The sequence below is a fragment of the Cyclobacterium qasimii M12-11B genome (assembly GCF_000427295.1).
In the GTDB taxonomy this organism is placed as follows: Bacteria; Bacteroidota; Bacteroidia; order Cytophagales; family Cyclobacteriaceae; genus Cyclobacterium; species Cyclobacterium qasimii.
In genome coordinates this window covers 1-57,671 of the sequence record NZ_ATNM01000109.1, presented here as the reverse complement: position 1 = coordinate 57,671, position 57,671 = coordinate 1, and the positions used below count along the sequence as shown (strand labels likewise).

The following is a 57,671-nucleotide window of genomic DNA, read 5'->3' as shown; positions in this document are numbered from 1 at the left end:
GCCTTTTGCTGCTTACTTGTTCTATAAATACGAAGGAGCTGGTGGAGATTTGGGCTTTGGGAAAGAAAAATATGCTACCGGTTGGGATGCTGCCAGACAAGAGGCAGCCATTGACCCAAAAGGAATTGTAGCCCAGGCAAAGGCCATGTGTAAGCACTATGGTTTCCAATCTATAAAGCTGAAAGGTGGAGCATTTGAACCTGAACAAGAAGTTGCGGCTATGTTTGCTTTGCATGAAGAATTTGGGGACCAAATGCCGCTTAGGTTTGACCCCAATGCCATCTGGAAACCAGAAACAGCATTGAAATATGGTAAAGAGATGGAGCCTATTCTGGAATATCTTGAGGATCCAGTACGTGGTCAGGAGGAAATGGCCAAGCTAAGAAAATTGATTAAAACGCCTTTGGCTACCAATATGTGCACCACTTCCTTCGATGAAATACCTTCAAGTATACGATTGGGAGCTGAGGACATTATTCTTAGTGACCATCACTTTTGGGGAGGCTTGAAGGCTTCTATGGAATTGGCAAAGCTGTGTAGCACTTTTGATCGAAAACTATCCATGCATTCCAATAGTCATCTAGGCATTTCACTGGCGGCTATGGTACACTTGGGAGCCGCTTTGCCAGAAGTCCCATATGCCTTGGATACGCATTACCCCTGGCAGTCTGAAGAAGTGATCATAGGTGGAAGCGTGGTTTTTGAAAATGGTGCTGTTGAGGTGCCAAGCGGGCCAGGGTTAGGAGTGGAATTAGACAGGAAGGCTTTAGCAAAACTTCACCAACAATACCTCGACAGTGGATTATCTAAAAGAGACGATCAAATAGAAATGAGAAAAGTGCATGCAAATTGGACTTTTCAAAAGGTAAGATGGTAAATGAATCTTTAGGTTTCTATTGCTGCTACACCACTAAAATTTAGAGATAATTATGATTTTTAAATAAACTTACTGCGGATGAAAAAGTGGATAACGATAAAAGCCTTTTGTGCGATTTCATTTTTCTTACTTACGATTATGCAAAGTGAGGGGCAGCAGATAAGCAAAGAAGAAATGCTATTCCTTACCCCAGAATGGAAAGGAGAACGATTTGAGGATGGCAGACCTAAAGTGTCTGATACTATTTTAGAACGTATGAAAGCTGTGACACACGAAGAAGCGTGGGCAGTTTTAAAGAATGAAGGTTATAAGTACCAATATGCAGAAAGATGGGAAACAATTCATCCGGACAGTGTATTGGTAGGTAGGGCACTTACAGCTACGTTTATGCCTGGAAGGCCGGATATCCATGATGCCATAGACAAGAGAGGAAAAGCTTCAGGAAAACGTGGACAAAACAGTTGGCCCGTCGACCTCTTAGTGCGAGGAGATGTTTATGTAGCCGACCAATTTGGCCTTCACAATGGGGGACCTACAATCGGTGATAACGTTGGGAATGCGATTTATGCGAAATCTGGTAACGGGATAGTGTACGATGGTGCGATTAGAGATATCAATGGTTTGAAAGCCATTGGAGGTTTTGTGTCTTTTTTTAGTAGCTACCACCCATCGCATCACAACCAGTCTGGAGACCTAAATACCATGCTCATTGGAATAAATAAACCCACCAAAATCAGACAAGTAACTGTTATGGCTGGAGATGTAGTATTGGGCAGAGATGGGGCTGTTACCTTTATTCCTCCCCATTTGGCCGAAAAAATTGTCATTACTTCAGAAGTTGTTCGGCTTCGCGACATGTTTGGCCATAGCAGGCTTAGGGCTGGCATTTATACTGCAGGGCAAATAGACACCCGTTGGTCAGCTGAAATAGAAAAAGATTTTTCTAAATGGCTTAACGATCATATAGATGATTTGCCTATTTCAAAAGTGCAAATACAAGAAATACTGGAAAACAGGACTTGGTAAATTAAGCTTTTTTCTAGTGCCAGAAATACCTTTTTTTCGGTATTTACTGACCTATAGCCAAGATTATTAAAGGTTTGAGAGCTTGGGCTTTTAAGAATGTTATTGAATAATGTAAATATTGACTTTCCCTCAAACTTATTGACCTGATTTTAATTAATAACAATTGACCCGAAATAATATATCATGACTAAAAACATACACCGACGGTCTTTTCTTTCTAAGGCGGCATTGACAGGACTCACAGGCTCAGCTTTTTTATCCAACTATGGGACTGCACTCTCTGCCGCAGTGGATAAGATGCCTACTCATTCCAATCCTTCTGCACTCCAAATTACAGAGGTAAAATGCGGTTTTGTAAGAGGGGCTTTGTACGTTAAAATTTACACCAATCAGGATGTTGTAGGCTGTGGTGAAGCAGTAGATGCCATCCACGGAACCTATCACCTGGTCAAAAGATTAGGCGGCCAAATCAAAGGGGAAAACCCCCTCAATCCCAACCGGCTTGCAGAACAATTAAGAAAAGGAGCTTTTTTCGGCGGCGCTCAATCGGGTGTGTTTGTGGCTGTGCTCACAGCAATAGAGACCGCACTTTGGGACATTACAGGGAAAGTATTTGGGGTGCCAGTCTACCAGTTACTGGGTGGTAAATTTCGTGATAAGATCAGGGTATATTGTGATACAGCACTTTATACGTCTACTAATCCTAGTCCTCAAGATTATGCTGAGGCCGCCAGAGGAGCGGTAGATAGAGGTTATACCGCAGTAAAATTTGATGTGGACGATGGGAGAGATCCCAACAAATACGACCGATTCAATTGGACAGCAAGCCCTGCTGAAATTGACCGGATGTACAATGCCATTGCGGCTGTGAGAGAAGAAGTAGGTAGAGGCATTGATATCTGTGTAGACATGCACGGTAGGTACGATTATATAACTGGTGTAAAAATGGCCCGAATGTATGAAGACCTTGACCTGATGTGGCTGGAAGAGCCCATTCCTGCAGATAATCCTAGCCTTTATCAAAAGCTCACCCAACAAACCAGCACTCCGATCTGTACTGGTGAAAATGTTTACCTCGCTTATGGCTTCGTTAATTTACTCACTGAAGGCGGAGTAGATATAATCATGCCGGACATACAAAAAGCAGGAGGTTTGGGAGAAGCCCAGCGCATCGCCAACCTTTCAAATTTATTTTATGTACCCTTTAGTCCACATATGGTTGCCTCATTTTTAGGGGCAATGGCTTCATGTCATGTATGCGCTTCCGTTCCAAATTTTCAAATTATGGAATGGCAAATTTACATGGACACGGATCAGATGTGGCAGGACATTGTGACCTATGATGGGGAGAGAACTTCAGATGGATTCATAACCCTATCTGAAAAGCCCGGTATTGGGGTGGAAATCAATGAGGAGGGTATGAGAAAATATGCAGTTAAAGACATTCCGTTTTTTGAATAATATAATTAATTAAACAAATAACTATGAAACCAATTAACAACCCAAAATTTAGTAACCTCTTCAATTTACCTACTTCAGCTAAAAAAGAGGAACCTCAAAAATCAATAATCCCTCCCGAAACGGCAGTTCCTGATCGCAGGTCATTTCTTCAAAAAGCAGCACTAGGAGGCTTGGGTCTTGGGGCCTTTATGTCTATGCCAATCGAGGACACCCTTGCCCATTCGATGCAGAACGTCAATCGAAATTCTAATCCATCAGATTTAAGAATAACAGATTTGAGGATTGCAGAAGTGGCAGGAGCACCTATGCGTTGCCCGATTATAAGAATTGATACCAATCAGGGAATATATGGATTGGGAGAAGTCCGCGATGGTGCCAGTGCCAGGTATGCACTGGTATTGAAAAGCCGTATTTTAGGAGAAAACCCTTGTCAGGTAGAACGACTTTTCAAAAAAATCAAGCTTTTTGGCAATCATGCCCGACAAGCAGGTGGTGTCTGCGGGATTGAAATGGCCCTGTGGGATTTGGCCGGAAAAGCTTATAATGTACCCATTTATCAAATGCTCGGAGGTAAATACAGGGATTCCATTCGTTTGTATTCAGATACTACAAAATCCAATGACCCAGAAATCTTTGCAGACCGTATGAAAGCAAGAAAGGACAAGGGCTATACCTTTCTAAAAATGGACTTTGGTGTGGAAATGGTAAAGGACAATAAAGGATCTGTGGTCAATACCAAAGCATTTGAGAAAGGAAAGGCCTGGGATTCCGAGTATGGAAGTTACGGCCGAACGGGTCATCCTTTCACAGGAGTTCAAATTACAGATAAGGGAATTGCTGAAATGGTAGAATTCGTTGCTGCAGTAAGAGATAAAATCGGTTATGAAATTCCTTTAGCGGCTGATCATTTTGGACACTTTGATTATAAAGAGTGTATCCGCCTTGGCGAAGCATTGGAACCATACCGTTTGGCATGGTTGGAAGACATGGTGCCTTGGTTTTATACCGAGAAATGGAAACAAATAACAGATGCCATCAAAACGCCAACACTTACAGGCGAGGATATTTTTCTGAAGGAAGAGTTTATCAAATTGATTGATGCAAGGGCCATTGATATGATCCAGCCTGATTTGGCATCCTCAGGAGGGATATTGGAAACAAAGAAAATAGGTGATTACGCAGAAGAAAAAGGGATACCTATGGCCATGCATTTTGCTGGTACCCCAGTCTCCTTTATGGCCAATATACATTGTGCTGCAGCTACTGAAAACTTTATTTCTCTGGAACATCACTCTGTGGACATCCCATGGTGGGAAGACATGGTGAAGAATATCCCGAAACCTTTGGTCATTGATGGTTTCGCCAAAGTACCAGAAGGTCCCGGTCTTGGAATAGAGCTAAATGAGGAAGTTATCAAGCAACACTTACAAGAAGGTACTGAGTACTTTGCGCCTACTGAGGATTGGAATACAGACCGGTCGAATGATAGATGGTGGAGTTAAATCGCATTCTTTTATGATAAGGCTGTAATAATTTAGATTGAAGACAGGTTGTTTTATTACTTTCTTTTCTGGAAATTCACATTTTAATACTATTAAACATGATTATGATGAAGAAGATTACACTTGCTTGCCTGGTATGTTTATCTGCTTTTACTATGGAAAGTTTTTCCCAACAAATTTCCCCTACACCAGATCAAATTAAAGCTTTGACAGTAGAATGGGAAGGGGAAAGGTTTCCAGATGGTAGGCCGAAAGTTTCAGATGAATACCTTGAAAGACTTAAAGCCATTTCTGTAGAAGAGGCTTGGGGGATTTTGAGAAACAAAGGGTATAACAATCAGTTTGAAAACGATTGGATTATTTTAGATGAGAATGAAGTAATGACCGGTAGAGCTGTTACTGCTCAATACATGCCTTTCAGAGAAGACGTCAATAATTTGGTAAAGAAGAATGGCAAAGCCGAGGGTAGATCCCAATCTGGCGGAACCAATTCCTGGCCTATAGACGGATTGGTTGATGGTGATATTTATATAGCTGACAGTTATGGAAAAATTGCTGATGGGACTTTGATTGGTGACAATCTAGGTATTGCAATAAAAACCAATTCCAATAGGGGAGTAATCTTTAATGGCGCTGTTAGAGATATGGCTGGTTTATCTAAAATTAAAGGTTTTAATCTTTGGATTAAAGGTCATGATCCTTCCTATATTCAGGACATGATGCTTACCACTATTAATTATCCAATCAGAATAGGTAGAGCGACAGTTTTACCTGGAGATGCAGTTTTGGCAAATAAATGGGGAGTAATTTTTGTTCCTGCTCATTTGGTTGCAGACCTTGTAATCAATGCGGAATTTACTGCGCTAAGAGATGAATTTGGTCACCTTAGACTTCAGGAGAAAAAATATACTGCTGGTGAAATTGATAGCCGATGGAGTGAAAAAATCAAAGGTGATTTCATGTCTTGGTTAAATACTAAAAGTGATCTTCCTATGAGTAAGGCTGAATTGGATGCCTACTTGAAAGATAGAAACTGGTAAACAATACTTATATTTTGCTCTAAAAGCCTCCCTTATAATGCTAAGGGAGGCTTTTTTTAGCATAACATTAAATAATGGTCAATATTTTTGACTATAAGTCACCACCTATTTATAGTCTTAATTTTAACATTTTTAAGGATTAGAAGGTTTGTAGCTTATTTCCTTACAAAATCACTTTTAAGGCCTTATTGATTGTAAGATCTCTTGGAAATATCCCGGATAATCTGATCCAATTCCTCTGTTGAATCCATAATATAATTTAGAATTTCCTCAAGTTTTTCTCCAGAATAATTCATGTTCTTTTGAAGATTAACCAGTCCCATTATCCTTGCCACTGGTGCCCGAACAATATGAGATTGCCTCCAGGCAATGTCTCTCAGCTTTTCATTTTGCTTTTCTATTGCTTTGATATGGTTAACCTTGTCAGTGATGTCTCTACAAAAGCAGGCTGCTCCTGTTATTTTATCTTCTCCAGATTGTTTGTCAATAATAGGATACATGCCTATTTGAAAAGTTTTAGGACTTGAGAGCTTACCTTTGGCTTCAAATGTGATATTTTGTTGTTCCCCCTTAAATACTTTGCTAAATATTTCCGTCCAAAAATTGAATATTTTTTCCTCTGAAAAATTGATTAAATGTTCCCCTAGTTTACAGTCAATTCCTGTAATCAATAACATTTCTTTTAAAAATGCATTATTGGCTATTATCAACTTATATTGATCGTCCATTGCCCAAATGAGGTCTTCAGTACTGTTTATAACATGCTCTTGAAGTAGCCTTACTTCAGCCAAATTTTGTTGCTGTTCTATTCTAGCCGTGATATTCTTTAAATAAACAACGATGCCATTTTCTTTCGGAAATGTGGAACATTCAAGCCAGATACCAATAGTTGGATAAAATTCTACGAAGAACCTTTCTTCCTTTTTATCCATACTTATCGAAAACTCTGTAAAGAAAGCAAGATGTAAGGCGTCTTGGTATATGTCCCCTAAATTTTCTCCTACTATTTTTTCCCGAGGTTTTTGCAATATTTTCTCTGCAGCATTGTTCCAATAAGTTACTATCCAGTCTTTGTCTACTGAGAAGAAACCATCGGTAATGCTTCCTAGAATATCTTCAATTTCATGATTTGCCTTTTGAAGCTCTATTTTGGATATCACTTCTTCCGTAACATCGTAATTGATTCCAACAATTCTAATTGGTTCACCGGTTTTGTTTCGAACTACATAACCCATCGCTTTAATGTACCTAATCTCTCCACTAACAGGTCTCACTATTCTAAATTTGGTATTGTAGTCATTCTGCCCGGCCATGATTTTCTGGACCAGGTTATTTTGCTCCTCAAGGTCATCTGGGTGTAAACCTTTTTTCCAAAATTGAAAGGCATTAACGACGGTATCTTTTTCTAACCCGTATAGGATTTTCATATTATCATCCCATGTCAAAACATCGTCTTTAATATTCCAATCCCATATACCCATGTTATTTCCTCTATAAGCAAGGTCATAGCGGATATTTGCTTCAGCTAATTCTGACTCTATGTTTTTTCTTTCAGTGATATCCTGAACGCTGCCATATATTCGAAACATTTTACCATTTATCCATTCCGACTCGGCCTGAACCCTTACCCACAGTTCTACACCTTTTGAAGTAACCAACTCTACATCGATGTCAAAGTCATTTATTTCACCTTTCATAGCTAATGCCACTTTTTCCTGGACTAAGTCTTTGGAATACCCTTCTTTATAAAAGGCAATTGCTTTATGCAGATCTGGCTCAAACTGCTCATCCAATTCATGGATCACTTTAACCATTGGTGACCAATAAACTTTATTGTTAACCAGATTCATTTCCCAAGTTCCCATTCGAACGATCTGGTGGGCCCTCTTCAGCAAATCTTCCAAATTTTTCTGATGGGAAATATCTTTTCCAACACAGTAGATGAAAAAGCCGGAAGGGAGAAGTGATGCTGTTAGGTTGATCCATATAAGTTGATCCTTTATCAATATGGGAATATCAATTTCAACGATTGACCTTTTTTTATCAATATTGATCAATAAATCATCAAATTTAGATTGATAATCTTCAGGTACCATTTCACGAAAAGATTTGCCTGTTAAATCAACTGAAAAACAATCAAGGGTTATTGCGGTTTGCAAATTCCCCTTTTTTATTATTCCATTAGAATCAATTACAAATAATAGGTTAGGTGTTAAATCGAAAATAGATTTTAATTCATCTTCGGTTTTCATCCGCTTTAGTTCAGCCCCTAAGCCAAGGTTTATTTTCTCAAAGAACTTCAAATGGTATTTTACCTGAGTAATGCTTTCTTGAGAAAATAGCGTAATGACTCCCACCATTGTGTTGTCATGGTAAATGGGAATACCTACTGCTGTTTTTAATCCATATTTCAGCATGGATTTATTTTGGGCAAATTCGGGGTGATTTTCAAGGTCTTCCCATATTATTATTTCACCCCTTTCCCAAACCGTACCCGGCAAATCTATTCCGATTTCAACTTCTTTGGAGATAGCTTTCAATTCAGATACGTTATCAAAATCAAAGGCTTTTGTGCTGGAAGCAGCTTTATTGAGCCTACTATTGTCAATATTCATTATCCAGCCTTCTGCAATTTTCAAATTTGTGTAATTCAAGATTACCCTTAGTAATGCCTCAAATTTGCCCTCCAAATCTTTGGGTTGGTTAACAGCAATACTCATTCTTTGAAAAACTTCCTTAATTTCACTGTCCTTCACCCGTTTGGTGATCTCTCGGTAAATACTAATCCAATTGGTAAAAGAACCATTTTCATCTGCTATAGGAGCTACTGAAAACTCTACCCAAAATTCTGACCCATCTTTCTTATAATTTATGGTTTTGATTTGGCAAGGTTGCCAATTTTTTCATGGCGATTTTTAATCGATTTAGTTCTTTCCGATTGCTTTTAGGTCCTTGTAGAATTCGGGGACTTTTACCAAGAATTTCTTCCCTTGAATATCCAGTTTGTTTTAAGAAAGCATCATTGACAAAAATAATTCGAGGTCCAAGGCTGTCTTTTGCTTCGGCCTCTGTTACTAAGATGGGATCATTAGCGCTTTCCACCACCTTTTCCATTAAATTTAGCTGATGCTCTCTTTCATTTTGTTTGGTGACATCTTGTATGACGCCAAAAGCACGTATGGCATTGCCCTGGTCATTGAATACGAATGTACACTGGTCATATACCTGGGCATAACTTCCATCTTCTTTTAAGTATCGATAGCTTGCTTGCCACATTTCTTTTTTCTAAAACAGCCTCATTGAAGCAATGGATGATTTTATTGCGCTCATCTGAGTGAATGGCATTCTTCCAGGCGTCAAGCTTTTCAGTTTTTATAAGATTATATCCAAAGAGAGCGCTATAATTATCACCCCAAATAACCTTATTGTTCTCCAAATCATATTCCCATACAGCATAATTGGCTGCCTTGAGCATCCATTGGTATTTGTTAATATAGTTTTTTAGCGTGCTCTTTGTTGTTTCGAGTTCGGTTATATCCAAACAGGCAAATAAGAGCAAATTCTCTTTTTCTGCAATGATATGTTGTAGGGTAACTTGAATTAAAATGTCCAATCCTGAATTAGAAGGATTGTTTATCCTTGTTTGAAAGGAATAACTGTTATGGGTTTGCTTGTCCGACAGGACTATGTCAAAAATTTCTTTTTGGTTTCTTCAAAAAGTTCGTCTATGTATTCTATTGTTTTGCCTGACAATGTTAATAATTTTTCAGCCTCAAGATTTGCTTTCAATATTAACAGGTCATCCTCTCGGCATAAAAATTTAGGTGTAGGGTGCTGACTGAAAAGTAAATCGTACCAATTTTCATTTGTGTTTGGCAGAATTTGATCAATTTGTTTTTCAGCCTTTAATAGCCTTTGTTTAAATTCTTGTTTTTCCTTGGCAACACTTAAGGATTTGTATAACTGTATTTTATCAAACTTTCCTTTAACCAAAACATCTTGTATGCCCTCTTTAAGTAATTCTATGGCAAAGTCTGATTCAGAATTAGTAGTCAGGACTAAAATAGTTATTTGACCTAATTTGAGCTTTATTTTAGCTAAAGTTTCTGTTCTATTGGTGACTGGTGAGTTTAAATCAAAAATTACTAAATCAAAGTTTTTTGAAGTAATTTGTTCTATAGATTTTACCCAGGAAAGCTGTGATTTATCTATGCCTATTTCACCAAACTTTTCTTCAAAAAGCATGTATTCATCCAAATTACCCACTATTATCAAAACCTTTTGGGCATAAAAATTATTCATGTTGTTCTTGTTAAGTCTGGATTATTTACAGTGGATTTTTAAATTTAAAATTGAAAATTAATTCAAGAAAGATTGGTGTCAGGTTAAATAATGAATGCTATTTTAGCATTTTTCTTGGATATCTTTGTTGAATCCTGAAGCTTATAAATTACAAGAAATTTAACACAAAAAAAATTTTCAAGTGTCTCTATAGCAATTAATTTATATTTTTTTGTAAAAAATTATAAATTCGCTTACTTTTTATTTATTCCTTTTTTCATTTAAAAATGAAAATTAACTAAATTCTTTTTGATTCCTATTCTTGTTTTGATAATAAAGTGGCAAAAAAGATTTATAGTAAGCATGCTATAATTTGAAACAGAAACCTGTAAATGGGTATTCACTTCATGATGACCTGGTCCTTACAGCCTAAGGTTTAGAAATAAAGTGCTCTAAAGGTCCGTCAAAAAGTAGGGGGAAAATTGGAAGCTTTTAACGCTATAGTGGTTCGCATCAGAACGAAATCACCTTGATTCTCATATATTTAACTCAAACATAGATAAAGACTTTTCATTTTAGTTAAAGTTTATAGAATTGGGTAGGAGACCAGGAGAGTAGTCAGTATTTAAGCATTAATTATCAGAAAAGAAGCTTTTATCATAGAATCGCGCACTTTCACCTCTAAAAAAAGGATTTCTTGAAGGAACACAACAATCCGGTATGTTAACTTGAAGTTCAGGTTTATTATGAAGCGCTAGCAGACAATTAGGAAGTAGTTTCCGCAACATTCCCTTACCTATCAGGAATAAAACGACGGCAGATTTTCTAATTTTATAATCCGTTATACTGGCGAATTTGTTAACTACAAGGAAAATGACCGTCAAAGCAGAAATTAGCAGACACTCCCTAAATTGATTGATTTTATCAGGATTTAGGGCTTTCTTAAATTTTCTTCTCTATATTTTATGCTTTCGTATTATTGGAAATATCTCTAATAATATGGTCCAGCTCATCTGTAGATTCCTTTATGTAGGTTAAAATTTCATCGAGTTCTTCTCCTGTATAATTCATGTTTTGTTGGAGATTGATAAGGCCCATAATCCTGGCAACGGGGGCTCGAACTATATGGGATTGTTTCCAGGCTATATCTCTAAGTTTTTCGTTTTGTTTTTCTATGGCTTTGATGTGCTCCACTTTGTCGGTAATGTCACGTGCAAAACAAGCTACTCCTGTAATTTGGGTTATCCCCGAACGATTGTCAATTATTGGATACATTCCAATTTGGAATATTTTAGGTTTTAGAAGATTTCCCTGTGTTTCGAAGGTAAAGTTTTGTTGCTCTCCTTGCAGTACCTTGCCGAATTCATTTCTCCAATAATTAAATATTTTATCTTCATTGGAATTAACCAGGGTGTCTCCTAATTTATACTTCTTACCCGTTACATTTACAATCTCATTTATAAAAGCATTATTGGCAATAATTAAATTGTATTCAGTATCTATTGCCCAAATAAGGTCTTCTGTACTGTTGATTACATGTTCTTGAAGTAATCGTATTTCAGCAAGTTTTTGTTGCTGTTTAATTCTTCCCGTTATATTTTTTAAATAGACCACTAGACCATTTTCTTTTGGAAAAGCAGAGCACTCAAGCCAAATATCAACTGTTGGATAATATTCAACAAAGCGTCTTTCCTCTCCTTTCTCCATGGAAGTAGAGAACTCACTAAAAAATTTAAGCTGAATGGCATCATAATAAACATCCCACAAATTTTTGCCCACGATATTTTTTCGTGGCATTTTCAATATACTTTCCGCTGCGTTATTCCAGTAGGTTACTTTCCATTTTTTGTCAACGGAGAAAAATCCATCCGTTATACTTCCCAAAATTTCTTCTCTTTCCCGGTTAACTCTTTCTAATTCCGTTTTGTATTCAACTTCCTCTGTAACATCATAATTGATCCCTACCATTCTTACTGGTTCCCCTGAATCGTTTCGGACAACATAAGCAATAGCTTTAATAAACCTCACTTCACCTGAATCAGGTAATATTATTCTAAACTGAGTATTGAAATCTTTTGTACCCAGCAATGCTTCTTGTATGAGAGAATTTTGTGTCTCCTGGTCATCATGATGTAATCCCATTATCCATTCTTCATAACTGACCAAGGAGTTGCTTATATTTCTCCCGTTTAGTTTTTGCATGGTTTCATCCCAGACCACAGCATTCTCTTCAATGTTCCAATCCCAAACACCAATTGTAGAAGCTTTTGAAGCCAATTCGTATCGCATCTTGGCTTCCATTATTTCCTCCTCAGTTTTTTTACGGTCATTAATGTCTTGGATACTACCGTAAATTCGAAAAAGCTTTCCATTTAACCATTCAGTTTCAGCTTGAACACGAACCCATACTAATCTCCCTTTAGAGGTAATCAATTGCGTATCAATATCAAAGTAGTTAATTTCTCCTTTGATGGCTAATGCTACCTTTTCTTGGATTAATTCCCTAGAGTACCCTTCCTTATAGAAATTTATGGCATCTTGAAGTTCGGGTTCAAATTCATCTCCCAAATCATGGATGACTTTGGTCATAGGAGACCAATACATCTTGTTTTGAGAAAGGGTAACTTCCCAAGTACCTATTCTTACAATTTCATTGGTTCTTCTAATTAAATCTTCTAGATTTTTCTGATGCGAAATATCTTTACCTACACAGTAGATAAAGGATTCAGAAGGAAGGAAAGTTGCTGTCAGGTTTATCCACTTTATCTGATCGTTGATCAAAATTGGTATATCAATTTCATCGATTGTTCTGGATTGTTCGATTTTGATCAAAAAATCATCAAATTCTATTCTATCAGCAATTGGGATCATGTTTCGAAACGAGATGCCTTTTAGTTCATCCTCAGTGCATTCGAAAGTGTTGGAAGCTTGTATGTTTCCTTTAATAACAAGCCCTTTAGCATCGGTTACAAACAGTAAATTAGGAATTATTTCGAAAATTGTTTTTAATTCATTCTCTGTTTTAATTCGCATTATTTCCAATCCCAGTCGGTTACTGAGACTTTCAAAAAATGGCAGCTGCTGTTCCAGTTGAAATTGTTTTTTCTTTGTAAATAATGTTATCACCCCAACCAAGGACTTATTCATATGAATTGGAATTCCTATTGCTGAATGCAACCCATATTTTTTCAATTCTTCAAGCCCAATAAATTCAGTTTTGTTTTCCAAATTTTCCCAATAAACTATTTCTCCTTTTTCCCAAGCAATTCCAGGTAGACTTAAGCCTATTTCAGCCTTATTAAATGAGCTTCGAACATTTGAGAAATCATTGAATTTGGCTTTGTTTGTACAGGTAATTACTTTGTTTAACTTACTATTGTCGATATTAGTGATCCATCCCTCCGCTACTTCTAAACCTGTGAACTTCAAAATTACTTTTAACAGGGCAGAATACCGATCTTCCAGATCCTTGGGTTGTCCTACCTCCATATTCATTTTTTTGAAAACACCTTCCAATTGCCTTTTCTTCACAACGTCTGTTATTTGACGTTGAATACTGATCCAATTAGTGATTACTCCTTTTTCATTTGAAATTGGCACAACAGAGAATTCTACCCAAAATTCTGTTCCATCTTTTTTGTAGTTAATGGTTTCAATTCGGCATGGGTACCCATTAATTAAAGCTTTCTTTAATTTTTTAATTCTTTTTTGTTACTTTTTTCTCCTTGTAGGAAACGCGGGGATTTGCCAATTATTTCCTCCCTTAAATAGCCTGTTTGCAATAAAAAAGCATCATTTGCAAAAATTATACGAGGTCCTGCAGGGTTGATGGCATCAACTTCCGTGATCAAAATCGGGTCATTGGCGCTTTTAACTACTTTTTCCATCAAACTTAGCTGATGTTGCCTTTCTTTTTTCTTGGAAATATCTTTCATGGTTCCAAAAGCATGAATTGCTTTGCCATTCTTATCTCTAATGATTATGCATTGTTCAAATACATACACGAAATACCCATTTGCTTTTTGGAAACGGTAGTTTGCCTGCCATTTGCTTTTTTCCCCAGTTAACGCTTTATTAAAGCTATTGAGAATGGTTTCCCGATCATCTGGATGAACTTTATTTGACCATTTTGTAATGTTTTGAACGCTTTCTGTATGGTGTCCATAAATGGCTGTGAAATTATCACTCCAGTCCAATTCTCCATTAATCAAATCGTATTCCCAGGTAACATTATTAGTCGTTTGCAAGACCAATTGATACCGATTTATATTCTTTTCCAGGGAGGTTTTTATTTCTTCGAGTTCAGAAATATCTATGCATGAAAACAGTACCCAAGACTCTTCACCAATTTCAATTCTTTGAGCGGTAACTTTTAAAACGACAGACTTCTTTAGCTCAATTGAATTGAGTAAAACTGTCTGAAAGGTGTATTTGGATTTAATGGACGTATTACCAGTGAAACTTTTAATAAGATCTTCCTTATTGTCATCAAATAGTTCGTAGATGAATTGGATGGGTTTGCCTGTTAGCTTCAATAATTCAGCCCCTTTTTCGGAAATTTGATCAATTGATAAATCATCTGCCTTGCATAAAAATTTAGGCTCCTGACTTTCATTAAAAAGGTAATGATTTAAATTTTATTTGAAGCATTGGGAAGATGATTAGATAACTTATTTTTTAAGCTTATCACAAGCAATAAACACCGTTTTATACAATTGTGCCTTATTGAGATCTCCCTTTATCAATACATCTTTTGCCCCGTGTTCAAGTAATTTAATTGTAAAATTTAAATCTGAATTGGAAGTAAGGGCAATAATTGGAAGCTGACCTAAAACGCAATTTAATTTACTAAAAGATTCACTTAGATCAATATCAGATTTATTAATAGTATAAAAAATAAGATCAAATTTTACTTCTGGTATTTCGGTGAGGGATTTGCTCCAATAAAGTTGTTGTTTGCCTCCTTCGATTTCTTTAAATATTGTTTTTATCTCTAGATAATCTTCAGGAATATCTGCTAAAATTAAAATATTTAGAGAATTTAAAATGTTCATTTAGTTGAATTATAGAGAAATGATTTAAGGTGATTTCAGTACCTTAAAACCAATAAATGCTTAAATTATTAATGTTTATTTTAGAAAATGAGATTGTTTTCTTCTAAAACAGACCTTTTAGAATAGTATCGATCCTTTTATTGTAAAAGGAAACGCGATATTTTATTGTTCTTTTAAAGGAAATGATTAATTAAATGGGCTTATCGAAATATTCTTTCATCAAACAGGATAAACCAAAAGAATAGATTAAACGGTAAATAACTTTTCTACAATGGCATTTCTTACAGTATAACTTTATTTATCTGCTTAGGTTATATTGCTTATTTGTATATACCCGATTAATGTATATAGATTTACATTGTGTTAATTCGAGTTAAATACACCAAATATTGATCTATTGATTTTTTTAAATTGTTTTTACTGTTGATTGCTTAATATCCTTTATGAATAATCCAATTGATTTTTTTGATTTGATAATCAATATTATTTCATAATTATTGTGGCGTTAAAGGCTGCTAGATTATAATTAGCGTTTTATGCTAATGTCAAGAGACAAAATGACAGATTAATAGGCGAAACCTTTATGCTGAAATAAAATAATTGTTCAAATTTTTAGGTGAGGATTATAGCATCAAGAAGTTTTGACGGTACATCAAAGGGGCTGTCTCGGAATCAAAACAGCATGGGTACAATGAAGATACAGGTTATGCATGAACATAATCGATTATTATTTTTTTAGGTGATTTTAAAATAAAAAGGTAACCAGTCTTTCGAGGAATGGAATCTGACTATTTGGGTAATAAGCATGCTTCTTCAAAGAAAAACAAATATTTAGCGATTTTAAGGCGTATTTATGGGTGATAAATAGGTTACTTTAAAAAAGCTACTTGAAAATTCAAAGGTAAAGATTTGCATTGAATTTAATTATCTAGTTGACAATTATTTTTTTCAAATGCAATGAAAGTGGGATCCGGAATGACTATTATTTGGACTGAGCCATCATTTGATGGGGAAACTATCCGCTCTTGAATCACCTACCTTGATGATTTCTGTGACTACATATTCACTTGCACCACGCCAAGGGATTGGATTGAGGTATTCTTTGTAGCGTAATTCTACAAATTTTCCGCCTGCCCGTTCTAATACGGAAGCTAAAGAATCTCCGTCAGCACTAAAGCGAAATTCATTGCTTTGAAGGGCTCCAGGGTTAGGGCTTTGAAATCCATCCTGAACCAATCTCCCTTCCCAGGTTTTAAAAATAAAGCCTTTCTTTTCGAAGTAGTTCAAATTACCGGCTTTTACACCTTCAGCAAATACAAAATAATACCTCCACCAGAATACTCCAGCAATAAGGATAATCACCAATATTGAAATCGGACCAATAAATTTTTTCATTTTGATTTAAGTTGAAGTTAACCGTCGCCAAATATACTAATAAATCACAAATTTTGTATATTCAAGCATTATTGAACAAACCCAAATTTATATGAGCACTACGCTGATTATTATTATAGTTGCCGTCGTTATTGGCTTGTTTTTAGTTTCACTTTACAACAAACTTGTAGCGTATAAAAACAATAGAGAAAATGCCTTTGCTGATATTGATGTTCAGTTGAAGCAGCGACATGACCTTATTCCACAGCTTGTGAATAGTGTAAAAGGCTACATGGACCATGAAGCTGGGGTGCTGACCCGAGTAACGGAAGCCCGATCTAAGGCTATAAATGCCACCACAATTGATGGGAAAATTGCTGCTGAACAAGAATTAGGTTCAGCCTTACAAGGCTTGCAAATTCAAGTTGAAGCTTATCCGGACTTAAAAGCCAGTGCCAACTTCTTACAACTGCAAAATGAAATTTCAGATGTAGAGAACAAGCTTGCTGCTGCAAGAAGATACTTCAACTCTGCCACTAGAGAATTCAATGTTGCAGTGCAAAGCTTTCCTTCCAACTTAATCGCTGGAATGTTTGGTTTTCATACTGAGAAAATGTTTGATGTGGGAGAAGTTGAAAGAGAACGTCTGGACAAAGCCCCTGATATTAAATTTTAGAATATAAATGGCAGAATATATTGGAATACAAACCCAAATCAGGAGAAACAACTCACGTTCTGTCTTACTATTAATAGGTTTTCCGCTATTAATTTTGGCTGCGGTATATGCATTTTTATACCTGACCATTCCTCAGGAAGAGTACAATGTTTCAATCAATGAAATGTTTGTAGATACCATACCTGGGGTGCTTATTGCTGTAGCTGTCTGGTTTGTGATTGCTTTTTTGTTTCACTCTAAAATGATACAAGGGGCAGCAGGTTCGAGACCACTGGAGCGTAAGGAAAACATGAGGGTATACAATTTGGTGGAAAACCTATGTATAAGTAAGGGAATGAAGATGCCGAAGGTGAATATCATAGAAGACCCAGCTTTCAATGCCTTTGCCAGTGGCATTAACGAAAAGAGTTATACCGTTACCCTTACAAGAGGAATTATAGAGGCGCTTACGGATGAAGAACTTGAGGGAGTAATCGCTCATGAGCTGATGCATATAAGGAATAAGGACGTACGTCTTTTGATTATTTCTATCATTTTCGTGGGGATTTTCTCATTTGTTGCTCAAATATTGTTTCGTAATATGCTTTTTGGAGGAGCTAGAAGGAGGGGGAAAAGTGACAACCGTGCCATGCTTATCGCCATGGTTATTGCTATAGTTGCCTATCTACTGAGCATGCTTTTCCGATTTGCAATATCCAGAAAAAGAGAATTTATGGCAGACAGTGGTGCTGCAGAAATGACGCGAAATCCACTTGCTTTGGCATCCGCATTGCGTAAAATAGCGGGAAACTATCAGGTGAAAGGAGTGAAGAGTGACGATGTTGCCGAATTGTTTATTGAAAATAGACCTGATAAGTCTTCAGGCATTTTGTCTTCAATTTCCGGTTTATTTGCGACCCATCCTCCTATAGAAAAACGCATTGAAATTTTAGAGAATTTTTAACATTAAATCATAATGTATTTATAAAACATGGATTTTATTGATTATTATAAACTGTTGGGTATAAATAAATCTGCCACTCCAGAAGAAATAAAAAAAGCTTATCGTAAAATGGCCAGAAAATACCATCCTGACCTCAACCCTGACGATAAGACAGCAGAAAAACAATTTCAAGCTATAAATGAGGCCAATGAAGTACTGAGTGATCCGGAGAAGCGAAAGAAATATGACCAATATGGTGAAAACTGGAAAAACCAGGGAGCTCAACAAAATTCCGGTAATGCTGGTGGAAGAGGAGCACAGCAACAATACAGCAATGCTGATTTTGAGCAAGCCTTCGGAGGAGGTGGTTTTTCAGATTTCTTCGACTCCATGTTTGGCGGCGGCGGCGGTGGTGGTAGAAGGTCATCCGGTTCTGGTATAAAATTCAAAGGACAAGACCTTCATGCCACGCTTGAACTTCAATTGCGAGATGTTCTCGAGTCGGACAAGAGAACCCTTGAGATCAATGGTAAAAAATAAGGCTTACCATCAAGGCAGGGGTTGAAGATGGACAAACCATTAAAATTAAAAACCATGGAAGCGACGGTGTAAATGGAGGGCCTAAAGGTGATCTTTATATCACATTTAAAATCGCCCCTGATCCTGAGTTCAAAAGAGAAGGTTCAGATTTACATAAGGAAGTGGAAGTCGATTTATATACTGCTATTCTAGGAGGGGAAATAATTGTTGCTACCCTAACCGGAAAAGTAAAATTAAAATTAGCTGCCGGTACACAAAATGGTACGAAAGTAAAATTGAAAGGAAAAGGGTTTCCAGTTTATGACAAAGAGGGCATTTTTGGAGACTTGTATTTGAATTATGTGGTGAAAATTCCTAGTTCACTTACAGCAGAGGAGAAGAAACTATTTGAACAATTGGCTAATCTTAGAAACCATGAATAATTTAATAGATGATCATGTTTCACTGGATCAGTTTTGCCAATCCTGCAATATAGAAATGACATTTGTCTATTCACTCGCAGCGCAAGACTTGTGTGAAATAATTGTTATTGAGGAAAAGGAGTACGTTTTACAGGAGGATTTAGCCCTCTTGGAAAGACTTTCAAGGTTACATTATGAAATGGAAATAAATTTAGAAGGTTTATATGCCATTGTCCATTTACAGGAAAAAATTGAAAGGCTAAAAGAAGAGGTTAATTCTCTGGCAAGGAAACTGGATAGGCACCAGTAAAGTTGAAAAAGTAGGTCGTACCAGGCTCGAACTGGTGACCTCTGCCCTGTCAAGGCAGCGCTCTGAACCAACTGAGCTAACGACCTAAATTCAGTTGCAATTATACATGATATCGTTGGATTTGGCAATAGGCAATGGGTAAATATCCCTTAAAATAAAATGGAGTCACCGGGATGCTACATTACTATTGCCAATTCTTTATTTGAGATTAAAAAGTTAGCACGAAAGTGGTTTCCTTAAAAGGTATTGAATGCACTCTAATGCTGCCACCATGCAAATGCATAATCTGTTTCGATAAACTTAATCCAATACCTGTTCCACCGTTTTTGGTGGTAAAAAAGGAACGAAAATTTCATCCATCTGTTCAGCCAAAATACCAGGCCCGTTGTCTTTGACTTCTATGTATTTCCTGCCTTGCGCATTGATGGAAGCCTTTATGGTCAGCTCTCCATTGTTTTGTCCCTCAACAGATTGGATGGCATTTTTTGAAAGATTAATCAGCACCTGCGCAATTTGCTTTTCATCAATGTAAAATTCCAAATCTTCAGGTTCCACCAAAACATTAAATTCTAGCTTTCGACTGTTGTTTTCCATTCGCATCAATACTTTTAATCGCTCCAGTAAGGCTTTAATATTCACCAAAGATTTATCTGGATTAGGAAGGTCCAAAAAACTACGATAAGACTGGACAAAATCCATTAAATCCTCACCCTGGATTTTAATAACATTTAACCCTTTTACCGTATTTTTAATTTGATCCTCATTCAGATTTTCCCATTTCAACTCTCCACCTTCATCGACTTTATAGTATTTGGATAAGGACTCTGAAATTGAGGTAATAGGAGTGATGGTATTCATGATTTCGTGGGTGAGCACCCTTATCAGCCGTACCCAGGAGTCTGTTTCTTTTTCATCCAATTCTTTATGAAGGTCCTGCACCGTTACCAATAGAAGGGCTTTGCCTTCCATATTGATCGGGACAGCTTTGAAAAACAATTGATTCTTTTCGCGCTCATTTACCAATTGGTAATACTTCTGCTCAAAGGGGCCAAGGTTATCTATCAGCTCATATAACTTAAGGTCGATTTGACGAAATTGTTTTAGATGTAATAGGGGCCTGAAATTAAGTAGTTTTTCCAGAAAAGGATTTGAATATAGAATATGGCCTTTTTCATCAATGGTCATTATACCAATATCGATCTGCTTTAATATTTCCTGGTAATACCTTTCCCTGACCTGAAGCTTCAACTGAACGTCCTGAATCAATTGGTTTACCCTGTTCAAACTGCTATTCAATTCTTTGAAGGATTGGATAGAAACCTTCTCTGGAAAACGTAAGGTAAAGTCTTCATTTCTAATGGCATCGAAAAAATAGGCGATTTTTCTGTTGGTTTTATTTATATAGGAAATAAGGAAATATGTTTGAAAGCCAATACTTATTAAAAATACACCACCAACCCAAAACCACTCAAGTATAACAAAATAAGCACTTCCCAAGGCTGCCAAGGTGATCAATACCACCCTAATGATCATTTGAAAATAGAAATTTCTACTGGCCATCAGTCTCTGGATTTTTTAACTTTATTGTACAATGTTTGTCGGGAAATGCCAAGGCGCTCAGCTGCCAGTGTATAGTTTCCGTCACATTCTTTAAGTGTTTTCTCTATCATTAAGGTTTCCATTTCTTCCAATGAACCAGGGAAAGAATCAAAAGAGGATATGGCGGCTGAATTTAGAAAAAAGTCAGATGGTTTTAACACATTCCCTTCACTTAGAATCACTGCCCTTTCCATAGTGTGCTGTAACTCCCGAACATTTCCAGGCCATTTGTATTTCATTAGTTTTTCTTCCGAAGACTGATTTATGCGCAAGCCTGGCTTTCCATATTTATGCATGAACTTTTCTAAAAAATATTGACACAAAACGATTATGTCCTCACCTCTATTTCGCAAAGGAGGCACATCAACATGTATGGTATTGATGCGATACATTAAATCTTCTCTAAAAAGCCCATCGGTAACCATTTTTTCCAAATCGCAGTTTGTTGCACAAATCAACCTAATATCTACTGAAACGGACTTATTTGAGCCTACTTTTACGATGGTTCTATTTTGAATGGCGGAAAGCAATTTGGTTTGCATTTTTAGCGAAAGGTTACCAATTTCATCAAGAAACAAGGTTCCCCCATCTGCAGCTTCAAATTTCCCTGTGCGCTCTTCTTTTGCATCCGTAAATGCTCCTTTGATGTGTCCGAAAAGCTCACTTTCAAAGAGTGTTTCTGAAATGGAACCCATATCCACCCCAATAAAAATTTCTCCACTTCTTTTGGAACAACGGTGTATTTCTCTTGCTATCAGTTCTTTTCCAGTACCATTTTCCCCTGTCACCAAAACGTTGACATCCGTTTGGGCTACTTTTCTTGTCAGCTTTAAGGCTGCTTTTATTGCTTCTGATTGACCAATTATCGCATGATTGTGTTGGTTAATGACTTGCTTAAGATTGTGCTCCTTCTTCTGAAGTTCGATTACTTGTTTCTGTGACTTTCGTAGTTGGTGCGCAGACCTGACGGTTGCCAGCATGCGTTCATTGCTCCAGGGTTTGAGAATAAAATCAACCGCCCCATTTTTAATCGCCTTTACAGCAAGGTCTATGGATCCATAGGCAGTCATCATTATCACAGAGATGTAGGGGGCCTTTTCCTTGATCTGATTGAGCCAAAAAAGTCCTTCATTACCGGAATTAACTCCCGCAGAAAAATTCATGTCCAATAAAACAATGTCTAAATCAGCAAAACCAGGGTAAGATGTAATTTGGTTTGGATTGGATAGCGTCGCTACATGCTTGTACTCAAACTGTAACAATATCTCCAAAGCGCTTAACATGCTCTTGTTGTCATCAATCACCAGAATTTTTGCGTCGATCATCTGTATTTTATCTTGGTAAATGTTTAAAACTACAATTCAGAATGTCAACCTGCTAAAAAGTGTCAAATTTTTTGACAAAAGACGTACAATTATTTTACAAATAGGTACTAATCTAATAAAAAACAAACGTAAACATTTGTAAATCAACATTTTAAAATTATTGGCATGAGGCTGGTATAGGTATTTGTCAGAAACATTATCATATGGCACTAAAATTAAAAGCATTTCTACTTCTATTAAGTTTTTTTACCTTGAAGGTACAAGCACAAGGTTCCTGGTCTTTGGAAGAGTGTGTGGCCTATGCCATGGTGCATAACCTTGAGGTAAAGGATTATGAATATGTTTCCCAATCAGGCAAGGAGAATTATAGACAATCCGTTAGAAACCTACTTCCCCGTATAGATGCCTCCACAGGTTATAACATAAACTATGGTAGAAGTACTGATCCATTTACCAATGATGTAGTTACCAATGAATTCTTTTCAAATGGGTATTCCTTAAATTCATCAATTGATTTGTTTCAGGGTTTTTTAAAAATCAATGCCATTAAAACCTCCCGATTTATCTATGAAGCAAGCCTACAGGAAACCATGCAACAAAAGTATCTGCTGGCTTTCCGGGTGATGCGTGCATTTTATGATGTTCGTTTTTTTGAGGAATTGGTAGAAGTTGGAAAAGGACAGGAGGAGGTTTCTCAAGCGAATTATGACCTTGTGAAACGACAAATTGAATTGGGTTTAAAAGCAGGAGCAGATTTGTATGAATCAGAATCTCTTTTACTATCAGATCAACTTAACCTTACCCAAAGTGAAAACAAACTTGAAATAGCAAAGCTTCAATTGATGCAAGCCATGAACCTGGAGGATAGGGAAAATTTCTCAATAGAGGGCAAGAAAAATGAGACTGGGTTTCAAATGATTTTTCAAGCCATCCATACCGATTCCATTTACCAGCAAGCGGAAAGTTTTTTGCCTTTGCTTAAAGCGCAGGAATTTAGAGTAAATGCTGCCAAAAAGCAGGTGGACGTTTCAAGGGCTTATCTGTATCCATCCCTTTCCTTATATGCAAACATTGGTACTGGGTATTTTCAAACAACGAGGGATACTATTGGGAATACGATAGAATTTAGAAATCAGATAAGAGACAATACCTATCGGGTTGTCGGGCTGAGTTTAAATATACCGATTAGTAGGGGATGGTCGACTAGATCGCAAATAAAACAAAGTAAAATTGAACTCAAGAGGACAGAAAACAACCTTGAGATTCAAAAACAAGAGGTGTACAATGATATTCAGCAATTGGTAGTAGAAAACAAAGCTTTGAAAAATGAATATAGGCAAAGCCTTCAAAAGGTAAAAGCCCAGGAGCTTACCTTTACCATTGCGCAAAGACGGTATGAAAAAGGGCTAATCAGTATATTAGAGCTTACAAGTGCTAAAAACTTATTTTCTGCGGCCCAAAATGAAAACCTGGAAGTAGGCTTGCGTCTGGAAGTGAATAACAGTACCATCGATTTTTACAGGGGATTGTCCCTTTTTAACATTCAATAACTTATGGATATTATACTTGAAAAGAAAAAAGGGTTGAGGCCTAAACACTACGGATACATGGCTTTGGCGGCTTTGCTGATTTTTGCAGGTTATCAGCTGTGGTTTACCAATTCCGTTTCCACTTTCAGAACGGAAAAGGGAAAGCTGTCTATAGCCGAAGTTGAAGCAGGAAAATTTGATGATTATATTACAATCAATGGTAGTGTTGCACCCATTGCTACAATCTACATGGATGCTTACGAAGGTGGTCGTGTTACCGAAAAATTGATTGAAGAAGGGGCGATTGTTAAAAAGGGTGACATTATCCTGGTTTTGGAAAATAGAAACCTGTACGAGCAAATACTCGCTAGCGAAAGTAACCTGGCCTTAAAGCAAAATGACTTGCGTTCAACAAAATTAACTTTTGATTCCAGACAGGTGGAAGGAAGAAAATCACTTGCTACTGCCAGTACCAATCTTCACCGCTTTAAAAGGAATTATGAGCAGAACAAGTCACTTTATGAAGAGGAATTGATTTCCAGGGAAGAATACCTCATCGCCCAGGAGAATTATGAACTTTCTGAAAAGCAATTTGATATCATAAAACTACAGACAATTCAGGACAAGGAATTGAGGGAGACTTCACTAAAAGGGCTAGATACTGATCTGGAGCGAATGGAAAAAACCTTGTCCATGGTTTATGAACGATTGGACCATTTAAATGTAAGGGCTCCTGCAGATGGGCAATTGGGGTTTTTGGATGCCGAAATAGGTCAAAGCATCGCTCAGGGAGAGCGCATAGGTCAGATCAATGTATTGACAGATTACAAGATCGAAGCCGACATAGACGAGCATTATATTGATAGGGTACAGAGAGACTTGATGGCTATATTGGAGCGAAATGGAAAAGACTTTAGCTTGAGGCTAAGAAAGGTATATCCTGAGGTTAGGAGTGGCAAATTTAAAGTTGACCTTGTATTTACGGAAGATAAACCTGAAAACATAAGAACAGGACAAAGCTATAATATCAAACTTCAACTAGGCGAATCTTCCGATGCGTTGTTGCTACCCAAAGGGAGTTTCTTCCAAAGTACGGGAGGGCAGTGGGCCTTTGTTGTGAACCAAGAGGGAGACGGAGCAGTAAGGAGAAACATTAGAATCGGGAAACAAAATGCCAGGTATTATGAGATCTTGGAAGGATTGCAACCTGGAGAAAAAGTGATCACCAGCAATTATGATAATTTTGGTGATGCTGATCGAATAGTTTTGAATTAATCACATGAATATGGGCCTTGGCCCTACAATACTTTAGAAAAAACACCTGACCAATAGTTATAATTCAATTGAAAAAATATGATAACCATTAAAGATTTAGTGAAGAGTTTTCGGACTGAGGAAGTGGAGACCTTGGCCTTAAACAAGGTAAACCTCAAAGTAGAAGCGGGTGAATTTGTGGCCATTATGGGGCCATCTGGTTGTGGAAAATCAACCCTACTTAACATCATCGGCATGTTAGACAACCCAACAGAAGGCAGTTATAATTTTGCTTCTAATGAAGTGGCCGGTCTTAGGGAAAACCAAAGAACGCAATTGCGAAAAGGGAACCTTGGCTTTGTTTTTCAAAGCTTTAATTTAATAGACGAATTGACTGTTTTTGAAAATGTAGAGCTACCGCTTATTTATTTGAAAATGGAAAAGGCAGAACGCAGGGAAAAAGTCATGCAGGTTTTGGAACGAATGAAAATTGCTCACCGTGAAAAACACTTTCCTCATCAATTGTCTGGTGGACAGCAGCAACGAGTAGCAATAGCCAGGGCAGTGGTAACCAAACCCAAATTGATATTGGCCGATGAACCTACGGGTAACCTGGATTCAAAAAATGGTTTGCAAGTTATGAACCTGCTCACAGAACTTAATCAGGAAGGAACCACTATCGTGATGGTGACCCACTCAGAACATGACTCTCATTTTGCGCATCGGGTAGTTAACTTATTTGATGGTCAAATAGTAACCGAGAGCCAGAACAGGGCCATGGGAGCAGAGGTCTAAATTACCAAGGTGGACCTGTTTCTGTCATTACTTTCTCTTCGATTAGCATTAAATGATAATGTTTAAATACTATCTAAAAATTGCTTGGCAAGCCATTTTAATTTTAAGACTATATTCTCTATCAGTAATAATCCATCGCAACCATGTTCAGAAATCATATTAAAATCGCTTGGAGAAGTCTTAATAAACAGCCGTTTTTTACTTTTCTTAATATTTTCGGTCTGACTATCGGCATGGCAGGCGGCCTGCTTATTTCATTGTACATTTATGATGAGTTGAGTTACGATAAGATGTTTCCTGATGCGGAACAGATCTACCGGCTAAATGCGGATATAAAGTTCGGTGGGGCGGAAAATAAAGTAGCTGTTGTGCCAGCACCTATGGCTGATGTATTGGTAAACGATTTCCCACAAGTAGAAGCTACCACCAGGTTTAGAACCATTGGAAGTACCTTATTAAAGAAAAGCGGTACTATCCGTAATGTCAAATTGACTGGAACAACCTATGCTGATCCATCATTTTTAGATTTCTTCGGTATTGACCTTCTTTTGGGTGACAAGGCAACGGTATTGAAAGATCCCAATATGGTAGTGCTTACCAAGTCAGCCGCTGAGAAGTTTTTTTCTATAGATGAAGCGGTGGGTCAAACCCTTATTTTTGATTCTGGCGATACTTTTACTGTGTCTGCAGTGATTGACGACTTGCCACGTAATTCGTTATTGAGCGATTATACCCTCTTTATAGCCATGGCAGGCTATGCAGATGCTAAAATCCCGAATTGGGGCACCCACAATTACAATACCTTTGTAAAACTTTCCCCTCTTTCGGAAAGCGCTGATTTTGAAGAAGGACTTCCCTATATCGTAGATACCTATGTGCTTACTTGGGCACAAACGGTTTTTCCAGGAATGACCAAGGAGCAGTTTGATGCTTCGGGCAATTATATTCGGTACAGTACCATTCCATTGACTGATATTCACCTTCATTCTCATAGAAAAGGTGAAATGAATGCCAACAATAGCATTCAGAATATTTACATCCTTTCCTTCATTGCATTGTTTCTTATCGTTCTTGCCAGTGTCAATTTTATGAACCTTAGCACGGCAGGTTCGCTAAAAAGGGCTAAAGAAGTAGGGATCCGAAAAACCTTGGGCTCCAATAGGTCCACCTTAATTGGGCAATTTCTTACTGAATCTGGTTTAATCAGTTTTGCTTCCTTGCTTGCGGCTTTGGGCTTGACCCTATTGTTAATGCCTTATTTCAATGATTTATCAAACAAGCAGTTGTCCATCCCATTTTTAGAACCTTATTTTTGGCTGACCATTATTGTTGCAACCGTTATTTTAGGATTGTTATCAGGGAGTTACCCAGCCTTTTTTCTTTCACGTTTCGCACCTATTAAGGTTCTTTCAGGAAGTGGAAGTAGTGCTGTTGGAGGGGGTAAATTGCGAAATGGACTTGTCGTTTTTCAGTTTGCAATATCTGTTTTCCTTATAGTCGCTACATTGGTGGTGTACGGACAGTTGCAGTTCATACAGCAAAAGGACTTGGGCTATAAAAAAGAGCAGGTGTTAATCCTTAATGATGTGTATGCCCTTGGAGCAAAGAGCAATCTTTTAAAGAAAAAATAACCGAGTTACCGCAAGTAAGCAATGCCACCTTGAGTGCCTATTTTCCCACCCCTTCAAGTAGAAGTGACAATTCATTTTTTTGAAGAAGGAATCTCTGACCAAGAAAAGGCACTTAGCATGCAAACCTGGGATGTGGACCATGATTATGTTTCCACATTCAATTTAGATATCATCGCTGGAAGGGATTTTGATTACAAAAGATCGGCTGATTCCTCTGCCATGCTTATAAATGAAGCCACTTTAAAAGTTTTGGGAATATCGGCTGAGGAGGTATTGGGAAAAAGGTTTTCTTCTAATATGTTAGAAACGGATCATGAATACTATACCGTTATTGGCGTCATCAACGATTTCCATTTTGAATCCCTCCGTGAAAGCATAACACCCTTAAGCTTAGTGATAGGTAAAAACCCGGGGAGTTTGGCTATAAAACTTAATGCAGGTGATTTTCCACAAGCGATTGCCCAAATCGAAGCTACCTGGACCCAATTGGCTCCTGCGCTTCCTTTTAATTATTACTTTATGGATGCATCCTTTAACGATACCTATCAATCAGACCAACGCTTGGGAAGGCTATTTGTGATCTTTACTGTCCTTTCTATTTTAGTTGCTTGTCTTGGACTTTTTGGATTGGCAGCTTTTAATGCAGAAAAACGAACCAAGGAAATTGGAATTAGGAAAGTCATGGGAGCAAGTGTAGGACAAATATCTTTCAAGCTTTCTATTGACTTTTTAAAGCTAGTAGGTCTTGCGGTGCTTATTTCCTTGCCATTGGGCTGGTACGCCATGAACAAATGGCTTGAAGATTTTTCTTATAAAATAGAAATCAGTTGGTGGGTATTGGCGCTTGCGGCCTTTTTAGCTGTGGGCATTGCACTGGCCACCATTAGCTATCAAAGCATAAAAGCAGCCCTAACCAACCCCGTAAATAGTTTACGGTCAGAATAAATTAGAATAACCTTCACTGGCTTTGAAAGCTTGTGAAGGCCTTAAAAATATGATTTATGCTTAAGAACAACCTTAAAACCGCCTGGCGAAATATAAAACGCAATATAGGCTACAGCTTTCTGAATGCCAGTGGTATAGCCATTGGTCTTGCGGCTTTTTGGTTGATAGCCTTGTATGTAGCCGATGAACTCAGTTATGATCGGTCCTTTACCCATTCGGAGCAAATCTATAGGGTTGCGCAACATGCCAATTGGGACAATGGAAACATGGACATTGCGCTTACTTCTCCACCTTTTGCTCCTGCACTAAAAAAGTATTTCCCTGAAGTAGAAGATGCCGTAAGGATAGACGTTGAGGGTGGGGATTTGATCCAATACGATAATAAAAGCATAAAGCAGGAGGGTATTTGGTATGCTGAAAACACTTTCTTTAAGTTATTTGAGTACACTTTTTTACTAGGCAATGGAATTGAGGCACTGAATCAGCCGCGCTCAATCGTACTAACAGAAAGCTTGGCTGTGAAAATTTTTGGTGATCCTTCACTAGCCATTAATGAGACCATATCAATAGGTAGCGATAAACAACCTATGAAAGTTACAGGTGTTATACAAGATGTTCCCCAAAACTCACACCTTCAATTCAGCGGTATACGATCCTTTGATACCAATAGCTTAAAAAATGAAAATTGGAATGAGGCCTATCTTTATACCTACCTTCTTCTAAAGAAAGGGACTGACCTGGCATCATTTGAAAACAAGCTGCTTCCTTTTGAAAAGGACCTGGCCCATCAGATGAACTTTTCCAATTTTCAAATAGAACTACAGCCATTGACGGCTATTCACTTGCATTCTGATTTGGATTATGAATTGAGCAGCAATGGAAGGGCTGAAATAGTATACCTTTTTATTCTGATCGGATTGCTTGTTTTGTTGATTGCTGTGATCAATTACATGAACCTTTCCACTGCAAGAGCGACCATGCGTGTGAAGGAGATTGGTATACGGAAAATTGTTGGCTCTGAGAAAAAGCACCTGGTAGGTTTGTTTATCACTGAACCAATGATGATCACTTTTATAGCGGCATTGTTTGCCCTTTTCATCGTTCAGTTAACCTTGCCTGTTTTTAATCAATTTGCAGAAAAAGAACTGACACTACTGCATTTTGGGGTCATAAAAACTGTTGGGGCAATCGTCCTTTTTACAGTTCTCACAGGGGTTCTAAGTGGGAGTTATCCAGCCTTGTTTTTGTCCAGGTTAAAAATGATTCCTTCCCTACAAGGGCAGCTGGGGAATAGGGGCAATAGTATCTTATTTCGGAAGTCCCTGGTTGTGTTTCAATTTGTAATCGCGGTTTTGCCTGATTAGTGCATCCTATATTATTTACACTCAAATGCAGTATGTCTCCCATAAAGACCTGGGGTTCGACAAAGAACAAGTTATTATTGCTCATATCGATGATGTAAAAGTACGCCGCCAAATTCCCGGATTGAAAGCAACACTTCTGCAAAGTCCATTTGTAGAAAGTGTGGCTACGGCTGGCAACCCATTAGGGACAAACTATCTTGGTAAAAATGGCTTTTTCTTTGAGGTAAATGGAAAGATGCAAACCACAGCCTCTTTGGCAAATTTCATCTATGCAGATGAGGATTTTTTACCAACCAATGGGATGCAATTGATACAGGGAAGGAATTTCTCCTCCGATATGACTACGGATAAAGATGCGACTGTAATCATAAACGAAACACTGATGAAATCCCTAGGCTATACAAATGCCATTGGTAAAAAAATAAGTTACAAAACCGGAAAGGATAGCCTGATAAATCGGCAGGTCATTGGCGTTGTTAAAGATTTTCATGCTACTTCCCTGCAACATATAATTCAACCCATGGTCCTGTTGATGCCTCCAAAGGATAATGACAAGGACAATCTTTATGTAAAAATCTCAAAAGGAAAAGCTACTGAAGGGATCGCTTTTGTGAAAAAAACCATTGAACAATTCGATTTCGAGAACAAGGCAGATGTCTATTTTCTCAATGAGAATTTTTCAACAACAGTATGTGTCTCAGCAAAAGCAGGGGAAATTAGCATTGGTCTTTACGGTCCTGGCTTTTGTCATATCCTGTCTTGGTCTATTGGGCTTGGTGATCTTTATAGCGGCACAGCGAAGAAAGGAAATTGGTGTTAGAAAAGTGCTAGGGGCTTCCATTACTTCTGTTACAATTATGCTAAGCAAAGATTTCGGCAAACTGGTTGGCATTGCCTCATTAATAGCTTTTCCCATTGCATGGTTTGCCATGGATAGGTGGTTACAGGATTTTGCCTACCACATAGATATTAAGTGGTGGATGTTTGCACTGTCAGGGGGAGTTGCCATTCTAATAGCCATGATAACCGTGAGTTTTCAAGCCATTAAAGCAGCTTTGGAAAACCCTGTAAATAGTTTGAAGTCAGAGTAGTAAATCGATTGTAACACATGCGATTAAAGCCGCAAATGTTAATCCTATTAAAAGTTTAAGAACCGAATAACCCATAAAGTCATGTACAAAAATTATCTAAAAAATTGCCTGGAGAAATCTGAAACGTAACAAAGGATACGCTGCCATTAATATAGGCGGATTGGCGCTGGGTATGGCTGTGGTTATTGTAATTGGCCTTTGGGTCATTGATGAGTTTACCTTCAATACCTATCACAAAGAGCATGATAAGCTTGCCCAGGTTTATAATCGGGGTAAAAATCTTGACACTGGTGAAATTGGTTCTTTTCCATCTACCCTGTATACAATGGGAACGGTTATAAAGGAAAACTATTCAGATTATTTTTCCCAGGTAATTCGTGCTACCTGGGTGGGGAATTATGTATTGACCAATGAGGGGGAGAGTTATACCCAAACGGGGCAATTTATTGAAAGTGAGGCCTTAGAAATGCTTTCCTTGGAAATGGTTCAAGGTTCTTATTCGAGTCTGGATGAAATGAATGCAGTGGTTTTATCTGAGACGGCAGCAGCGGCCATTTTCGGTAAAGAGGATCCTTTAGGCAAATCAATAAAGATCAACAATCAGATGGATGCGGTTGTAAATGGTGTTTATAAAGAACTCCCGAAAAACAACAGTTTCGCCTATGTGAAATTCTTTGCCAATTGGGAACTGACGGAAGCAAACGAACCAGAAAGATTTGAGCGGATCAAAACGGTGTGGGACGACTGGTCTTTTCAATTGTATGTGCAATTGCAGCCAGAAATAGATTTTGAAACAGCCAATGCTGCCCTTCGGGATTTGTATGCAAGTTATGGGCCTTCTGACTCCGCCGAGGGCTATGAGAAAAGGGGGCTTCATCCATTTGCCTACCCCATGGACAAATGGCATTTGTATTCCGAATTTGATGCGCAAGGCAAGCCTACTGAAGGCAGAATCACCTTTGTTTGGCTGTTCATTGCTATAGGTGGGTTTGTATTGTTACTCGCCTGTATCAACTTCATGAATCTGAGCACAGCTCGCTCTCAAAAACGCTCCAAGGAAGTAGGCATTCGAAAAACGGTTGGATCCAATAAGAAGCAATTGATTTTCCAGTTTTTGAGTGAGTCCATATTAATTTCGGGTATTGCCCTATTGTTTGCCTTGTTATTGGTTTTAATCTCAATCCCATGGTTCAATGAATTGGCCGGCAAGAATATGCAAATCCCTTGGTCCAGTTTGGTCTTTTGGTCCTCATTAATTGCTATCACCTTGGTTACCGGGCTTTTGGCTGGAAGTTATCCAGCACTGTACCTATCTTCTTTTAGTCCTATTAAGGTTTTAAAAGGCACTTTCAAGGCAGGACCATATTCTGCTGTTCCAAGAAAAGTACTGGTGGTGTTTCAGTTTTCCGTTTCCATAATGTTGGCAGTGGGGACTGTCATTGTATTCAACCAAATAGAATTCTCCAAGGACAGGCCTATCGGTTATGATCGAAACAATCTTATTTCTATCCAAATGAACAATCCAGAATACAATGGGAAATATGATCTACTTAGAAGTGAACTCTTAAACTCAGGAGCAGTAGAAGACATGACGCAATCCTCGTCTCCATTAATGGGCGTTTATAGCAATGGTGGGGGTAGCATATCCTGGGTGGGAAAAGATCCTGAGATGTCACCAGATTTTGGCATCCTTAGGGTAACCCACGATTATGGGAATACAGTAGGTTGGCAATTTCTGGAAGGTAGGGACTTTTCCAGAGACTTTGCTTCGGATTCTTCCGCCGTTATAATCAATGAAGCAGCAGCCAAATACATGGGCTTAGAAAATCCGATAGGAAGCTTTTTCAATTTTGGAAACGGAGACCGTGCAGAGATCATTGGCCTTACAAAGAACATGGTAATGCAGTCCCCTTATCAACCAGTAAAACAGGCTTTTTTCTACCTTGATTACGATAGGGTAGATTATATCAACATTAAAATAAAGGCCAATGCCATCACGAGTGAAGCCATTGCGACAATAGAATCAATATTTGCCAAAGTAGTGCCCTCCGCGAAATTTGATTATAGCTTTATAGATGAAGACTTTGCACAAAAATTTGAATCCGAGGAACGACTAGGGAATTTGGCTGGTGTATTTACCATCTTGGCCATTCTTATCAGCTGTCTGGGTCTTTTCGGATTGGCGTCCTTTGTGGCGGAGCAACGAACCAAGGAAATAGGCGTAAGGAAGGTCCTCGGAGCATCCGTTTTGAATTTATGGCAAATGCTTTCCAAAGACTTTGTTATTCTCGTACTGATATCCTGTCTGTTCGCTGTACCGATAGCTTTTTATTTTATGAGCCAATGGTTGCAAAATTATGAGTACCGAATGGAAATATCTGCTTGGACCTTTGTCTGGGCAGTTACTGGAGCAATGCTTATTACGCTTTTAACGGTAAGCTTTCAAGCCATCAAAGCTGCCAATGTAAACCCAGTAAAAAGTTTAAGAACAGAGTAACCCTTTAACCATGTACAAAACTTATCTTAAAATCGCCTTTAGGAGCATTTGGAAAAGCAAGACCTTTTCCTTAATCAATGTTATCGGTCTGTCAATAGGTTTGAGCGCAGCTTTCGTAATTGGTATCATGATATACTATGACCTTACCTTTGACACTTTCCATGCAGATAAGGACCGTATTTACAGGGTAGTGGTTGACACCCAAACGCCAGAGCAGGAAGGCCATTCAAAAGGCGTTCCGGTACCTCTGATTGAGTCTTTACAAGCCTATAGTACAGGAATTGACCATGTCGCCCCTTTTTTCCTATTTGGTTTTGATAAAGTTACGGTAGAATCTGGTTTAAAGGAATTTGATTGGCCGGAAGATGTAGTGATTGCTGATCAGGAATATTTTCAAATATTTAAGTACCAATGGCTTGCCGGATCATCCAATACTGCACTCGAAAATCCGTATGAAGTAATATTAAGTAAAAGTAGGGCGGAAAAATACTTCCCTGGTAAATTACCAGAAGAAGTTATAGGAAACACCTTAATATATGAGGATTCTTTAGTCGTAAAAGTGACGGGAATTGTGGCTGAATTTGAAGAACGCAGTGATTTTACTTTCAAGGAATTTTTATCAAGAGAGTCGTTTCGAAATTCTGAGAAGTATGGCTATATCTATGATACAAGTTGGGGAAGTATTAATTCATCAACTCAATTGTTTATAAAAACGGATAAATTTAATAGCAAAGTGGCTGTTCAAGCCCAACTGGATGCATTGGCAGAAGTGCACAAGAATGAGGAAATGGCTGCCTTGGGCTATTTCCGGTCCTTCAATCTACAACCTTTAAAATCACTTCATCTTAACGATAATTATGGTGTATTTGACAACAGCAGTTACCGGGCAAGCGCTGATGTTTTATTTGGTTTGGGTTTTATAGCCCTCTTTCTGTTGCTTTTAGGTTGTATTAATTTTATCAATCTTAATACAGCTCAATCTACCAAGCGGGCCAAGGAGATTGGTATTCGGAAAACATTGGGAAGTTCCAAAAAGCAATTAGTAATTCAATACCTAGGTGAAACTTTCATTTTGACCCTTGCTGCAGCTATTCTGTCCCTATTTTTTGCTTCCTTACTGCTTCGGGTATTCGCCGACTTTATTCCTCCTGGACTTAGTTTGGATTTATTGAAAAGCCCTATGGTTATTCTTGCTTTAGTGCTGTTACTAATCCTGATTACCTTTTTGGCAGGATTTTACCCTGGCCTTGTGCTATCTCAATTTAAACCTGTAGCTGTACTCAAAAATCAATCGGTTTTGGATGGAGACAAGGGGCGTTTAAGAAAATACTTGACCGTTTTTCAGTTTGTTATTGCCCAGGTTTTTATTATCGCTACTTTATTGGTAGGAAAACAAATAAACTACCTGGTAAATAAGGATATGGGATTTAAAACGGAGTCCATCGCATATATTAGAGCACCAAGTGTTAATACCTCTCTTGAAAAATATGAAGCCTTTAAGGAGGTTATAAAAGCAGTCCCAGAGGTTAAAAAGCTAAGCATTGCTGGAGACCCTCCAGCCTCCGAAAGCTATTCAGGAAGAGGAGTGAGCTATTTTTCTGAGGGAAAGGAAACCCATGTTCAACTACAATTGCTCTATGGGGATGAAAATTACCTTGACTTATATGGCATAGCCCTTTTGACGGGTCGTTTACCTCTCAATGATTCCATTTCCGAATATGTTATCAATGAAACATTGATGCGCCAAATTGGATTTCAAAATCCTGAAGAGGTTATTGGCCAGCAATTCAAAGTCAACAATAAAAACATACCAATTGTAGGGGTAATGGAAGACTTTAACCAGAGTTCCCTTAGGGAGAAAATAGATCCCATGGCTTTTATTCAGGATACTCAAAACAGTACCCTTCACTTTTCCTTTCAAGCCAACGATACAGAGAACTGGCCTTTGGCAATTGATAAAATTCAAACCCAGTGGAAAGAGTTCTTTCCTGAGGAAACGTTTAACATTAATTTTGTGGATGAGGATGTCAGGAAATTTTACAGTCAGGAGCAAAGAACGGCAACACTTTTAAAATGGGCTACAGGATTGGCCATACTCATTAGTTGTCTTGGTCTTCTTGGATTGGTAATTCACACTACCGAAAGGCGTACCAAAGAGATTGGTATTAGAAAAGTCCTGGGTGCCTCTATCCTGCAACTTAACCTGTTGTTGGGGAAGGAGTTTATGCTGCTGGTAGGCTTTGCCTTTGTTGTGGCAGTTCCAGTTTCTTGGTGGGGTATGAACATTTGGTTGCAGGATTTTGCCTACAAAACAGCACTAAGCTGGTGGGTTTTTCTCCTAAGTGGGGTTAGTCTTATGATAATAGCTTTGGCAGTTATCAGTATCCGAATATTTGCAACAGCCAATACCAATCCAGTGAAGAGCTTGAGGACGGAATAAGAGTCCTTAAAGTGTATATTTATTAGACATATTTTGTCAAAATATTTTACATCTTGTCCTCTGATTGAAATTTTATTCATCGTAAAGGATTGATTAATAGATGAATGTATTTATGGCATAAAGATCGTAAATAAGAATTACCGAGAATGGATATTTATACTATAAGAAACAATGCTAAGACATAACTTAAAAATTTTCTTTCGAAATATTAAGAACAATAAGGGAACCTTTCTGATCAATACATTTGGTTTGGGTATTGGCATAGCATCCTTTTTATTGTTGGCTCTTTATGTGCACAGTGACCTAACCTACAATCACTTTCATGACAATTTCGAAAACATTTATAGGGTAAGGGATGATAATTCTTTTCAGACCAAAGGGCCTTTATTGCCCAAGTTATTTGAAGACATACCTGAAATAGAAAATGGCACAAGAATCTTCGATTGGGAAAGGTTTCGCATGAGTCATGGAGAGGTGGCTTTTCAGGAAAACATTTTTTACGTAGACGAAGGTTTTTTCTCCGTTTTTACTTTTCCTTTCTTAGAAGGGTCAGCTAAAAATACAGTAAAGGATAAATATGGGGTGGTAATCAGCTCGGATTTTGCCAAAAAGTATTTTGGAGATGAACCAGCATTGGGTAAAAGATTGCAAATTAAATTTGAGGACCTGTTTTTGGAGGTCAAAGGAGTAGTTGCCATTCCTGCGAATTCATCTGTTCAATTTGATATCGTAGCTTCTTACGAAACTGGAGAAGAAATTTCCCCTTGGATCAAAGATATTCATGACTGGTACAATCTTTTTTCCATAACTTATGTGCAATTAAAGGATGGTATTGGCCCAGAAGTGATCGATGGAAAATTACAACAAATTGTCAAAGAAAATTACCTGCCCATAGGTCAAAATGAAACAGTCATCAACCTATTGCCTTTTGGTGAATACCATGCAGCTGAAGAGTCCAACCAAACCCTAATTGTCATTCTTAGCATTATCGCTTTTGGCATCATTAGTATAGCAATTGTCAATTTTATCAATTTAACGATAACCAGTGTACTCTCCAGAATTAAGGAAATTGGGATCAAGAAAGTACATGGGGCCAGCAGAAGTGATCTCTTTGGACAAATAATGACCGAATCTTTTGCAGTCAGCTTTATCGCTCTGTTTTTGGGTCTTGGCTTAATGGCCCTATTTCTTCCTACCTTCAATTCACTCTTTGATACGGATTTAAATTTCACCCCCTTCCAAAATCCTGTTTTTCTATGGATTCCTCTCATGATTTGGGCAGTAGTAGGGATTTTATCTGGTCTGATACCTTCAATGTTTTGGGCCAAAGGAAAATTAACAGAAAGCCTAAAAGGCATTGCCTTTTCAGGAAAACGGTCTTCGGGTGCCAGGCATTCTCTTATCGTTATTCAATTTTCTATAGCCATTGTTTTGATTTCAGGGACATTTTTAGTGCGTAAGCAAGTCAATGCCATGATGGAGAAAGATCCTCTATTTGACACTGAAAATGTAATCATTACAGAATTGCAACCCTGGCAATTTCCAGATATGGAAAAAACAAGTAATGAATACAAGCGAATTGCCGCGGAGATAGAAGCAAGCCCCTTGGTGGAAACCGTAAGTTTTTCCCAGTGCATACCTGGCTATTATAGTGAAAACTACAATGTTTTTTATCCTCAGGGAGATAATTTACTGGAATCAATACACCTTCGAAAAGCCTATGTAGGAGAGAATTATTTCAAAACCTTTGGCATCCAATTTTTGTCTGGTGGCGGCTTTGAAAAAGGGTCTGTAAATTATGAGAATGCCATCATTCTTAATAAGACAGCGACTCAGGAATTAGGATATAAAGCAGCAAGTGGTCAGGTACTAAATGAAACTTCCACAACTGGTGATATCAGAAAGTTGGTCGGAATTGTAGACGATTTTAGTTACCAGGGTGTCCAACACAAGTCTCAACCTCTGGCCCATATATTCTCTGAACAAGAAGATTTCACCAATTGGGGATACTTTTCTATTAAGGCCCGGAAAGGAGCGAGCCTTCAAGTCCTTGATCTGTTGAAACAAAAATGGGGCCTTGCGTTTTCAGGAATTGAACCTAAATTTTACTTTGCAAATGACAAGCTAACCGAACAATACAAAGAGTACATTAAAATCAACACCCTTGTGGCCTGGTTTTCTATTCTTGCCATTCTGTTGTCTTGTATGGGCTTGTTTACATTGGCAGCATATGCCATGGCCAAAAGAACCAAGGAAATTGGCATTAGAAAAGTAAATGGCGCAACAATTTCCGAGATTTTAATCCTCCTCAACAAGGATTTTCTAAAATGGGTATTATTGTCTTTTTTTATAGCTGTTCCTATAGCCTGGTATGGCATGTACCGTTGGTTGGAAGGATTCGCCTATAAAACAACAATCAGTTGGTGGGTATTTGGCTTGGCGGGTACTGTTGCAATTGGTATCGCAATACTGACAGTCAGTTGGCAGAGTTTCAGCGCTGCAATTGCCAATCCTGTGGAAGCTTTAAAAGAAGAATAGCAATATACATTCAAACCTTTAAACGTTAAATTGAAACCATGCTCATACAATTAAGCAATATTTTCAAATGGGTCCAACAAGGAGGACGAAGGGTTTTTTTATTGAAAGACATCAATCTTGAAGTAGAGGAAGGGGCTTTTATCTCAATCATGGGCCCTTCTGGATCAGGGAAATCGACCTTGCTCAATGTGATTGGCATGTTGGATGTTTTTGATGAAGGTAAATACAATTTCATGGATGAGCCTGTTCATCAACTAAAGGAAAAGCACCGGTCAGCGCTTTATAAAGAATCCATTGGCTTTGTATTTCAAGCCTATCATTTGATAGATGAGTTGACGGTATATGAAAACCTTGAAATGCCTTTGCTTTACAAAAAGTTTGTTGGCTCCGAACGAAAAGCCTTGGTGGCAGATATGCTGGATCGTTTTAATATGGTTGGTAAAAAAGACTTGTTTCCGTCACAGCTAAGTGGAGGACAACAGCAATTGGTAGGTGTAGCCAGGGCCTTGATAGGCAAACCTAAATTGATTTTAGCAGATGAACCTACAGGAAATCTTAACTCAAAGCAGGGGGAAGAAATCATGGCCTTATTCAAACAGTTGAATAAGGAAGGTGTAACGATTATACAAGTAACCCATTCAGAAAAGAATGCTGCTTATGGCAATAAAGTGATTCATTTGCTTGATGGGAGGATGGAGAAAAAATAATATTTTTATCTCGAAGCCGAATTTATAGTCTGGAATCAAAAGAGATGCGCTTCTTGAAAAAAAATAAAACTTCCCAAAAGCATAACAAATGTCAATTTGGGATGGAATTATTTGATTTTGATCAATCGATGATTTTATAATTCGATAATGGAGCTTGGTTAAATGATTGATTGTTAACTAAAAAACCTTTTTCATTTTTATAAAATAACAACCCTTTTTAAGCTAAAAGGGCAAAAAAGTTGAAAAAATCTAAACATTATTAAAGAGTGTGCGTTATATTTTGTGTTATTCACTATATTGCATTCTCAAATTATAAGATTGATATTCGAAAAAAGAACATATAGAAACATTGCTTTTGCATTTTTAGGAATTTTCCTATCCTTGTTGTTTGTGCCTACAATTATAGTCACAGCAATAGATGAAGATGTAAATATTTCTATGATTTTTTCGTTTGCTGAAGAAGAGACTAAGGAGAATGAAGTAAAAAGTGAATTGGACATTGATGATTTTTTTACATCCAATAACTTTCTACCTGAGCATTCCTTTATCAGTAAATTTTCTTCCGACATTAATTTTGAAAAGATATTAACAAGTCTCCATAGTCCGGGCATAATTGTCCCACCTCCTGAGTTATCCTAATTCTTTTGTTAGTCCATGACACTTCTCGTTGTCATTGGTTTTTTATCTATCTGCCTAAGCAAAAATTATTTTGTTAGGGTAAGAATTTCAAACTCATAATACATTTACATGAAAAGTAACAATCTATTTGCACATCTGAAATCAGATGTTGCATCAGGTTTGGTGGTATTTCTGGTAGCTTTACCATTGTGTTTAGGAATAGCTTTGGCATCTGGAGCTCCTTTATTTTCAGGAATAATTACCGGGATTATTGGCGGTATTGTTGTTGGTTTCCTAAGTCAATCCCATATAAGTGTCTCAGGCCCTGCAGCAGGTTTGACGGCAATCGTTTTCGTTGCCATTGCTGATCTAGGCTATGAATCCTTTTTAGTTGCTGTTGTTTTGGCAGGAGCAATGCAATTACTTTTAGGATTAATGAAGGCAGGTACCATTTCTAATTACTTTCCTTCGAATGTCATTGAGGGAATGCTTGCAGGTATCGGAGTAATAATATTTATTCAGCAAATCCCTCTTGCCTTAGGTTCTGACGTAGAAATAAGTTCAGGTTTAGGTATCTTTGCCGATATTTTTGCTGCTTTCCAAGACATCCAACCAGGAATATTGATCATCACAGTTGCCTCTTTGGCAGTACTTATAACTTGGGATAAAACTCCTGCATTGAAAAAGTTAAAACTGGTGCCTGGTGCATTGGTGGCTGTGGTAACAGGCATTGTTATCAATGGTGTATTTATGCTGACGGATAGTTCGTTAGCAGTCACTTCAGAATACATGGTAAACCTCCCTGTTCCTAAAAGTATTGAAGAATTTAAAGGAATTTTTGTATCCCCTAATTATACCGCAATATTCAACCCTGGGGTGTGGATTGTTGCCATTACCATAACAATTGTGGCATCTATTGAGACGCTTCTATGTATTGAGGCGACTGAAAGATTGGATCCATTAAAACGATTTGTTAATACTAACGTAGAATTAAAAGCGCAAGGTATTGGTAACATGATCAGTGGTTTATTAGGTGGATTGCCAATGACCTCTGTGGTAGTTCGTTCCTCTGCAAACGTAAGTGCTGGAGCAAAAACAAAAATGTCTGCCGTCATACACGGATTACTGTTACTTATTAGTGTGTTAAGTATACCTACTATACTAAACATGATTCCAATGGCTACTCTAGCAGCTATTTTATTGATTATAGGGTACAAATTGGCTAATCCTTCTACTGTAAAGCACTTTTGGGAGAGAGGAAAATACCAGTTTATTCCTTTCATCATTACCCTATTAGCCGTTGTTTTCCTAGGCTTGTTAAATGGTGTTGCATTGGGAATGATCTTAAGTGTGATTTTCATCTTAAGAGGAAATATTAAGAAAGCATATTTCTTTAGAAAAGAAGAGTATACGGCTGGAGATGTGATACATGTAGATTTAGCTCAAGAAGTTTCATTTCTTAACAAGGCTGCAATTAAACTGACACTAAATAAACTCCCAAGAAATTCTAACGTTATCATTAATGCCTCCGATACAATTTATATTGCACAGGATGTTTTGGATTTAATCCACGAGTTTAAAATGATTAATGCCAAGGAAAAAGGAATAAAAGTTATATTGGTAGGATTTAAAGATGCTTACCGACTTGACAATGACATTGAAACGAACAATAAAGTATACATTGACAAAAATCTTTTATCAGAAGAAAGAATTAGCCAATTGTTTAACAATTAATTTTTGCCAGGAAATATAATTGGACGTTTAATGTTCGCAATTAAACAATAAAACTTTACTTCTTGGTATTTTATATTCCACTATAGCTGAGGAAAGTATCAAGGGGGTAAAACTCTTATTGAATGCAACATTAAGTCGATTCTTATTCACTTTTCCTGGTTGTATTGATACCCATATTTAAAAAGAAACCAAATAATGAAAGCACATACTGCAGAAACCCAGGCCACAATGACACCTGCCAAGGCTCTGACCATTTTAAAAGAAGGCAATCAACGATTTATAAGTAACCTTAAAATAAATAGAAATTTACTTGAGCAAGTAAATGACACCAAAGATGGACAGTTTCCTTTTGCTGTCGTCTTGAGCTGCATTGACAGCAGAACTTCAGCTGAATTGGTTTTTGATCAAGGTTTAGGCGACATTTTTAGTGTTAGAATTGCGGGGAATGTGATTAACAAAGACATTTTGGGAAGCATGGAATTTGCCTGTAAGCTTGCTGGTACAAAACAAATAGTAGTCCTTGGACATAGTAAATGCGGTGCAATTAAAGGCGCATGTGCTGGTGTGAAAATAGGAAACCTAACAGGTTTGTTAGAAAAGGTTCATCCTGCTATAGATGAAGTTACCATCAAAATGCCTAATACAGAAAAAACCGATGTTGCATTTATTAGAGCTGTTGAAAAGCAGAACGTAATTTCTACCATGGATTTGATTCTACAAGAAAGTCCGGTATTAAGAGAGCTGTATGAAAATGGAGAAATTGGAATGACTGGTGGCTACTATGATGTGGATACTGGAGAGGTAGCATTTATGAAAACTGTTATTGGCGAGCCTTTAACGAAATAAATATGGGAAAAAGCAGTTTTTAGAACCTGAATCATCAATCACTATTCAGCTAAAAACTGCTTTTTCATTAACTTTTTAATTGTGTTCCCTTAGAAAGCATTTATAATTTTAGCTTATTCGAACTTATACCACAATTTTTATAGATACAGGTCTTCCTGGTACTTTGGTGTAGTGAGCTTTACTTTATCCAAATTTCTATTGTTAAGGTTTATTTTCAGCCCTTTATAAAAGAACTCTTCCACTTCTGTTTTATAGATTTCCTGATCTTTTTCACAATCTTCATATTCCTTTTCGTAGATTATTTTCCCTGTAGAAATATTGAAATCAAAGCTGGCCCAATAGTCACAATTTCTCCCATAAATGCTTGTATGGCCTATCAGTTCAAATTCTTCGTTTTGAAACCTGTATTTATCTTTGTAAAACCATTTCCAACTGCTACCACCAGAAAAGCTTATTGTCAAAATACCATTTTCAATGGCTATCTCCTCAAATGGATCACCCATAACGCCGCCTTCCTGACTTTTTAAAATGGCATTGCTGGACTTTTTCCAAACCTGCCATTTTCCGTTCGAATATTTCAGCACTTGAATTTCTCTGACATTCCCATATTCAGAGGGTTCTGAGGTTTCAAATACAAGTACTTTTTCACAGATCTGATCCTTGTCCAAATCTCCAATATCTTCAGCAATCAATTCATAACCATTTGGAATGACTATTTCCTGGCCAAAAGATAAAAAGCTAAGGAAAAGTAAGTAGATAATAAAGGGCAGTTTCATTTTATCGTAAGTTAACATTGAAAATTAATTCAATCTAAGTTAGGTTCAAAAATGTATTTACTTTAGAGGCTTAAAAATTTGTATTAAATCATCAATTGTCGCTTTTCAGCTTCTGTCAATTTACTAAACCTTAGGTAGGCAGCTATTGAAATAATAAACAGAATGGCCGTCGCTACATAAACCCAGTTAGGTACGGGAACTGGATCTCCCTTGGCATAAGAGTGCAACCCAGAAAGGTAATAATTCACGCCAAATGAGGTCATAATTATGGAACTGAAAGCCCATAAACTTGCCAAATTGTAAATTATGGCGTTTCGACTTCCTGGAATAAGCCTCAGGTGTAACACCACAGCATAAATTACAACAGAGATAAGGGCCCAGGTTTCCTTAGGGTCCCACGCCCAATACCTTCCCCAGCTTTCATTGGCCCAGACTCCACCAAGAAAAGTGCCTATGGTAAGTAAAAATAAACCTACGGTGATGGACAGTTCATTGACTACGATTAGCTCTTTCATGGATAGCCACCACCTGGAATTAGGTATTGAAGGTTTAAAAATTAGCAAACATAGGCTTAACAAAGCTATGATTGCTGAAAGGGCAAGTGGTGCATAGCCACTAACAATAATGGCCACATGAATTTTCAGCCAGTAGGAGTGAAGTACCGGCATTAGGTTGGTGATTTCAGGATTGAGCCAGTCCAAAAAGCTCACAAAGAGTAAGGTACCAGAAAACAACAAACCCAGCGGAACAGTGAAATGTGATTTCCTTCCAAATATTAAACCAAACAAGAGTACTCCCCAGGCTACAAAAACCAGCATCTCGAACCCATCACTCCAGGGCGGATGCTTGGCAATGTACCAGCGAAGTGACAAGTGTAAGGTAAAGACTACCCAGCCAATCCAAGCCAATAGCACTCCAGCCTTCCAACTAATTCTTAGTGCTTTGCCAGAAATAAACAATGCCGTAATTGCCAGGCCTAGCATCAGCAAACCCAATAACCAGAAATATCCAAACAGCCGATTTCCAAGCTTTAGCTTGTTAAACAGCAATTCACCTTTGATTTCGGCTTCTTTTGGATAGACCGCTTTTCCAGCCTCCTTCTGATACAAATCTATATAGTCAAAGGCTTCATCTGCTTTTTCCCAATTTCCAGTTAATAAGCCTTCCTTAAGGTTGCTTAAATACAACTTACCAATGTTTTGTACAAAAATGGCATCCTCCTCCTCAAAACCGTTGGTGAACTGGGAACTGGTATACCAGGTGTGATTGTCATCCAATCGGTTGGGATATAATTTTAGGAAATCTCCAATCAATACAGCATAAAAAATATTGAATCGTTCATCTGTTTTTAGCAATTCCTTATGACCCTCATTTCTTTCTGAGGGTTTAAGTAGATTGGCCTTTTCTACCAATTCGGAGAGTAAATAATTGCCCTCTTCATCTACAAAATCCATAAAATTAAGGTGCCCAGTGGGAGTTTTACCTAAAGCCTGAAACACTTCCAGGGACTTCTTTTGGTTCACTTTTATTAAAGGCAAGCTACTAAAATAGGCTGGCTCCAATTGAACCGCGAGTAAAAACTGTTCCGGGCTAAGAACGATAGTTTCTCCTTCATTTTGAATTTCAATTTCAGCCTTGCCACTAAGTTTTCGGGTAATTTCATTGGCCAGTGTATTCAATGGTTTCATTCGCCCATCCAGGTCCTGAACAATCAGTTTGCCATAAGCTTCTGCTTTCTCTTTTGGCACTACAAAACTTTCTGGAGACCTGTTTTCTTGACCTTTAACAGCAAAAGAGAGAAGGCTCAAAAGAATAGTCAAACTGGTTCCTGCTGAAAGCTTGCCTAGTCGACGCTGTAGCATATTGAAGCGACTGTTTTTCGCAAATAACGTCAAGAACATTCCTAAGCCTAAAAATAAATAGCCGATATAGGTCAGGTAGGTTCCTGGTCGGTCCTGATTGATGGTGAGGATGGTGCCTTGTTCGTCAGCGTCGTAGGAACTTTGATAAAATCGGTAACCTTTATGATCCAACACATTGTTCATAAAGATTCGGTAGGGCCATGATTCCCCATTGTCTTGTACCATCACTTCGCTGGCATAACTTTCAGGACTTTGGGAGCCAGGATAGCGTTTGAGGTCAAAGGTGTTTAGGTATAGAGAAAAAGGAAGCTTCTGTGCTTTAGGCCCATAGGTCATGTGGTAGGTGTTATCCCCAATATTAAATGCTATCCAAGCGGGTTTATAACTTACTTTTGGAAAAAAATCCGAAGCCAGTTTGGTGTTTTTTGAGTCATAAAGACTCATTTTTAATGCATCTGCATAGTTTTTAGCTATCTCTGGATCTTCCTCAGGTATATAACTAAGGCTCACATTTTCTTTAATGTCTCTTACGACCAGTGCGCCCGTTTCCCATTGGTAAAGAGATCTAAGTTTTAAAGTTTCCACTGAATTGGCATGCAATACCCCAATCTGTTGTGTAGCCATTTCCATTACTTGAAGGTGAACCTCTGATGCTATTTGCCAACCAGAATCACTTTTATAAATTCTCAGTGGAGCATTTCCTCCTTCTTGCATTTCCAGGCTTATGTCACCTAAAACCAAAGTTTCTCCATGTCTTAACATTTGATCTTCTCTTGTTCCTTCGTTTACAAAAGAAAGCTCAATAATGGTTTCAGAACCCGGAATAAATGAACTCTTGGCAGCTGGAATATATTCCTCTAAAACCAACTCAAATTCTTGACCATCCAAGATTAAATCATAGCTCGTAGGTTTAAATGTTTTGGACGTAAATTCAGCTCCTTCACTGTAATGCACACCAGCTCCACCTTCTAATTGTAGGTGATTTTCACTGCTGTAATAAACGTTCTCTGCATTTCCTGTGCGTATATGAATAACTCCTTCTTTACTAAATATCCTGGTGACACCTGCACCGACAATAATGACGATAAAGGCAATGTGAAACATTCCCAACGGTAGCTTTTCTTTGCTTAATAATTTGTACTGGCCAATATGGGTAATGAAATTTATACAAAGCCAGATCATAATTAATTCAAACCACCAGGCTTCGTAAAACAGGGCTCTGGCTACGGCTGTACCATGGTCATTTTCTACAAAAGTGGCAATACCCATTGTTACAGCAAGTATAAAAAGAAGCAACACGGATACTTTGGTGGAGAGAAGGAATTTCATAGGGCTATTTTAAAGGGGTACACCAATGAATTTGGCTTTATTGTTAGGCCTGAATACAAACATAATATAGGCCCAATTCTGATTGCTTTTAAGGCTACCATTGTTCTGAATATGTTTAAAAGTATCAGAAGCAATGAATTGACTGTAACCTGCTTGAATGGAAACGGACTCACTGATCACCTTGCCTACAGAAAGGTCAATCTCCGAACCAAATCCCTTGTCCAACTCAGGCCCACTGTAAAGTTCCTCGAGTATGGTTGCAGTACTGGCAAAGTGATGATAATCCCCCTGAATCCAAAAGCCAGCATCAAAATTGTACCGTGTTCTGAGATAAATGTCTCTTAAACCCACTGAATTAAAGTGATTGCCTACATAGAACAAATCCATAAAACCATTAAAGGCATGGTTGGTACCATATAGTGGCGCGAATGACTTGTTTTTCTGCTGGCTATTTGTTGGTGTTCCACTTAACAGTTCAAAACCAGCTGTTGCGGTGTATTTGGAGCCACTCTCCTTGTTTTCGGTCAAAGTTTGGGTAATATGCGCACTTAAATCGTAAGCGGAGGTAGACCTGTTAAAGACATCTTTTCCAAACTGATAATAAAAATAACCAGAAAGCTGTGTTGTTGGAAGGTTGTATTTTAGGGTTGGCAACGCCAAAGTCTGTAAATAACGAATACCTTGACTAGTATAGTTGATATTATTTGTTTCCTGATACTGCCTGCCATCATTCCAAAAGAGTAGGGCATAGTTGAATTTGCCGGCGCTGTTTTCATACCTGGCAAACTGTGCGGCTTTGTATTGGTTAGGGGTAGTAAAAACATTACCACTAACCTTTTGGCTGTCTTGGTTAAAACCCATTCCAAAATGTAATTTGGCATTTTCCTTTTCATACTTCATCAAAGCAAAGTCGTGAGACCTGGCTTGGAGGGCCCAATCCAGGTTGCCAAGAAATCGTGCATTGTCATAATTTAACTCTTGCCTTCCCAGCTTCAACTTCCAGTGTTCGCCAAAATCAACTTCTGCCCAAGCCTCATGCATAGATAGATAATTATCTGAAATATTGGCAGTAGAACTGCTTCCCCAAGTACGAACATCTTGAATGCTCATAAAGAAATTTAAGCGATCTACTTTGTAATTTGCCTGAATTCGTGCTCTATGTGCGATAAACCCAGCAGGGTCTGCACTCTCATTCAATAATTGATTGTAGCCATGTCGGTATTCGCTTCGGACAAGCATTTGCCCATCAATTGAAAATTGGGCAAAGCTGTGCTGTTGGGAGCAGAACAATAACAGTAATGCTCCCACTATAATATTAGACCTTTTCATAATGGTGGAATTTGGTCAGTATTTTATTTGATACTGACTGTTTGAATTTCTTTTTTGCTTCTCTGGCTTTTCCTTCCTTGAGCCATTTAGGGACAACTTGCTCAAGGAAATCCTCCTTGGCAGCAAAGTCTTTTTCTATGTCAAAGCCGATATAGGCTTGCAAGGCATCTTTTGAAGTGAAATCAGGCATTTCTACAGGTTTGTTGTGGCCAAGAGTAGCCAACAGCCTGGCAAGTTCAATTCTGGCTTCTTGGATAATTCCAGTAGCTGAGGTCACAATTCTACTTGTTTCAAGTGGGGCATGAAAAGCAGCACCATGAGAGGCTACAGAATAATCCCATCTCCATTGTGCATGTCTGATGCCTTGCTGAATAGTACTCATTTGATCCTGTGTGGCTCCCAATTCCCAAGCTTTTGCAGCCTCTATATGGGCCATGGCTATTTGTCGCTGAAGTTTGGAAGTACCCTCTTTTACCTTACGTTGTCGCTCATAGACATCCGTGATCAAATCGTCTACTTTTTCCCTATGGCAAACAAAACAGCTGTTCTCTACATTGCTCAGAGGTGAGCCAATATTGTGGTTGGTGAACTTCTGACCTCCTTCAGATTGGTAAGGCATGTGGCAATCCGCACAACTTACGCCTCTTTTGCTATGCACACCCATTTTATATAATTCGTAGTCTGGGTGTTGGGCTTTTAACATTGGCGTTTTACTCAATGGGTGCGTCCAATCAGAGAATCCAGCTTCATCATAATAGGCTTCTGCACTTTCCACGTCCATGCCGTCTTTCCATGGAAAGGTAAGGTAATTGGCATTTTCCGCCCCAGGCTTCTTCTTGTCGAAATAATATTCCACATGGCATTGGGCACAAACCAAGGAACGCATTTCCTGGTGAGAGGCTTCGTTGATGTCTTTTCCCATGGCCTCATAAGCTTCTATAAGCGCTGGCCTTGTCACTGTAAGTTTCATCGTCTCTGGATTGTGACAATCGGCGCAGCCAATAGGATTGATTACTTCTGCTCCCAGGTCTGAGAATTTTTGACTGTAATACTCCGTTACACCCATTTCCTTCATTAGCCGGGGTACATCAGGACTTTTACATGTCCAGCAAGTACTTGGCATTGGACCTTCACCAGCATTCATTGGTGCCCCTGTTCTTAGTGTTTCATTGATGTCAGAGATGGCATGATTGTGGCCCTTAGGTGAGTTATAGTCTTTACTAAATCCATAACCGGCCCATAGAATTACCATCTCAGGTTCCGCCCGAAGCATGTCTTTATGTCCACTCGTATTGAACATGCTATGAAAGGTGGTGTCCTTGGTTTTCATATAGGATTGGTATTGCCTCGGGAAATTCAACCCCCAGACAGAATCCCTTGGCTCTATTCCTTCAATTTCAACTTTTGGTTGGTAGGCAAACCTGGCTTCAGATTTACGGTCTAAAATATTTACGGCCAAATAAGCCAAAAGGAATACGATTACTGCCGTTGCTAAAAAGAGAATCCAGTTTTTCATGACACTTTAAGTTATTTATCCTTCGATGTTTTCATTGATTTTTTAAGCCATTCAGGAACAATGCTTAGATCCGAAGGACTGTATTCTTTGATGGGTTCTATTTGTGCACCTACTGCGGAGAGACTTCTTACCCTACCATGAGGCACTTCACGATGACATTCCCAGCAGGTTCGGTCTGTTCTATTTTCTTGGTGGTTGTCTACAAAGGCTGCGGTTTTAGCATCTGTAACCTGGTCCTGATGGCACCTAATGCAGTTGTCTTGAATAACAGCGATAGAAGGGGGTAAGGCCCTGATCACCTCCGGTTCGGCCCTGGCTGTAAATACGGAAGCATGATAAAGCCCATCTTTGGCCTTGAAAAAGTATTTGTTGAAAACATTGTCATGAGGAACATGGCAGTCATTACAATGGGCTACCTCCCTATGGGAACTGTGCGTCCAGGTAATGTATTGTGGTCCCATAATATGGCAATTGACGCAGGCCTGAGGATCATCCGATAAATAAGAAGTGGCATTGCTAATGTCCAGCAAAAAAAATCCCAATCCAACGATCAGTGCTACCAAAAAAGTAGCTCCTGTTCTCCACTGCCTGGGAGGAACCAGACTGTATTTAAATAAAAAACGCTTGATATTGACCTTCATAGCCTTCGCTTTAATTGGTAATCAAAAATAAGCCATTTGTATTTATAGAAACCTGAGAAAAGTCAGTTTTGAACCTGTTTTTTGCTCGTACAAATCAGGTTACTAATTAAATATTATTTAAAAATAAAATATATAAATAATTTGGTATAATTAAAATTAATAAGTGTAAAATTGTTAAATATATATTTTTTATTGGTATTTATATAGGAGCTTTTTTTGTGTTATAATATTTTATAATGTAAGGTTTGGAATTAACTGTTCAGGTTTTGCTTTAATACTATTCGTGATTTTACAGAATTAGAAAAATCCTATTTCATGATTATTTCTTGAGAATAAATAAATATTTTGAATTATGAAATTAGTAGGTTGATGTGTATTATAAAATTAGCCTTTTAAAAAAGTTAATTTTGAAGTGCCTGCTGTTCTTATTATATTCAATTTGATCTCTTCTCAGTTTGACCTGATTTAATGAAAATTGAAAAGGAAGAGAAACGTGATACAAATGAAGAAGAAAATACAAACCAACTCATTTATTGGGCCATTGTTAGGGATTCTATTCCTTTCAATCGTAGGCTGCGCAAATGAAGAGGTGGGAGAAGCCAGTCTGGAGCCATTTCCTGATGTAGTCAGTTATAATTTCCATATTCGACCCATTCTTTCTGACAATTGCTATGCTTGTCATGGTCCTGATGCCAATGCAAGAGAAGCAGGCTTAAGGTTGGACCTGGAAAGTGAGGCTTATAAAGCTCTGGCAGAAAATCCTGGTGTCTTTGCACTTGTTCCCGGTAAACCCCATCAATCCGAGGTCTACCTACGCATCAATTCCGAGGATGATAACGAAATGATGCCCCCTCCGGATTCAAACCTTAAACTGACCAATAGAGAAATTGAGCTAATAAAAGCCTGGATCAAAGAGGGAGCCGTTTATGAGCAACACTGGGCTTTTGAGCCTCCTAAATACCATGAACCTCCTGCAGTAGAAAATAAGGATTGGCCGATCAATGAGATTGATTATTTCATCCTTAAAAGGCAGGAAGAAATTGGATTGAATCCGAACGAACCTGCTTCTAAAGAAAACCTATTAAAGCGTTTGAGCTTTGACCTAACAGGCCTTCCGCCTACGCTGGAAATGATGGACCAGTTTAATAGTAATGAGGACCCTGATGCCTATGAGACCATGGTGGATTACCTTCTGGCTCAAAATGCTTATGGTGAGCGCATGGCTGTTTATTGGATGGATCTCGCCAGGTATGCGGATTCCTACGGCTATCAACTGGATAATTTTAGAACCCAATGGGCATGGCGCGATTGGGTAATTCATGCTTTCAATAAGAATTTATCCTATAAGGATTTTATTACCTGGCAATTGGCGGGTGACCTTCTGGAAAACCCAACCAAAGAACAAATCTTAGCAACAGGCTTTAATAGAAACCATAAAATAACGGAGGAGGGCGCTGTGGACGAGGAAGAATACCGGATAAGCTACGTGACGGACAGGACCAATACCGTTGGCAAAGCGCTCTTGGGAATCACCTTTGAATGTGCTGCCTGCCATGACCATAAATTCGACCCTATCTCACAGAAGAATTATTACGAAGTGTTTTCATTCTTCAATAATATCGATGAGTTAAGGACCTCAACATCGGCCATTGATCCCTTGGCCGGCACACCTGCCTCCTATGCAAAAAAACCTTATATAGAAATAACGGATGAAGATGCATCGGGTATATTGTCTTTTGTAAACAAGCAGGATACCAGCAAATTAATTGTTTCCGTAATGGGCGAACTGGATACCCTACGGAACAATTATATTTTAGAAAGGGGCGTTTTCAATGCTTTTGGTAAGGAGGTATTTCCTGCTACTCCAGAATCCATTTTAGGCTTCGATCCCCAATACCCCAAAACCAGACTAGGGCTGGCCAAGTGGTTGTTTGATGTAAAGAACCCACTTACTTCCCGGGTTTTTGTGAACAAAATCTGGAAAGAAATTTTTGGAAGAGGAATAGTCAATACTACCGGTGATTTTGGAATGCAGGGAGAAATGCCAAGCCATCCGGAGTTATTGGATTGGCTGGCCATTGATTTTATGGAAAATGGCTGGGACATTAAGCGGCTGGTAAAACAAATAGTAATGTCTGCAACCTATAAACAATCTGTTGCTGTAAGTCAGGAAAAAAGGAACAGGGATTCGGAAAACAAGTTCTATACCTATGCTTCCCGCAACCATTTGAAGGCTGAGTTTATAAGAAACATGGTTTTGTCTTCAAGTGGTCTTTTGGTGCCGGAAATTGGTGGGCGAAGTGTGAAACCTTACCAACCAGATGGACTTTGGGAAGCTGCTACCGCTGGAGGTTCTACTTTATCAGAATATACCCAGGACCATGGAGAGAATCTTTACAGAAGAGGCTTGTATACCTTTATGAAAAGAACAGTTCCTGCGCCTTCCATGCTAATATTTGATGCCAGCAATCGGGATCAATGTGAAACGGAACGCTCTTTTACCAATACCCCATTGCAGGCGCTGGTAATGCTTAACGACCCTACGGTTCTTGAGGCTTCCAGGGTTTTGGCTTCCAGATTGATCAACGAAAAATCCAGCGAAAAGGAAAAAATCAATAAAGCATTTCGATTAATTCTTTGTAGAAAACCCAAAACCAAAGAGTTGGAACTGCTGGAATCTTACTATAAGGAAAAGCTAGCTTCGATTACGGAGGCGGATGCCATCGAATTGGCGTCAATTGGTGAATATCCTCAAGAGGATAAGGTGGACAAGCAATCAGTAGCGGCCCTTATGCAAGTAATTTCTACAATGTACAATATGGAGGAATCCATAAGCAGATCTTAGACAAATGGAGAAAGAGATATTAGAATACGGGCTGAATAGAAATAGAAGAAGGTTCTTGTCAAAATTAAGCCTTGGTATTGGAAGTGTAGCCTTAGGATCCCTGCTTATGCCCGATCTTTTCGACAAGGCAGGAGGTGCTAAAGATTTGGAAATGGCTATTCCGGGCTTACCTGACTTTGCGCCAAAAGCCAAGCGGGTGATTTACCTGTTTCAAAATGGTGCCCCCTCACAATTAGAATCTTTTGATTACAAGCCCAAGCTCAGGGACATGCAAGGCCAGGATTTACCTGCTTCTATCCGTGGAGACCAAAGGCTTACGGGCTTTACTGCTAATCAGGCTTCATTACCATTGGTAGGTTCTTTTGTGGACTTCAAACAATACGGCGAATCCAGGGCCTGGGTAAGTGATCTTTTCCCCAAAACCGCAGAAATTGTAGATGACATTTGCATCATAAAATCCATGCATACGGAGGCCATCAACCATGATCCTGCACTGACCTTTTTTCAAACCGGAGCACAACAAGGCAATAGACCCAGTATGGGCTCCTGGCTTAGTTATGGTCTGGGAAGTGAGAACCAAAACCTGCCTTCTTTTACGGTATTGATTTCCAGAGGGGAAGGCAATAGCCAGGGTGTTTATTCCAAATTGTGGTCCAATGGTTTTCTGGATTCCATCCATCAGGGCGTACAGTTCAGTAGTGGGGAAGACCCTGTTTTGTACCTCAAAGATCCCAAAGGGCTAAACCGATTAGACAGGCGTGACATGCTGGACAAGCTGGCCCAATTGAATCAGTGGTCTTATGAGGACATTCATGATCCCGAGATCAACACTAAAATTCAGCAGTATGAAATGGCTTACCGCATGCAAACTACGGTGCCTGAGACATTGGACATTTCCAAAGAACCCCAAAGCATCATAGACATGTATGGGGAAGACTGTAAAAAGCCAGGTACTTTTGCGGCCAATTGTTTATTGGCTAGGAAGTTATCAGAAAATGGCGTCCGCTTTGTACAACTCTATCACCAGGGTTGGGACCAGCATGTGAATTTACCGAAAGAGATCACTGGTCAAGCCATGGATGTAGATCAGGCTTCCGCTGCCTTGGTAAAAGACCTGAAACAAAGGGGATTATTGGATGAAACACTGGTTGTCTGGGGAGGCGAATTTGGGCGGACCAACTTTAGTCAGGGAGAAATAACCAAAGACAATTACGGTAGAGACCACCATCCAAGGTGTTTTAGCATCTGGATGGCCGGAGGAGGCGTCAAACCAGGGATCGTTTATGGGGAAACGGATGAGTTTGGGTACAATATAACAAAAAATCCTGTTCACGTACATGATTTTCAAGCCACCCTTTTACACCAATTGGGTCTGGATCACGAAAAATTGGTATATAAACACCTGGGCAGAAGGTTCCGGTTGACGGATGTTTCGGGGCATGTGATCAAGGATATATTAACTTAGCCTAATAATCCCTATAGTTGGTTTAAATTACTAGCTATTAGAAGAGGCCATCGATTTACTTCGTTAACAAAGTATTTTACGTATAAAAGACCAACAAATAATCAATTTCAAACCTTAACAAACAGCCCAAAATTTATGCATAGGTTTTACAATTTTTTCAAGCCCGTTGCCCTTCAATTTCCTTATAAAAATCATTGTTTCCCTTTGAGGATCATTGTTTTATTTTGTGTTTTGGCTGGTAGTTTAATGACAGTCAAAGCACAGACAAAGGATTGGAGAAATATTGAAAATGGCCGGATTATCCCTGACAAAAGCTATAGTGATCAGCCTTATATCGTAAAAACGAATGATGGAGCCTGGTTGTGCGTAATGACCACCGGATCGGGCCATGAAGGAGCCACTGGACAGCATATCATCAGTCAGAGAAGTTTTGATCAGGGAATTACCTGGGAAGAAATGATAGAAATAGAGCCTTCAGACGGCCCTGAGGCATCTTATGCGGTGCTTTTGAAAGCCCCTTCGGGACGGGTATTTGTGTTCTACAACCATAATACCGACAACCTTCGAGAAGTAAAAGGAGATGATCCTCCCTATAAAGATGGGATTGTAAAAAGGGTGGATAGCCAGGGCTATTATGTGTTCAAATATTCGGATGACAATGGAAAATCCTGGTCCAAACAAAGGTATACGATCCCAGTTAGGGAATTCGAAATTGACCGAAAAAACCCTTATAAAGGTGATATAAGGTTTTTTTGGAATGTGGGGAAGGCATTTGCTCATGGAGGAAGTGCTTTTGTTCCTTTGACGAAAGTGGGGGGATTTGGAAATGGATTTTTTACCTCAAATGAAGGCGTATTACTAAAAAGTGACAACCTCTTGGATGTGGCCGACCCTGCCGATGCCAATTGGAATACCCTGCCAGAGGGAGACCTAGGCTTGAGAACGCCAGAGAATGGAGGACCAATATCGGCTGAACACAGTTATTCTATTCTTAGCGATGGTTCTTTCTTTGTGGTTTACCGTTCATTGGATGGGCATCCGGTGTACAGTTATAGCCGGGATCAGGGGAAAACCTGGGACAAACCTCAATACATGCGATTTGCAGATGGTGGCTTGATGAAAAACCCAAGGGCAGCCAATTTTGCATGGAAATGTGAAAATGGTAAATACCTCTATTGGTTTCACAATCATGGGGGAAAGTTTATCAGGGAACATCCCAACCCAGGAGCTATCGGCTACAATGACCGCAACCCAGTTTGGGTGGCAGGAGGTGTAGAAGTGGATGGGGAAGCTGGTAGAGAAATTCAATGGAGTCAACCGGAGATTTTACTATACGATAATGATCCTTTGGTTCGCATGAGTTATCCTGACCTGATAGAAGAGGATGGCAATTATTTTATTACTGAAACCCAGAAGGATATTGCCCGTGTCCATCAGATTGACAATGCCTTTCTAGAGCGACTTTGGGATCAATTTGAAGCACCTGTACGGGTTAGGGATGGCTTATTGATTAATTGGTTAGGCCAGGGCAAAAGTTTACCGCAAAAACTTCCGGCACCAGCTGTTCCAACCTTTCGGATTAGAGATACCAATACTGCTGATTACAGAGGGAAAAGCACCAATGCTGGATTTACCATTGAACTGGGGTTTTTGCTTCATGAAGTGAAAGAAGGGCAGGTTTTGGCGGATACCAGAGATGCATCAGGTAAAGGTTGGTGGCTAAGCATTTCCGATAAAAATAACCTACTGTTTCAGATGAACGATGGACAAACCCAGGTTTCCTGGAGCAGTGATCCCGGTACCCTACAACCGAATACCCAACATCAGGCAAGTATCATAATAGATGGAGGCCCAAATATTATTGCATTTGTAACAGATGGCCGTTTCAATGATGGGGGAGAGCACAGGCAATTCGGCTGGGGAAGGTTCAGTCCATTTTTCCAATCACCAGAAGGCTCAAGTACTTTACTACTAGGTTCAAGTATATATGGAGAATTGAGTTATTTAAGGTTTTTTGATAGGGCTTTGATGGTTTCGGAAGCCTTGGCTAGTCAGAAGTTTGAAGAATAAAGGAAGGGTGATAGAGTGATTTGGTGATGGGGTGATCTAGTGATCTAGTGATGGGGTGAGAAGGGTGATTTTGTGATGGGGTGATGGGGTTAGAAGTGGGTAGTAGTTCTGTTGGTATAGTATGAAAATGAGGGTTATGCTTTGGAATTAGATTGATTTCTTTTAAAAATTAATTAGCCTGGTTTTGGCCAAATCATTTAACTATATATTTTCCATCATAAAAATGTTTTTAGAAATATAGTGAAGCTGTTCAAAAAAAATGAAAAGATGATATGCTATCATAGATAGGAAGAAAGTGTTATTTTCTTTTCCCTCAAATCACCTATTTTAGGTTAGAATTAAAATTAAGATTCCATATAAATTAGAGTAAAAGTCCGAAATACTCAATTATCTGTATTTATTACCTCCTATTTTTTGTATTTGAAAAGCTTTTTATATTATTATGAGATTTAGTTTTAATAAATCACATTATATTCTATGAAAGAATTTTCAAGTGATCACGTAATGGATTTTTGGAAAAAGGAGTATTCATCTAAACTAAATAAACACTCCAAATACAATCCAACTCAGCAATTTCATCATATAGCCAATATGTGTGCTCCTGGAAAATTCTTTTACTATATTTTAAATATTAACGAAATAAGTTTAGACTACATTCACCCTAATGTTGAAATTGTTATGGGGGTAAAACATGAAGAGGTTACGATGAGTAGCTTACTTGGATTAGCATTACCAAAAGAATTGGAAATAATATTAAAAAAGAAAAATAATATCTGAGTTTATTTCAACTTTTTCAGATCATAATGAATTACTTAATTACAAAATAGTATACACTTATAAATGCAAAGGTATAAAGGGAAATATTCAAACCATGATGATTCAAACAACGGCACTCTCACTTTCTGAAACCGGTAAAATTGAACATTTTTTCGTGATTCATTCAGATATCAGTCACCTTGGAAATGTAAGTACGGATTGGATATCCTTTAGAAGCCTTAACGGTAAAAAATCATACTTAAAAATCAAAGCACATCACGGACGATTTGACCCAAAACTAGCCAATCTAGAAAATTTTTCTTCTACTTCAGGTCTAACTAAACGAGAATTAGAGATTGTAAAACTGATGAGCCAAGGTCTGAGTGCAAAAGCAATTTCAGAGAAACTACATATATCCTTTAATACTACGCGAACCCATCGTCAAAATATTCTCTCCAAAACAAATGCCTCAAATACAGCTGAATTGATAGCGAAATGTCTTTCAGAAGGGGTTCTTTAAAAGAAAGGAATTCGTTATTGTATAATAAATACGCTTTTTGAGTTATTGTAAGTGTTAATTTAGTACTGTTTATTGCAAAAATAATATTAAACTTAAATTTTTAGTGTTATAAAATATATTTTATAACACTAAAATTGTAAATATTTAATTTAAATTAAATGTAAAAATTTAATTATTGTTATATT

General features: G+C 38.3%; 42 protein-coding genes, 1 tRNA gene and 3 pseudogenes (1 of these 46 running past the window's edge). 29 read left to right on the top strand and 17 right to left on the bottom strand.

What is annotated here, in order from left to right:
- The 5 genes from ADICYQ_RS12140 to ADICYQ_RS12120 form a co-directional block, all read left to right on the top strand.
- On the top strand, positions 1–877 hold the 3' portion of the coding sequence (locus tag ADICYQ_RS12140; protein WP_040415997.1) for an enolase C-terminal domain-like protein. Its footprint begins 437 nt before the window's first position; only the last 877 of its 1,314 coding nucleotides appear in the window; the start codon falls outside the window, past its left edge; its stop codon occupies positions 875–877.
- 138 nt (positions 878–1,015) lie between these two features.
- Complete coding sequence (locus ADICYQ_RS12135) at positions 1,016–1,903, top strand: RraA family protein (protein ID WP_235114610.1); 888 nt, start codon at positions 1,016–1,018, stop codon at positions 1,901–1,903.
- 183 nt (positions 1,904–2,086) lie between these two features.
- On the top strand, positions 2,087–3,364 hold the full coding sequence (locus ADICYQ_RS12130; RefSeq protein WP_040415995.1) for a mandelate racemase/muconate lactonizing enzyme family protein: 1,278 nt from the start codon (positions 2,087–2,089) through the stop codon (positions 3,362–3,364).
- A gap of 23 nt (positions 3,365–3,387) precedes the next feature.
- Positions 3,388–4,866, top strand: a complete 1,479-nt coding sequence (locus tag ADICYQ_RS12125) for a mandelate racemase/muconate lactonizing enzyme family protein (RefSeq protein WP_020890086.1) — start codon at positions 3,388–3,390, stop codon at positions 4,864–4,866.
- Between the two features lie 104 nt (positions 4,867–4,970).
- A complete protein-coding gene (locus ADICYQ_RS12120) occupies positions 4,971–5,906 on the top strand; it encodes an RraA family protein (RefSeq protein ID WP_020890085.1) in 936 nt (311 codons plus the stop codon).
- Positions 5,907–6,091: 185 nt separating this feature from the next.
- On the opposite strand, the gene ADICYQ_RS12115 is transcribed toward ADICYQ_RS12120, so the two are convergent.
- From ADICYQ_RS12115 to ADICYQ_RS12080, 9 genes and pseudogenes are all read right to left on the bottom strand, one after another.
- On the bottom strand, positions 6,092–8,626 hold the full coding sequence (locus ADICYQ_RS12115) for a PAS domain S-box protein (RefSeq protein WP_152520484.1): 2,535 nt from the start codon (positions 8,624–8,626) through the stop codon (positions 6,092–6,094).
- An 87-nt stretch (positions 8,627–8,713) separates the two neighbouring features.
- Positions 8,714–8,779, bottom strand: a pseudogene (locus tag ADICYQ_RS30285) (hypothetical protein); the annotation flags it as partial.
- Entirely contained in the window at positions 8,769–9,182 is a 414-nt protein-coding gene (locus tag ADICYQ_RS12110; RefSeq protein ID WP_040415993.1) for a PAS domain-containing protein, read from the bottom strand. The pseudogene ADICYQ_RS30285 and the gene ADICYQ_RS12110, both read right to left, overlap by 11 nt.
- The gene (locus ADICYQ_RS12105) at positions 9,124–9,519 is read right to left on the bottom strand and encodes a hypothetical protein (RefSeq protein WP_040415990.1); all 396 of its coding nucleotides are present in this window, start codon (positions 9,517–9,519) and stop codon (positions 9,124–9,126) included. The genes ADICYQ_RS12110 and ADICYQ_RS12105 overlap by 59 nt, the downstream gene beginning before the upstream one ends.
- 71 nt (positions 9,520–9,590) lie before the next feature.
- Positions 9,591–10,208, bottom strand: a complete 618-nt coding sequence (locus ADICYQ_RS12100; protein WP_020890081.1) for a response regulator — start codon at positions 10,206–10,208, stop codon at positions 9,591–9,593.
- A 942-nt stretch (positions 10,209–11,150) separates the two neighbouring features.
- A complete protein-coding gene (locus ADICYQ_RS29330; RefSeq protein ID WP_262485370.1) occupies positions 11,151–13,835 on the bottom strand; it encodes a PAS domain-containing protein in 2,685 nt (894 codons plus the stop codon).
- A 41-nt stretch (positions 13,836–13,876) separates the two neighbouring features.
- A complete protein-coding gene (locus tag ADICYQ_RS29325; RefSeq protein ID WP_020890079.1) occupies positions 13,877–14,722 on the bottom strand; it encodes a PAS domain-containing protein in 846 nt (281 codons plus the stop codon).
- A 135-nt stretch (positions 14,723–14,857) separates the two neighbouring features.
- The gene (locus ADICYQ_RS12085; RefSeq protein ID WP_020890078.1) at positions 14,858–15,241 is read right to left on the bottom strand and encodes a response regulator; all 384 of its coding nucleotides are present in this window, start codon (positions 15,239–15,241) and stop codon (positions 14,858–14,860) included.
- Between the two features lie 999 nt (positions 15,242–16,240).
- Positions 16,241–16,636, bottom strand: a complete 396-nt coding sequence (locus ADICYQ_RS12080; RefSeq protein ID WP_020890077.1) for a hypothetical protein — start codon at positions 16,634–16,636, stop codon at positions 16,241–16,243.
- A gap of 91 nt (positions 16,637–16,727) precedes the next feature.
- Between ADICYQ_RS12080 and ADICYQ_RS12075 the strand changes: the two genes are divergently transcribed.
- The 4 genes and pseudogenes from ADICYQ_RS12075 (at position 16,728) to ADICYQ_RS12060 (ending at position 19,464) form a co-directional block, all read left to right on the top strand.
- On the top strand, positions 16,728–17,291 hold the full coding sequence (locus ADICYQ_RS12075; protein ID WP_020890076.1) for a LemA family protein: 564 nt from the start codon (positions 16,728–16,730) through the stop codon (positions 17,289–17,291).
- Between the two features lie 7 nt (positions 17,292–17,298).
- Complete coding sequence (locus ADICYQ_RS12070; RefSeq protein ID WP_020890075.1) at positions 17,299–18,234, top strand: M48 family metallopeptidase; 936 nt, start codon at positions 17,299–17,301, stop codon at positions 18,232–18,234.
- Between the two features lie 27 nt (positions 18,235–18,261).
- Positions 18,262–19,175, top strand: a pseudogene (locus ADICYQ_RS12065) (DnaJ C-terminal domain-containing protein).
- Complete coding sequence (locus tag ADICYQ_RS12060; RefSeq protein WP_040415986.1) at positions 19,168–19,464, top strand: chaperone modulator CbpM; 297 nt, start codon at positions 19,168–19,170, stop codon at positions 19,462–19,464. The pseudogene ADICYQ_RS12065 and the gene ADICYQ_RS12060 overlap by 8 nt, the downstream one beginning before the upstream one ends.
- 11 nt (positions 19,465–19,475) lie before the next feature.
- Here the strand turns inward: ADICYQ_RS12060 and ADICYQ_RS12055 are convergent.
- From ADICYQ_RS12055 to ADICYQ_RS12045, 3 genes and pseudogenes are all read right to left on the bottom strand, one after another.
- Positions 19,476–19,550, bottom strand: a tRNA-Val gene (locus ADICYQ_RS12055).
- Between the two features lie 122 nt (positions 19,551–19,672).
- A pseudogene (locus ADICYQ_RS28560) lies at positions 19,673–20,058 on the bottom strand (ATP-binding protein).
- A gap of 965 nt (positions 20,059–21,023) precedes the next feature.
- Positions 21,024–22,388 carry a sigma-54-dependent transcriptional regulator gene (locus ADICYQ_RS12045; RefSeq protein WP_020890070.1) on the bottom strand — a complete coding sequence of 455 codons (1,365 nt, stop codon included), beginning with the start codon at positions 22,386–22,388 and terminating at the stop codon, positions 21,024–21,026.
- Positions 22,389–22,639: 251 nt separating this feature from the next.
- On the opposite strand from ADICYQ_RS12045, the gene ADICYQ_RS12040 reads away from it, so the two are divergent.
- From ADICYQ_RS12040 to ADICYQ_RS11985, 15 genes are all read left to right on the top strand, one after another.
- Positions 22,640–23,938, top strand: coding sequence for a TolC family protein (locus ADICYQ_RS12040; protein ID WP_235114598.1), 1,299 nt, complete (start codon positions 22,640–22,642; stop codon positions 23,936–23,938).
- Positions 23,939–23,941: 3 nt separating this feature from the next.
- The gene (locus ADICYQ_RS12035) at positions 23,942–25,192 is read left to right on the top strand and encodes an efflux RND transporter periplasmic adaptor subunit (protein ID WP_020890068.1); all 1,251 of its coding nucleotides are present in this window, start codon (positions 23,942–23,944) and stop codon (positions 25,190–25,192) included.
- Between the two features lie 78 nt (positions 25,193–25,270).
- Positions 25,271–25,966 carry an ABC transporter ATP-binding protein gene (locus tag ADICYQ_RS12030; RefSeq protein ID WP_020890067.1) on the top strand — a complete coding sequence of 232 codons (696 nt, stop codon included), beginning with the start codon at positions 25,271–25,273 and terminating at the stop codon, positions 25,964–25,966.
- Between the two features lie 143 nt (positions 25,967–26,109).
- Positions 26,110–27,597, top strand: coding sequence for an ABC transporter permease (locus ADICYQ_RS27705; protein WP_200861893.1), 1,488 nt, complete (start codon positions 26,110–26,112; stop codon positions 27,595–27,597).
- Between the two features lie 63 nt (positions 27,598–27,660).
- Entirely contained in the window at positions 27,661–28,542 is an 882-nt protein-coding gene (locus ADICYQ_RS27700) for an ABC transporter permease (protein ID WP_235114594.1), read from the top strand.
- Positions 28,543–28,598: 56 nt separating this feature from the next.
- Positions 28,599–29,906, top strand: a complete 1,308-nt coding sequence (locus tag ADICYQ_RS26005; protein WP_020890064.1) for an ABC transporter permease — start codon at positions 28,599–28,601, stop codon at positions 29,904–29,906.
- Positions 29,907–29,931: 25 nt separating this feature from the next.
- Entirely contained in the window at positions 29,932–30,726 is a 795-nt protein-coding gene (locus tag ADICYQ_RS26000) for an ABC transporter permease (RefSeq protein ID WP_020890063.1), read from the top strand.
- Positions 30,683–30,997 carry an ABC transporter permease gene (locus ADICYQ_RS27410; RefSeq protein WP_020890062.1) on the top strand — a complete coding sequence of 105 codons (315 nt, stop codon included), beginning with the start codon at positions 30,683–30,685 and terminating at the stop codon, positions 30,995–30,997. Before ADICYQ_RS26000 ends, ADICYQ_RS27410 begins: the two co-directional genes overlap by 44 nt.
- A gap of 160 nt (positions 30,998–31,157) precedes the next feature.
- Positions 31,158–33,494 carry an ABC transporter permease gene (locus tag ADICYQ_RS12015; RefSeq protein WP_020890061.1) on the top strand — a complete coding sequence of 779 codons (2,337 nt, stop codon included), beginning with the start codon at positions 31,158–31,160 and terminating at the stop codon, positions 33,492–33,494.
- A gap of 10 nt (positions 33,495–33,504) precedes the next feature.
- Positions 33,505–35,934, top strand: a complete 2,430-nt coding sequence (locus ADICYQ_RS12010) for an ABC transporter permease (protein WP_020890060.1) — start codon at positions 33,505–33,507, stop codon at positions 35,932–35,934.
- A 171-nt stretch (positions 35,935–36,105) separates the two neighbouring features.
- Positions 36,106–38,472: an ABC transporter permease gene (locus tag ADICYQ_RS12005; RefSeq protein WP_020890059.1), complete on the top strand. Its 2,367-nt coding sequence runs from the start codon at positions 36,106–36,108 to the stop codon at positions 38,470–38,472.
- A gap of 38 nt (positions 38,473–38,510) precedes the next feature.
- On the top strand, positions 38,511–39,179 hold the full coding sequence (locus ADICYQ_RS12000; RefSeq protein ID WP_020890058.1) for an ABC transporter ATP-binding protein: 669 nt from the start codon (positions 38,511–38,513) through the stop codon (positions 39,177–39,179).
- A 318-nt stretch (positions 39,180–39,497) separates the two neighbouring features.
- A complete protein-coding gene (locus ADICYQ_RS11995) occupies positions 39,498–39,818 on the top strand; it encodes a hypothetical protein (RefSeq protein ID WP_146947020.1) in 321 nt (106 codons plus the stop codon).
- A 108-nt stretch (positions 39,819–39,926) separates the two neighbouring features.
- Positions 39,927–41,531, top strand: a complete 1,605-nt coding sequence (locus ADICYQ_RS11990) for a SulP family inorganic anion transporter (RefSeq protein WP_020890056.1) — start codon at positions 39,927–39,929, stop codon at positions 41,529–41,531.
- Positions 41,532–41,726: 195 nt separating this feature from the next.
- Positions 41,727–42,377, top strand: a complete 651-nt coding sequence (locus ADICYQ_RS11985) for a carbonic anhydrase family protein (protein WP_020890055.1) — start codon at positions 41,727–41,729, stop codon at positions 42,375–42,377.
- A 137-nt stretch (positions 42,378–42,514) separates the two neighbouring features.
- On the opposite strand, the gene ADICYQ_RS11980 is transcribed toward ADICYQ_RS11985, so the two are convergent.
- The 5 genes from ADICYQ_RS11980 to nrfH form a co-directional block, all read right to left on the bottom strand.
- On the bottom strand, positions 42,515–43,153 hold the full coding sequence (locus ADICYQ_RS11980; RefSeq protein ID WP_040416034.1) for a hypothetical protein: 639 nt from the start codon (positions 43,151–43,153) through the stop codon (positions 42,515–42,517).
- A gap of 83 nt (positions 43,154–43,236) precedes the next feature.
- Positions 43,237–46,344: a cytochrome c biogenesis protein gene (locus ADICYQ_RS11975; RefSeq protein WP_020890053.1), complete on the bottom strand. Its 3,108-nt coding sequence runs from the start codon at positions 46,342–46,344 to the stop codon at positions 43,237–43,239.
- Positions 46,345–46,353: 9 nt separating this feature from the next.
- Positions 46,354–47,673: an alginate export family protein gene (locus ADICYQ_RS11970; RefSeq protein ID WP_040415981.1), complete on the bottom strand. Its 1,320-nt coding sequence runs from the start codon at positions 47,671–47,673 to the stop codon at positions 46,354–46,356.
- Positions 47,660–49,189, bottom strand: a complete 1,530-nt coding sequence (gene nrfA, locus ADICYQ_RS11965; protein WP_020890051.1) for an ammonia-forming cytochrome c nitrite reductase — start codon at positions 49,187–49,189, stop codon at positions 47,660–47,662. Before nrfA ends, ADICYQ_RS11970 begins: the two co-directional genes overlap by 14 nt.
- Positions 49,190–49,200: 11 nt before the next feature.
- Complete coding sequence (gene nrfH / locus ADICYQ_RS11960) at positions 49,201–49,830, bottom strand: cytochrome c nitrite reductase small subunit (protein WP_020890050.1); 630 nt, start codon at positions 49,828–49,830, stop codon at positions 49,201–49,203.
- 502 nt (positions 49,831–50,332) lie between these two features.
- On the opposite strand from nrfH, the gene ADICYQ_RS11955 reads away from it, so the two are divergent.
- From ADICYQ_RS11955 to ADICYQ_RS11935, 5 genes are all read left to right on the top strand, one after another.
- Complete coding sequence (locus tag ADICYQ_RS11955; RefSeq protein ID WP_040415980.1) at positions 50,333–52,675, top strand: PSD1 and planctomycete cytochrome C domain-containing protein; 2,343 nt, start codon at positions 50,333–50,335, stop codon at positions 52,673–52,675.
- A 4-nt stretch (positions 52,676–52,679) separates the two neighbouring features.
- Positions 52,680–54,140 carry a DUF1501 domain-containing protein gene (locus tag ADICYQ_RS11950; protein ID WP_020890047.1) on the top strand — a complete coding sequence of 487 codons (1,461 nt, stop codon included), beginning with the start codon at positions 52,680–52,682 and terminating at the stop codon, positions 54,138–54,140.
- Positions 54,141–54,386: 246 nt separating this feature from the next.
- Positions 54,387–56,210 (top strand): sialidase family protein, encoded by a 1,824-nt coding sequence (locus ADICYQ_RS11945; protein WP_020890046.1) that lies wholly within the window; start codon positions 54,387–54,389, stop codon positions 56,208–56,210.
- A gap of 477 nt (positions 56,211–56,687) precedes the next feature.
- A complete protein-coding gene (locus ADICYQ_RS11940) occupies positions 56,688–56,987 on the top strand; it encodes a hypothetical protein (RefSeq protein WP_020890045.1) in 300 nt (99 codons plus the stop codon).
- Positions 56,988–57,081: 94 nt separating this feature from the next.
- Complete coding sequence (locus ADICYQ_RS11935) at positions 57,082–57,486, top strand: response regulator transcription factor (protein ID WP_040415976.1); 405 nt, start codon at positions 57,082–57,084, stop codon at positions 57,484–57,486.
- Positions 57,487–57,671 lie beyond the last annotated feature (185 nt).

Bases quoted from the DNA above. Each gene is read 5' to 3' on its own strand.
- ADICYQ_RS12125 (WP_020890086.1), top strand. From the start codon at position 3,388: ATGAAACCAATTAACAACCCAAAATTTAGTAACCTCTTCAATTTACCT.
- ADICYQ_RS12080 (WP_020890077.1), bottom strand. From the start codon at position 16,636: ATGAAAAAATTTATTGGTCCGATTTCAATATTGGTGATTATCCTTATT.
- ADICYQ_RS12045 (WP_020890070.1), bottom strand. From the start codon at position 22,388: ATGATCGACGCAAAAATTCTGGTGATTGATGACAACAAGAGCATGTTA.
- ADICYQ_RS12130 (WP_040415995.1), top strand. From the start codon at position 2,087: ATGACTAAAAACATACACCGACGGTCTTTTCTTTCTAAGGCGGCATTG.
- ADICYQ_RS11945 (WP_020890046.1), top strand. From the start codon at position 54,387: ATGACAGTCAAAGCACAGACAAAGGATTGGAGAAATATTGAAAATGGC.
- ADICYQ_RS12075 (WP_020890076.1), top strand. From the start codon at position 16,728: ATGAGCACTACGCTGATTATTATTATAGTTGCCGTCGTTATTGGCTTG.
- ADICYQ_RS27705 (WP_200861893.1), top strand. From the start codon at position 26,110: ATGTTCAGAAATCATATTAAAATCGCTTGGAGAAGTCTTAATAAACAG.
- ADICYQ_RS11955 (WP_040415980.1), top strand. From the start codon at position 50,333: ATGAAGAAGAAAATACAAACCAACTCATTTATTGGGCCATTGTTAGGG.
- ADICYQ_RS12120 (WP_020890085.1), top strand. From the start codon at position 4,971: ATGATGAAGAAGATTACACTTGCTTGCCTGGTATGTTTATCTGCTTTT.
- ADICYQ_RS26005 (WP_020890064.1), top strand. From the start codon at position 28,599: ATGCTTAAGAACAACCTTAAAACCGCCTGGCGAAATATAAAACGCAAT.
- ADICYQ_RS12110 (WP_040415993.1), bottom strand. From the start codon at position 9,182: ATGTGGCAAGCAAGCTATCGATACTTAAAAGAAGATGGAAGTTATGCC.
- ADICYQ_RS12085 (WP_020890078.1), bottom strand. From the start codon at position 15,241: ATGAACATTTTAAATTCTCTAAATATTTTAATTTTAGCAGATATTCCT.
- ADICYQ_RS12070 (WP_020890075.1), top strand. From the start codon at position 17,299: ATGGCAGAATATATTGGAATACAAACCCAAATCAGGAGAAACAACTCA.
- ADICYQ_RS11950 (WP_020890047.1), top strand. From the start codon at position 52,680: ATGGAGAAAGAGATATTAGAATACGGGCTGAATAGAAATAGAAGAAGG.
- ADICYQ_RS11990 (WP_020890056.1), top strand. From the start codon at position 39,927: ATGAAAAGTAACAATCTATTTGCACATCTGAAATCAGATGTTGCATCA.
- nrfA (WP_020890051.1), bottom strand. From the start codon at position 49,189: ATGAAAAACTGGATTCTCTTTTTAGCAACGGCAGTAATCGTATTCCTT.
- ADICYQ_RS12135 (WP_235114610.1), top strand. From the start codon at position 1,016: ATGCAAAGTGAGGGGCAGCAGATAAGCAAAGAAGAAATGCTATTCCTT.
- ADICYQ_RS12060 (WP_040415986.1), top strand. From the start codon at position 19,168: ATGAATAATTTAATAGATGATCATGTTTCACTGGATCAGTTTTGCCAA.
- ADICYQ_RS12035 (WP_020890068.1), top strand. From the start codon at position 23,942: ATGGATATTATACTTGAAAAGAAAAAAGGGTTGAGGCCTAAACACTAC.
- ADICYQ_RS11970 (WP_040415981.1), bottom strand. From the start codon at position 47,673: ATGAAAAGGTCTAATATTATAGTGGGAGCATTACTGTTATTGTTCTGC.
- ADICYQ_RS12005 (WP_020890059.1), top strand. From the start codon at position 36,106: ATGCTAAGACATAACTTAAAAATTTTCTTTCGAAATATTAAGAACAAT.
- ADICYQ_RS12115 (WP_152520484.1), bottom strand. From the start codon at position 8,626: ATGAGTATTGCTGTTAACCAACCCAAAGATTTGGAGGGCAAATTTGAG.
- ADICYQ_RS26000 (WP_020890063.1), top strand. From the start codon at position 29,932: ATGCAGTATGTCTCCCATAAAGACCTGGGGTTCGACAAAGAACAAGTT.
- ADICYQ_RS11935 (WP_040415976.1), top strand. From the start codon at position 57,082: ATGATGATTCAAACAACGGCACTCTCACTTTCTGAAACCGGTAAAATT.
- ADICYQ_RS12010 (WP_020890060.1), top strand. From the start codon at position 33,505: ATGTACAAAACTTATCTTAAAATCGCCTTTAGGAGCATTTGGAAAAGC.
- ADICYQ_RS12000 (WP_020890058.1), top strand. From the start codon at position 38,511: ATGCTCATACAATTAAGCAATATTTTCAAATGGGTCCAACAAGGAGGA.
- ADICYQ_RS12030 (WP_020890067.1), top strand. From the start codon at position 25,271: ATGATAACCATTAAAGATTTAGTGAAGAGTTTTCGGACTGAGGAAGTG.
- nrfH (WP_020890050.1), bottom strand. From the start codon at position 49,830: ATGAAGGTCAATATCAAGCGTTTTTTATTTAAATACAGTCTGGTTCCT.
- ADICYQ_RS11980 (WP_040416034.1), bottom strand. From the start codon at position 43,153: ATGAAACTGCCCTTTATTATCTACTTACTTTTCCTTAGCTTTTTATCT.
- ADICYQ_RS11940 (WP_020890045.1), top strand. From the start codon at position 56,688: ATGAAAGAATTTTCAAGTGATCACGTAATGGATTTTTGGAAAAAGGAG.
- ADICYQ_RS11975 (WP_020890053.1), bottom strand. From the start codon at position 46,344: ATGAAATTCCTTCTCTCCACCAAAGTATCCGTGTTGCTTCTTTTTATA.
- ADICYQ_RS12100 (WP_020890081.1), bottom strand. From the start codon at position 10,208: ATGAATAATTTTTATGCCCAAAAGGTTTTGATAATAGTGGGTAATTTG.
- ADICYQ_RS11985 (WP_020890055.1), top strand. From the start codon at position 41,727: ATGAAAGCACATACTGCAGAAACCCAGGCCACAATGACACCTGCCAAG.